Below are 57,671 nucleotides of genomic sequence, written 5' to 3'. Positions count from 1 at the left end.
CCAGCAGCAGGGTTTCATCAGCGTTGATGGACTCGATCCGCCCGCTTTTCACATGCGCAATTTTGGTGGGCTTGCCGCCTTTGCTGTCGATCCAGAACAGATCATAGGGGCCGCCCTGCTTCACATCATCATTGGCGTAATAGACGCGGCCCGTCTTCGGGCCGACGAACAGCACCGCCAGATGCTCCCCCTTCACCAGTTCGGTCTGTTTGCGCGTGTCGAGATCGATGATGGAAATGGTGGTGGCGGCGCTGACCACCATGCGCTTGCCATCGGGCGTATAGGCATTCTGGTGGAAATAAAGGCTGCGGCTGCCCGGCTCGCTGGACAGGCGCACCACCCGGTGACCGGTATCCGGGTCCACCCATTCGCGCGGCGGCTCAGCGGCGGTCACGGCGGTGCTGACCAGCAGGGCCAGGGCGGCCAGCCAATGCATCCGCTTTTTCATGGTGTTTCTCCCTCATCATCCGTCAGCCCGCGCACATCCCGGCAGACCAGCCGGGGGGTGGGCATGGCGTTTCTGGTTTGCAGATTGTCAATGCGCACCCCATCCACATCCTCCAACCAGACCGCCGGGCGGCCATCGGGGGAGAGCGTGGACAGGTGGATATCACGCAGGTGCAGGCCCCGCGCGTGGCGGACATACAGCCCATAGGAAGGCAGGGTGCCGAACATGCTAGGTTCCGGATAGGCATCGGGCTTTTCCGGTACCGGGTCCGCCACCGCATCCAGCCCGCCGGCATAAGTGATGCGGATATCCTGCAACGTCACCTCCTCAACGGGCTGTTCCGGCAGCCCGGCGATGAGGGAGGCGTAACGCGGATCGACATCATGGGCGGTGATATGGGCAAAGCGGATGCGGCGCATCGGGCCGGGCCTTGTCCCCTCCGGGGCACGCAGCCGGGCGCCGATGCGCAGGAACAGGGCCGCCGTCGTCACCTCCCGCATGGTGATGTTGCTGATGGAAATATCCTCCAGCACCCCACCATCCACGGTTTCCAGCGCCAGCCCGCGCGAGCGTTCGATCGTGCAGTTGGAAATGACGATGTTGCGGAAGCCGCCATGGCTTTCCGTGCCCAGCTTGATCCGCCCCGTCACCCGGTCCCGGTCGGGCGAGAGCTGTTGCGTGCGTCCATAGGTGCCATCCAGCAGGGTACCCAGGTCAAAGCCGCTGACATGGCAATTGCTGATGGCAACATGCTCCGTCGCCCGCGCCACGCCTAAGGCACCGGAGCTTTTCAGCACCAGCGCATCATCGTTGGGCGTGTTGATCTGGCAATTGCTGACGCGGACATGGCGCACGGCATCCAGGTCGATGCCATCGCGGTCGGTATCAATGCGCAGATTATCGATGGTCAGATTGTCGGTGCCGGTGGCCAGGATGGCGAAATGTCCGCCCTTGAAGATACTGAAATCGCGCAAGGTGATGTTGCGGCAATTCTTCAGGGCAATCGCCTTGTTGCCCTGGCCGCGCATCAACGCTTCATCCGGGTCTTCGGCGGCCAGTTCAGCCGCACTCATCCCCGCCATGCTTTCGGGGAAATAGCCTTTGCGCTTGGCCCACTTCGCCCCCGGCCCCTTGGAGGTCAGCCCGGCCCCGTCGATCAGGCCGGGGCCGGTAATGGCGACGTCATTCACCCCATCGCCCCAGATCAGGCTGTTCTGCCAATGGGAATGGCCGAAATCCTGATAGAGATCATGCGGGTTGGGCTCCGGCAGGTCATAGGCACCGCCATGGCGGGCCGGGTCCGCCGCCAGCAGCACACAACCGGCATCCAGGTGGAGCGCCACGCGGCTGTACAGCCGGATGGAAAAGGACAGCCAGCGCCCCGCCGGCAGCCAGACCGTGCCGCCACCGGCGGCCACGGCGGCAGCGATGGTGCGGTTGATGGCGGGGCTGTCCAGCGCCACGCCATCACCCACGGCACCGAAATGCCGGATATCGAACAGCGGACTCATCGCGGGGGGACCAGTTTCACGGCGGTGGCGGCCTCCCGATCAGCGGTCAGCCAGCCGTCTTTTTCTTTCAGCTCCACCACCTGGATGACGGAACGGCGTTTCCAGGTCGGGTCTGCTGCCGCTTCCGGCTCCCCTTCCTGCTGCACGAAATAGTAGAGATACGCACGGTCGCCGCTGACCAGCACATCCGGGTGGCCACCCTTGGCCCGGTCGGTCAGGGCCGTGCCGGGCTGTTCCAGCAAATTATAGGGCTGGTGTTCCCAGTTGGTCAGGTCTGTGGAGCGATAGACGCCCAGCCCCGACCAGGCATCCAGGATCAGCCAGTAATAGCCTTTCCATTCAATGATCTGCGGGCCTTCGCCGCGCTGTTGCACGGCGATGCCGCCTTGGGTCCAGCTTTTCAGGTCGTGGCTGTCGGCATAATGGGTGCTGCTGCCGTCGCGTTCATCCTTGTACCAGAGCCGCCAGCCACCCCCGGGCAGCGGATGCACGGCGGCATCAATCACCCGGTCGGAACCAAGGTTCAGCTTGTCGGCAAAATCCCAACGCTTCAGATCTGTGCTGGTCAGGTGGATGATGTCGCGCGGGGCGTTCCAGTCCTTGAAGATGCCGGGCACGATGGTCAGCCACATATGATAGGTGTCGCCGATCCGCTCCACATTCGGCGCCCAGAAGGTGACGGGCTGGCCCTCGCCATAGCGGATATCGGCGGTGCCCTGATAGGTCCATGTATTGCCGCCATCGTTGGACCGCGCCATGCCGATGGCCGTGCCGTGCACCCATTCCACCCCCTGGGCATTGGGCAGCGTGGCGCGGCGGTTGGTGTAGAACATCACCCAGTCACCCGCTTGGCGGTCATAGATGATGGAAGCGTCGGCCGCCCCGTCAAAGATGGGATCGCGGAACAGCGGTTTGGGGGCGGTATCGGCGGCAAGGCTGGGGGTGGGCACCAGCAGAAAGAAGGCAGTCGCAATCACACCCATGGCCTGTTTTGCCTTCCCCGCGAAAGCGGGGAACCAGGGGCCACGGGAACCACGCATCGGTGCAGACGGCCCCTGGACCCCCGCTTTCGCGGGGGAGGCACCCTTTTTTTCGCCCGGCCGTATCGCGCATTCACACAAACCCATGGCTGCGCCCCCATTCGATGAACAGCGCCGGCCAGGCGGCCACGGGGGCGGCCTTGGGGCTGCGCAGGCCAAAGCCGTGGCCGCCGGCTTCAAACAGATGCATCGCTACCTTGGCCCCCGCCTTGCGCAGGGCGGCATAGATCAGCAGGGAGTTTTCCACCGGCACCACCGCATCATCGGCCGCCGCCGTGATGAAGCTGGGCGGCGCGTTGGCCGGCACGCCCTGATCGGCGGAGAATTCAGCGACCCGGTCCGCCGCCGGGTTTTCCCCCAGCATCTGTTTGGCTGAACCGGCATGGGCGATACCGGGGACCATGGAAATGACCGGATAGCCCAGGGCTGCGATATCCGGGCGGGCCGAGACCTGATCAGCCGCATCCACTGGTTTGTACGTCACCTTGTCAAACCGGGTGGCCGCCATGGCGGCCAGATGCCCACCGGCGGAAAAACCCATCACCCCGATGCGGGCCGGATCGATCCCCCAGCCCTTGGCCCCGGCCCGGATCAGGCGGATGGCGCGTTGCGCATCCTGCAAGGGCGCATCCGGCCCGGCTGCCCAGCCATCGGCCGGCAGACGGTACAGCAGAACGAACACTGTCACCCCTTCACCGGCCAGCCATTGGGCAATGTCGTACCCTTCCTTGCCCACCACCACGCGCTGATAGCCACCGCCAGGAATGATCAGCATGGCGGCCCCATTGGGCTTGGCCGGGCGGAACAGGGTGAGGTTGGGCTGGGTGACATTCAGGATCGCCACATCGCGGAAACGCGGATCATCCGACCGCGCCACCTCTGACTGTTTCACCGTTACCTTGTCGCCGCCGGGCGGCTTGTCACCGGGCCAGAGCGACAGGGTTTCGCCCTTCACATCGGCGGCGTGGCTGGTGCCGGGCAGGCCGGCCGCCAGCAGGGCGGTGGCAGCAGCGGTGGTGAACAGGGTGCGGCGTTGCATGGTGGTTATCCTGTTTTGCTTCTAATCCAGCGAGTATGGCCGTAGCCGCCCCACCAACTTGCCTCCCCCGCGAAAGCGGGGGTCCAGGGGCCAAAGGCACTGAAGCATTGGTCCTTATGATCCCTGGTTCCCCGCTTTCGCGGGGAAGGCAGGAAAGAGCCAACGCCGAGGCTCTCAATTCCCCCGCGGCGTCACATCCGACCGCATCGGGCTCTCTGCGATCCGCACGGCATCGGGCAAGGGCGGATGGGCGGGGTCGAAACGGCCCACATCCGCCCTGATATGATCCTTCAGCGGCAGGGCGGACGCCCGTATCCCCTCCACCACACAGCGGGCCAGCAGCCAGGCGCCGTAATTATTATGGTGGGTGGCATCCTCGCCATCGGCGGCGAAGGCGCGGGGGGCCACTTCCGGCCCCAACGCCTCGTACAAAACCTTGCTCATGGCGGTCAGGTCGATCAGCGTTACCTGTTCTTCCGCCGCCACCCGGCGCACCGCGTCGGGATAATCGCCATGGCTGTTGGTGATCTGGCCCTTGGCATCGAAGGTCCGGCGATGCATGGAGGTGACCAGCACCGGTGTCGCCCCGCGCAGCCGTGCCTCCGCAATGAAGACGCGCAGATAGGCGGGATATGTTGTGGCCGGGTCGGCATAGGTCTGCGGCCAGCCCTGTTTGCTGTCATTATGGCCGAACTGGATGAACAGATAATCGCCCGGCTTCATCCGGCTCAACAGCTTGTCCAGCCGCAGCCCGGTGATGAAACTTTTCAGCGTCTCCCCGGATTCAGCATGGTTGGCGACCGCCACATCCGGCGTCAGGAACGCCGTCAGCATCTGGCCCCAACTGGCGCCGGGTTCCGCCGGCTGGTCGGTGACGGTGCTGTCACCGGCCAGATAGAGGGTCGGCACATCCGCCCGTTCAATGGAAAGGGCCGCCAGTTTGGGGGCGCTGCCGTCAAATTCCAGGGTCAACTTGTCATCCCAATGGAACTTGCCCTGCTCCCGGTCATTGATGCGCACCGCATGGCCGCCGGGGGCATTGGGCGGCGGGGGCGGCAGGGCGGTGTCCCGCACATTGACGATGAAGCGGCGCGTCTCAAACCGGCCCTTCGCCGTCGCCACATCGGCCAGCATCAGCCGCCGGCTTTCCACCTTCACCGTTGTGTCACCCGCCGCCCCGGCATCGCCCAGCGTGACCGTGACACGGTAATTGCCTTCCGGCACTTTCACGGAGAACAGGAAGGGCTTGTCCGCTGCCGGCCGATAGGCGGGTTCAAACCCAAAGCCCTTGGACGGGTCATAAAGATCGCCAGCCGACACCGCCACCGCCTCGGCCGGGGCCTGGGCGGCGGGGCTGAAGCGGAAATCCCAGCGCTCCCGCGCCTGTGCCGGCAGGGTGGAGAGCAGGCCGATGCCGATCATGGCCAGCAGCCGCCCCCTCATAGGCCGGCGATCCCCAGACGGTAGAGACGATTGGCATTGCCGGCGAACATGGCCCGGCGTTCCGCCTCGGTAAAGTCTGCCGTGATGGCATCATAGGCGGCGTAATGCGTGCCGAAGCTGCCATAAAGCCTGTCGACGGGGAAATTGCTGGCGAACATGGCCCGGTCGGTCCCGAACGCCTCAATGGCCTGCAGCACGAAGGGGCGCAGGCTGTCGAGGGTCCATTGCCGGTCGATCATGGCCAGACCGGAGATTTTGATCGACACATTGGGCTGGGCCGCCAGCAGGGCCAGCCCGCGCCGCCACAGGGCCAGGCCTTCATCGTCACGGTCGGTCGGCATCCCGGCATGGTTCAGCATCACCGGAATATCCGGGTGCCGGGCGGCCAGTTGGGCCGCCAGTTCCATCTGGCTGGGATAGATCTGCAGGTCGAAGGACAGGCCATATTTGGCCAGCAGCGCATAACCGGCCTGCCAATCCGCATCGCCGATCACATCGCGGGCGGAATAGGTTCTGGCCGGATCGCTGTGGAAATTGATGATGTGGCGGATGCCGCGCACGGCGCCGTGTTCCGCATGGGCGGCCAGCAGCTTTTCCACCTGCGGGTCATTCAGCGCGGCAAAGGCCACCAGCCCCATGGGCAACCGCCCCTCATCCGCCACGCCCTGCAGCCATTGGGTTTCCGCCAGCGAATGGGCGGTGCTGGCACCGGCCTCCACATGCACCACACCGCGCACATCGAACCCGCTGGTGTCGGCCAGATAATCGCTCAAGCCATAGGGCTTGGCGATGGGGGCCACGTCACCGGCCGCATTGGGCGGCAGCGGATCATCCATCAGCCAGGAATAATGCTGACGGGTGAAATCCCACAGATGCATGTGGGGGTCGATGATCGGCAGGCTGGTCATGGCAGGCTCTCCCTAATGCGTGGTTTTTTTGGCAGCGTGTACTTGATGCAATCTATCGCTCTTTCCTGCTTCCCCCGCGAAAGCGGGGGGCCAGGGGCCGCAGGCTCCAACGTCGGGCTTGTGGCCCCTGGTTCCCCGCTTTCGCGGGGAAGGCAGAGGGAGGGGAGATGAGAGCGGCGGTTACCGCCGCCCCCGTCCCCACAGCGTCTCGTAACGCCAGCCGGTCAGATCTTCCAGGATGGCCTTGCGGTCCGGCGTCGTCTCCATCCGGCCTTGCTTGAAGCGGGCGATCTCCTCCATCAGGATGGCGTGGCGGGGCCCATCCAGCTTGAAGCGCAGAGAGACCAGGAAGCCGCCGCACAGCACCACGATGGTGCCGATGCCCATCACCAGCAGGATGGTGTTGATGGCCGCGTCGCTCTGCACTTCCGCCTTGGGCAGGAAGCCGCCAGCCTCCAGGATCAGGCCCACGCCCATCACGGCGGCGGCCTGGGTGGCCTTGCGGATGAAGGTCATCACCCCGGCGAAGATGCCCTCGCGGCGCTTGCCGGTCACCACCTCATCCACATCGGCCATGTAGTTATAGGTGTTCCAGGGAATGTAATTCAGCCCGCCCCGGCCCATGCCCGACAGGGCCACCGGCACGAACAGCCACAGCGCCAGATTCTCCGGCTTCACCGCATCCAGCAGCAGGAAACCCACCACGCCCAGAATATAGAAGCATACCGCCACCCGGTAAGACGGAGCGGGGTGGAAGCGCAGGCAAAGCTGGATGAACAAGGCCACCGCGAAAAGCTGCACGATATACATGCTGCCCAGCATGGAGGAGGCCACGGCGACCGAGCTGCCCATGGCGAAAACGATGAAATAGGTGAAGACGGCGTTGAACACGTCCTGGCTGATATAGCCACCCAGATACATGCCCAGATGCAGCCGGAAGGCGCGGATTTTCAAGGTGGAGAACAGGTTGGCATAGAGCGTCTTGAAACTGTCGCCCAGGCTCTGCACCGGTTCACCCGCCTTCAACTGCTCCACCTCAGCCACGGAGCGTTCAAAGGTGAAGGCCCAGGTGAAGGACAGCACGATGGCAAAGGTCACGGCGAAGATGACGCCCATGATGAAGAAAGTGTCGGCGCTGTCCTTGCCGCCGACCCAGCCGATAATGGCCGCCGGCAGGAAGCCGGCGGCAATGGCGGAGCTTTGCGCACACAGAATGCGGATGCCGGCCAGCTTGGCCTTGATCTTGTAATCCTTGGTCATTTCGGCGGCCAAGGTTTCATAGGGGATCAGGACGACGGCATAGATCGTCTCAAACAACACATAGGTTGCCAGATAATACCAGAAGCTCTGTCCCCCCACCCACATCAGGGCGAAGCTGGGCACCAGCGGAATACAGATCAGCAGGAAGAAGCGGCGACGGCCAAACCGACGGCCGAGCGCCGTGCGATAAAAGTTATCGGACAGATGCCCGACCAGGGGGCTGACAATGGCATCCAGCAGGCGGGCGATGGCGAAGATGGCCGCCGCCTGCGTGGCCGACAGCCCGCAGAAGGTTGTATAGAAATACAGGATCCAGCCGCTGATCACGGCCATCGACCCCGCGCCCAGGATGTCATTGGCACCATAGGCGAGGTAGTTGATCGGTTTGACAGGCCGTGCGGTCATGGGCGTTTCCTGGGGTTTTTATGGATTTGGGCCGGTGCTGCTGCGCCGTGGCGTCTGTTCTGTCGGGCTTCTCTTGAGTGTGCCGACCTTCATAAGCACCTCCATTGCCTTCCCCGCGAAAGCGGGGAACCAGGGGCCGCAGGCACCAACCGTCGGGCTTTTGGCCCCTGGACCCCCGCTTTCGCGGGGGAGGCAGGGAGGAGGCAAATGGCTAACTTAGCGCCTTAGAGCCTTCGCCGGGATGACGGCGGGGATGGGGCATTTTCAGCCCCATCCCCACCCCCCGATCAGATAAACCGACGCATCAGCTCCGTCAGGCACAGGATGGCCAGGGACTGGCCATAGGGCATGGAGGTCAGCTTGACGTCGCGGTAATACTGCAGATCGGAACCCAGGGCGGTGCCGAAGGACACGTCCTGCAATTCCCCATCGGGCGCGATCTTCGCCAGCACGGCCTTCACCGCCTTGATGGCCATCGGCTCATATTCAGCGGAGATATAGCGCTTGCGCACCGCCTTCATGATGCCATAGGCGAAGCCGGCAGCGGCCGAGCTTTCCAGGTAAGACGACGGATCGTCGATCAGCGTGTGCCAGCGGCCCTCGTCGGACTGGTACTTGGCCAGCGCCTTGACCTGATTTTCCAGAGTGTCGATCAGGAAGCTGCGCAGCGGGTCGCCCTTCTTCAGGTCCAGCAGCTCAATGAATTCCGGGATGGCGATGGTCACCCAGCAATTGCCGCGCGCCCAGAGCGCGTTGGCGAAATTGTGCCGACCGTCGAAGGTCCAGCCATGGAACCACAGGCCGGTCTTGGTGTCGAACAGATACTTGATATGGATGAGGAACTGGCGCTTGGCCTCTTCCACATATTCCGGGCGGCCCAGCAGCAGGCCGATCTTGGCCAGCGGCAGCACGCTCATCATCAGCGTATCGTCCCACAGCTGCTGCGGGTTTTCGCTGTTGAAGACGATATGCTGGAAGCCGCCTTCCTCCGTCTTCGGCAGCCCGTCCATCACCCATTCGGCCCAGGTGTCCAGATAGGGGATGTAGGACTGATCGCCGGTCTTCTCATAGAGATAAGCCAGGGTCAGGAACGGGCTGACGGTGTTGATATTCTTGGTCGGCGTGCCGGCGGCGAACCGGTCACGGAACCAGTCCAGCATGATCTGGAAGGCACGGGCATTGTTGGTCTGCTCGTAATATTTCCACATGCCATAGAGGCCGATGCCGTGGGTCCATTCCCAATCGTTCCAGCCCTTGGTGTCGATAACGCGGCCATCATCCAGACGCAGCAGGAATTCCCCGGTCTGGTCCTTGATATCGACCAGATTGCTGATCAGCAGATCGATGGTCTTGGTGACATCCGCCGCCTGGATGCCATGGGCGAGGTTGGGCATGGGTCTCTATCCTTGAAGAGAGGCTTGGGTGCTGTTGTTTGGGTTGGGAAGGCCCGGGGGCCTTTTGGGGGTTCGGAAACTGTAAATACGCTTTTAGCTATCTCTCACTGCCTCCCCCGCGAAAGCGGGGGTCCAGGGGCCGCAGGCACTAACCGTAGGGCTCTATGGCCCCTGGTTCCCCGCTTTCGCGGGGAAGGCAGCAAGGGGGCAGTTGCGCAATCCTCACCGCATCACCTCCTTGAAGGCGGGGGACTTCACCATTTCCACCTTCAGCGGGCTGCGCGCGGTGCGCATATTCACCAGACGGACGGCTTCCAGCGCGTCGCCCGGCTGGCCATCGCTGGTCACGGCCAGTGCCAGCGTGTTCTTGCCGTTCGGGTTCAAAATCCCGCTTGGGATCACAAAGGTGCGCTGCGGGCCGACATTGGCGATGAACTGACCCATGTTCCAGCCATTGACGAAGATCAGCGCCCGGTAATTGCCGGCAGAGCGCACCGTCGCGGTATCTCCGATCGACAGGCCCAGCGACACATCATGTCCCTTGGGCGCGTCCAGCGTGAACTCTGTCCGGTACCAGCTTGTACCGGCGGGCGTATTCGCAGCGGGAACGCTCACCTTCTGCCAGGACCGGTCATCGAAACCGGGCAGGTACCAGCCGGCGCGTTCGCCATACAGGCCGCCATTATTCATCGGCCCGCGCACCGTGTCCTGGATATCCTCGCCCCCCAGATTGCCCTGGATTTTCCAGGTAATGGGCAGCAGGAAGCTCTTGGCGGTCGGGTTGGTCAGGGAGGCGGCGATCAGGCCGCGCGCTTCCTTGTGCTGATCGTCCGCTTCCAGATCCCAATGGTGGGAATTGTTGCGCACCATGACGGACAGCACCCGTTCCCCCGGCCCGCGCAGGGCTTCGGGGATATCGAAGCTGGCCACCCCCTGGCCCGGCGGGCGGGCAAGGCCGGTGGGCAGCACATTCTGCCCCAGATATTGGCCGTCCAGCCAGACCTGCACCATGCCGGCCCCGCCGGCCCCATAATGCAGGTCCAGCTTGGTGACGCTGCCATCGCTGTTGTAGCGGCCGCGATACCAGACATCACCATGATGGAAGCCGTAATCATCCATGTTCAGCAGCGGCTGACCGGGGGGCGGCTTGACGAAGCTGGCGGTACGGCCAGAGCGCACCTGCTGCCAGCTGCTGTCGTCAAAATCCTTCGCCGCTTCCGGGGACCCGGGCTGGAAGCGCCAGTCAGCCTTGGTCAGGTCCGGCAGGCTGATGGCATCCGGCCCCTTCAGGGGGGATTTGGCGATCAGGCTGCCGCCGACACCCTTGTCCATCGACAGGCTGTCGCCATTCCAGCGCACACGGGAAACGCCAGCCGGTGCCCAGACCTCCAGCGCGCTGTCAGCACTGGTATCGCCGGTCAGGTCCAGCGTGCGGCCATCCACCTGGGCCGACCGCACCAGGGAAGGCCCGCGCTGCAACAGCACGCCGCCAGCGGTTTCCTGCCGCCAGAATGTCTGCGCCGTCGGCACATCGGCCAGCAGCAGGGTCATGTCCGGGCGACCACCGCCGGAAATCCGCACCCGCGCCAAGCCATCATGCACATAGTTCAGCCGCAGGTCGCCCTTGGCGGCATCGAAGCTGCTTTCCACCTTGCCTTCCAGCACGGTGACGGTCGGGGCGCTGGCATAGCGCAGCACCGTCTCGCCATCCTCCCCCTTGCGGCCATAGAACAGGGCGACATCGCCCTCGCCCTGGCGCAGATGGGTGAACAGTTCCGACGTGGAATAGACCAGGCGCTGGCGTTCCATGTCATAGCCGGCCAGCCACATCTTGGCATCATAGCCATTGATGCGCAGCGTGCCGGCCTGCGGGATCGCGTATTCACCGTCCGGCAGCTTGGCCTTGAAGGTGAACACATCATCCGTCTGGGCGTTGGGCGGGCTGTGCATGGCCACCAGCAGCCGGGTGCCGGTGCTGGGGTTCACATTATGATAGAGCTTGATCTTGTCGGAGGAGGGCTGCAGGCCGTCTGCCTTTTCCATCTGGGTCAAATCTTTGACCGTATTCAGGAAATGGCCCATCAGCTTCATGGTCTGCGCCTTTTCGCGCAGGCCCCGCGTCTCGTCGATGGCCGAGCCGTAATCGTAGGAGGTAAACACCACCGGGGCCGGCAGCCAGCCCCAACTGGTGCCGCCGAAGGTCATGTAAAAGCTCTGGATCGTCAGGCCATTGGCAATGTTGCTGCCATAGAAGACCCGCTGATAGGCCGATCCCGTCCGCTGCGCCGTGCAGGGATAGGTATCGTTGCTGCCCCAGTAATCGAACCAGCCGCCGCCGAATTCCGCCGCAAAGCCGGGCGTGTTGGGGGAAGCCGAGGCGCCCCCCTTGGCCCCGCCCGGCCCATAGAGGCCCCAATCAGGGGCCACGGTGGGATTGCCGGTGGAACCATCGACATTGCATGAGCCGCCCGGATAGCCATCGAAGGCGTACAGCTCGTTCGGCCCTTCCACCGTGCCCGGCACATTGCTGCCCTTGGGCACCCAATAGCCGTTGCGGCCCTTGTCATTATGGAAGATCGGCACGGTAATGCCGTCAGCCCGCACCTTGTCATAGAGGTGCTGCATGTAGCGCTGGTGCGACGGGCTGGTCACATCCAGCTCATTCTCGATCTGATAGAGAATGACGCTGCCACCATTATTGATCTGGTGCTTGGCAATGATGGCGTTGATCTGGGTCAGCCATTCATCGGCGGCAGCCAGATATTCCGGGTGGTCGGTGCGGGCCTTGGCCTGCTGGTTGACCAGCCAGGAGGGGAAGCCGCCGCGCGTCACCTCCGCATTCATATAGGGGCCGGGCCGGGCGACGACATACAGCCCCGCTTCCTGCGCCATGGTCAGCATCCGGTCCATGTCGCGGATGCCGGTAAAGTCGTACACACCCTGCTTGGGGGAGTGGTAGCCCCAGTCGAAGTAGATGGCGACCGTGTTATAGCCGCTGGCCTTCATCTTCTGGAACACGTCCCGCCACAGGTCCGGGCTGGGCAGGCGGAACGGATGCATCTCCCCACCCCAGGAGAAGATGCGGTTGCCATCGACCTTCAGCGAATACTTGTCGTATGTCACACGCTGCGGGCCGGGGGCGGGGATGGCCTGCTTGGCCGCCTTATCCACACCACCTTCCTTCAGCACGGTGAAATGGCGCACAGTGCCAGACAGGCCGGGCAGTTCTGCCTTGGGCGACCAGCTGTCAAACCCGTTGATGCTGTCGCTGTACCAGTAGCGCTTGTCGATATACTGGTCGAAATAGATGCGCCAGCCGCCATCGGGGCGCTTCACCAGGGCCGGCCCTTCGACATGGCGACCCCAGCCGGCCCAATCGCCGGACTTGATCACCACCCAGGGCCCTTCCAGGCTGGCCGCTGTTGCCAGTTCGATGAACTTCGTCGTCTCGTTCTTGGCGAAAGCGTAGTAACGGCGATCCTGCTTGATGATGAAGGCATCAATATAGTTCGGGCCCAGCCCGCTCAGCAGTTTCGGCGCCGACCATTGGGTCAGGCCGGCATCCTGCGCCGTCAGGAACCAGGGCTTGAACAGCCCGTGTGTGCCGTTGCTGGAAACCGACAGCACCAGATGCACGCTGCCATCATCATCCCGGAACCATTCCGGTGCCCAGGCATTGGTGATGCCAGGCACGGCGATTTTCTGATTGCCCAGGAAGGTCCAGTTGGTCAGGTCGCTGCTGCGGGCAAAGCCGATCTCGTCGCCGGTCCAGTTGGTGGTATAGACGACATAATAATTGCCGTCGCTGTGTCGCATGATGGACGGGTCGCGGATCAATCCCGCCGGCGGCTGATAGGCCAGTTCCTTCACCGGCTTGAAATTCAGGGCGTCATCGGCGCGATAAACATTCATCGCCGCCGCATTGCCATTGCTGAAGCTGGTCAGCGTATAGGTGGGGCTGTCCTTGGCCACCACGGGGGCGGCGGGCAGCAGGAACGGCAGCGTGGCCAGGGCAAACGCCAGGGCCAGCTTCCGGGGGTAGCTGTGCTTCTTCATACCGATCCCACCGCTCAGACGAAGTGGAACATCGGCACCAGCGGCACCTCAACCGGGGAATTGTCCGGGTTCACATCCATGATGTCAGCCATATAGTCCCACCAGCGCCGCATTACCGGCTGCTGCGGCAAGGCCGCGCGCTGTGCCTCGAATCCCGGCTTCAGCTTCAGCACCGCGAACAGGGACAGGCTCTCTTCATCCAGGAAGATGGAATAATCATAAATGCCCGCCTCGCGCAGGGCGTCGGCCAGGTCGGGCCACAGCACATCATGGCGACGCTTATATTCATCGACAAAGCCGGGTTTCAGCTTCATGCGGAAAGCGGTGCTGGACATCGACCCACTCCTTGGCTTTTCGTTATCATCTGCCCGGGTGTGGCCTTGCGGCCAGGGCACCACCCCTGCAGACTGGTTTCCCCCATGCGGTGCTGCCACACCGCGACGATTTCGACGGGATGAACGGAAAGGGCCGACCAGGGATGGAACCGACGGAAAGCCGTCGCTGAACTTCCCCTGACCATCCGCCGCCTCCCCGACGTATCATATCCATCTTCTTAAAGGCCCAACCCTTCTCGTCCGGGGCTGGTCTGGCTAGTAATATAATATGGACAGCAATTGCACAATATGAGATTTTTTCCCAAAAAGCAGGACGATTTTCAGCGTCGGCGCCAGGGAGACGGGGGCATTTTTCCGTTAAAACAACGGGTTATCCCACCATATGAAACTATGTGCCGGGATATGAAAAATTATACTTGCCTTTGGTATGATGATTAGCCAAATTGGGTACAAGAATGAAGAAGATGCTATAGGGAGATGGCAAAGCTCTGGATTTTTTAACTTACCTTGATCCCGTTTGTTCGGAGCATATTGCCACCGGTGTCATGGCACTGGCGATTGTGCCCGTGCTTATGGCGGGCAAGCGCTCCCTGGAATATGAAGAATTTGAACCATGAAGTTCGCCAGATAGGCGCGCTTCATGGTCCTGATATTCAGTGGCAACCTTGCGATTTCTTGCAATATAGTTCCACTGAATGCGTGGGTTACCTCGACGCCGGTCGAAGAGATGGTTTGTTTTGGTGCCCACATCTCGTGCGTTTACTTCTCCCTAGACTCAGAACCCGTTGTAACGCTTCGTCGTTGTGACGGGTTTTCTTTTGCAAATTTGCAACACCAGATTTGATAGCTCTTATTTTTGTATCAAATCCCAAAATATGCCGTTGATTGCCATATAGTGGCAATATACTCTTCACCACAGGCAAGGGGGCCTTGTGCCATCCCGGCCATCAATAAAGCGCAAGTTGGGGAAAGCCCGGCACATCCTGTGCGCGGGAAATCACATGACGAAAAGCATCCGGCCCGGTCGGCAAACGACCCGGTGAAGGATGCCATCTGTGAAGGTGTGGGAGGATCGGATGTCATACCGTAACGGTCGCGCGGCGCGGCCCGGTAAGTTGTTGTCGTGCGCGGCGGTCGGTCTGGCACTGGCCGGCCTGGGGCAATCCGCCCTGGCGCAGCAGGCCGCACAAGTTGCCCAGCAGAATGAAACCGTTGAGCTGGAAGAGATCATCGTCGTCGGCACCCGCGCCAGCCTGCAATCCGCCATTGAGCGTAAGAAGCGCGCCAATACGGTGGTGGACAGCCTGGTGGCGGAAGACGTCGCCTCTTTCCCTGACAAGAATGTCGGCGAAGCCCTGCAGCGCATCACCGGCGTGCAGTTGAGCCGCGCCTTCGGTGAAGGCGAATCCGTCTCCATCCGTGGTGTTGAGCCTGACCTGAACCGCGTTGAAATCAACGGCGTTTCGATTCTGGGCAGTGCGGGTTCCGGCAATCGTGGTGCCGACCTGCGCGACCTCGCCTCCGAACTGATCAAGTCCATCGACGTGTTCAAGGGCTATACGGCCGACATGACGGAGGGGGGTGTCGGCGGCACCGTATCGATCCAGACGCGCCGGCCGCTGGAACTGAAGAAGACGCTGTTTTCCACCACCATCTCCGGCCAGTATCTGGACCTGATGGACAAGGTGACGCCGCGCGGCAATATCACTTATGGTGACAAGTTCCTGGATGACCGGCTGGGCGTGCTGCTTAACGCCACCTATGACAAGGTACAGACGCGCGGCGATTATCTGCGCAACACCGAATGGGTGGCCCTGGCCGATTTCGACAATTCGCCGGACAAGACCCGCACCGTCGCCGGCTATGAAAGCTACGCGACCAAGGCTTCGTGCGGCAGCATCACCAATGCGACCAACCGCACCAACTGTCAGTCGCAGTGGAATGACCTGTCGCCGCGTATTCCGCGCTACAGCCTCTGGCACCGTGATGATGAGCGCATCACCGCCATGGCGACGCTGCAATATCAGGTGACGGATGAGTTGGATGTCTATGTGGACGCCAACTACAATCAGCGCGATCAGTTCCTGACTGACTATAATTATGCCGTCGACCTGACGGCTGCCACCCGGTTTACGACGGCCGGCGCGGTGGTGGATGAAAACCATAACGTCATCGGCCTGACCACGGCCACCGCCCTGCCCACGGCGCCCAACACCACAACCGGTGCCGGCCGCATTTTCAGTTCCCAGATGCGCGGCTTTGATTACGAGTTGAAGTCCCATTATTATACGGGCGGCTTCAACTGGAAGGGTGACCGGCTGACGGCATCCGGCTTCTTCAACACCTCTGAATCCACCATGCGCACCGACAGCAACTCTGTTGCCATCAGCGCCACCATTCCCGGCATCCGGGTCAATATTGGTGAGGATGGGGTTCCGTCTTTCATCTTCCCCAGCGGGTACGATCCCAGCAACCCCGAAACCTATCGCAATGGTGGGGCTGAAATTCAGTACCGGCCTGAGGAGGTTGAGGTCACGGAAAAGAATGCCAAGCTGGATTTCGATTACAGCCTGGATCGCTGGTTCCTGACGACGCTGGAATTTGGTGGTCAGTGGCGTGAAACCGGTTCGCTGCGTTACGCCGGTGGCGGCTATATCACACCGGACAAGGTAACGGTGCCCAGCGCCAATGTCACCAGCACCGTGTCCCTGGATACCACGAATAACGGGCTGAAATGGACCAACGCCCGTCTGGTCGATTTCGTGCGCAGCACCGCACGCATGACGCCGCAGAATTTCTACGAAGGGTACAAGGGGAATATCGGCGGTGCGCCGAATGGCTGGCTTGCCCCGGATATCACCAAGATCGGCGACTGGTTTGACACCTCCGGCTTCAATCATGACCGGGTCCGCACCTCCAACGGCTATGCGCAGATCCCGGCCCATGACCTGGATGAAACCATCTCGGCCGGTTACGCCAAGGGTAACTTTGCCTTCGACCTGTTTAACATTCCGGTGGATGGTAACGTTGGCGTGCGCGTGGTGGAAACCAAGGTCACGGCCAGCGGTGCACTGACCAAGAACCGGCGCTATGTTAATGCCGCTGGTTTGACGGTGACAGAGGTGGTGGGCACAACCCCCATCTCGGTCGATCAGAAATATACCGACACGCTGCCCTCCCTGAATCTCAGCTTTGGTCTGGTGCCGGATGAGGTGATTGCCCGCCTGGGTTATGCCAAGGTGATGGCCCGTCCCAAGCCGACCGACCTGATTGCCTCTTCCAACAGCTCCAGCAGCTCCGCCACGCCGTCCTGCACGATTGATGACACGGGCACCGATGGCGTTGCCGATACCTGCACCTTCGGCAATCCCAACTTGAAGCCCTATCGGGCGGATCAGTATGATGTCAGCCTGGGCTGGTACATCAACAAGGACACGCTGCTGAGCGCTTCTTACTTCTACAAGGATGTGAAGAGCTTCATTCTGGCACGCACGCTGATCCGGAATGTCGATATTTTCCGCGATGGCTCGCTTTATGACGTGAACATGCCGATCAATGGCGCTGGCGCCAAGATCAACGGTGTGGAACTGTCGGCCCAGACCGCCTTCACCTTCCTGCCCTCGCCCTTTGATGGCTTGGGTGTGAATGTGAACTACACCTACTCCACCGCCAAGGATGTTGGCCTGTTCAACTCCCTGACCGGAGAGGAGCTGTCCTTCCCCGGCCTGTCCAAGCACAGCTATAACCTGGTCGCCTATTACGACAAGGACGCCTATAACCTGCGTATCGCTTACAATGGTCGCAGCAAGTGGCTGCAGGCAGCGGCTGAACGCTCTGGCAACCCGGTGTTCCGTGACGGCACGGGCTATCTGGATGCCAAGTTCACCTATCGCCTGCTGGATACGGGCATGTCCTTCTTTGTTGAAGGCAAGAACCTGACCCGTGAATCGGAACGCAGCACGTCTGGCGATGATATCCGCATGACGCAGCTGGAATATTCCGGTCGCCGCTTCTTCCTGGGCGCATCTTACAAGTACTGATCCTGATCTCCCACCGGGCCGGTAAGGGCCCGGTGGGAGAGGCTGGATAGAACAAGGGCGGCACCCGGGTCTCGGGTGCCGCCCTTGTTCATGACTGGTGGCCAGGGGTCGAAGGGAGGGGGCGCTCCCACCCCCCTCCCCCGCCACTTACGGTGTGCGGATATGCGGGGCCGGTGGCGGCGCCATGCCGTGGCCTAAGAAGAAACTGGTATGGGGCGGCTGGTTATAGGCGACATTCTGCCAGGCCACCCCCAGCCGATAGACCGGATCATGCATCAGGGTGACGAAGCGGTAATCGGTGGGCCAGGACGTGGTGTAAATGCGCAGGGCGCTGTTATCCTTGGTGCGCCAGATCACCTCTTCCCGCCAGTCGCCCAGAATATCGGCCGACAGGGTGGGCGTGGCCTTGGTGCCATTGTTGGAGGCCACGCCCTCGGGTGCCAGCAGGGTGACGGTCTCCCCCTTCTCCCAATCCCATTTGGCGATTTCCTCCTTATCCAGCAATTCGCGCAGCAGGTCGCCATCCCACCAAATGCCGAAATTCACCTGACGGGGATGTTTGGGGGCGATCAGGGAGCCCTGGGCGCTGTAGAGCGCCGGGGAATTGCTGGCCCAGGCCTCCGCCCCTGGTGAGCGCGGATCGATATCGAAGGCCACGCCGCGCCCGGTATCGCGGTCCGTCGGCGTGCTCCACAGTACCTTGCCGGTGGCGGCATCCAGCATGGCGGCACCGATGCCGCCATTGCGGCTGGGCACCTCATGCACGCCGAACCGTTCCAGGCCGGGATGCAGCGGGTCCAGATCGCTGACATGCAGCGTGTCGCCATGGTACAGCTTGGCCGACCACAGGCCCTTGCCATTATCATCGATGGCCATGGAGCCATAGATGATCTCATCCTTGCCATCGCCATCCACATCGGCAACGGCAAGCTGATGGTTGCCCTGGCCGGCATAATCCTGGTTGCCGGGGGCGGAACTGTCAAAGAACCAGCGCTGCGTCAGCTTGCCGTCACGCCAATCCCAGGCGGCCAGCGTGCTGCGCGCGTAATAGCCGCGCGCCATCACGATGCTGGGCCGTTCCCCATCCAGATAGGCGACCCCGGCCAGGAACCGGTCGGACCGGTTGGCATAGCCATCGCCCCATACCTGCGTCATCCGCTCCGGCGTGGGGGCGTCGGTTTCATCGTCGCGGCCCGGCAGATAGGGCTGGCTGGCCAGCGCCTTGCCGGTCCGCCCGTCAAACACGGTCAGATATTCCGGGCCTTTCAGGATACGGCCTTCCAGTTTGGCCACCTTGCTGCCATCAGCCTTGGTTTCAGCACCCGTGCGGTCGGCCTGGGGCACATCGCCGCCATGGCCGCGCCAATCGGCATTGGCATCGCCGATCACCTGCCCGGTGCCGTCCACCGTGCCGTCACTGGTGCGGGCCACCAGTTCGGCCCGGCCGTCGCCATCGAAATCATAGACCAGGAACTGCGTGTAATGGGCGCCGGCGCGGATATTGCGGCCCATATCGATCCGCCATAGCCGGGTGCCGTCCAGCCGATAGGCATCCAGGATCACCGGCCCGGTATAGCCGCTGAAGGCATTATCCTTGGAATTGCTGGGATCCCATTTCAGCACAATCTCATATTGCCCATCGCCATCCAGGTCGCCGACGCTGGCATCATTGGCGTTGTAGCTATAGGCCTCCCCCGTCGGGGTGGTGCCGCCCGGCGGCTGTTGCAGCGGAATGGTCAGGTAGCCCTGCCGCCACACCGTTGCTGTGCCGGCCACCGCCTGTTCCGCCCCACCCTGCACCGGGCGCAGCGTATAGGTACCGCCGCCATCGGCCCCCTTGTCCAGAAAGCTGGTGGGGCCGGTCAGCGGCTTGCCATTCAGTTTGCGCCCGTCGCGGTACAGGTTGAAGGCCAGATCGGCCGGGTCGGTGCCCAGCAGGCGCCAGCCCACCAGCACCCCGCCCTGGGCGGGCACGGCCACCATGCCGCGATCCAGCTTTTCCATCTGGCGGGGGGCGGCGGCCTGGACCGCCGGGGCGGCCAGCGCCACGGCGGCGGTCGCCAATCCCATGCACAGCATCACCGCGCGGCTGGCGGGGGAAAGCACTCTCATATCCACTCCCTGGGCTGGTTTTGGGCTATTATATGCAGATTGATCTGACAATTAAATTCCAATATAGAAAACACCACATCACAATATGAAACAAACCACCCGTATAAGGGCGGTGGCACGCGGCAGGAAACGGGAGCAAGCGGAATGGCTTTCAGCACGCCCAATCGGCGGGATTTCATGCGCGCCAGCGCCATCGGCGCCACGGCCACGGCGGCCCTGACCCTGGCCAGCACGGCCGGCAGCGCCGTGGCCGCGACCAAGGAGAAGGCGCCGGACACCCGCCTGCGCTGGATCGATGGCAAGGCCCCGTCGCTGCATCTGGGCCAGAGCTGGGGTGTGCCCTGGCCCCAGGGCGCCCATAAGCCCAGCCAGACGTTCCGCCTGCGCGATGCCAGCGGCCGGGATGTGCCGGTGCAAAGCTGGCCGCTGGCCACCTGGCCGGACGGGTCGCTGAAATGGTCGGCCCATAGCATTCCCGCCGGGGAAACCCCGGCTGAAACCTACGAATTGCAGGCTGGCAAGCCGGCCAGCCCGGACAGCCCGGTGAAGCTGGTGGAAAAGGCCGATGCCATCACCATCAGCATCGGTTCCCGGCAATGGCTGGTGCCCAAACAAGGCAGCCAACTGATCGCCAGCGCCAGCGTGGATGGGCGGGAGGTGCTGCGCGGCCTGCATCTGGTGGCGATATCGCAGGATCAGCCGGACCTGTCCGACACCGGCAGCCTGACCCAGCGCAATTTCACCAGCGCCATCGGCAAGGTGACGGTGGAACAATCCGGCCCCATCCGCGCCGTGGTGAAGCTTGAAGGCAGCCATCGCGGCACCGGCGCCGATGGGGTGCGCGACTGGCTGCCCTTCACCGTGCGGCTTTATTTTCAGGCCGGTGCCGAATCGGTGCGGGTGATGCACAGCTTCATCTTCGATGGGGATGAGAACAAGGATTTCATCCGCGGCCTGGGCCTGCGCGCATCCGTGCCGCTGGCCGATGCGCCGCACGACCGGCATATCCGCTTCGCCGGGCTGGATGGCGGCCTGTGGGGGGAGGCGGTGCGCCCGTTGACGGGCCTGCGCCGCGATCCCGGCAAGGATTATCGCGCCGCCCAGATTGCGGGCCAGCCCGTCCCCGCCCTGTCCGGTATGGCGGAAACCGTCTCCAAGCGGCTGGACCTGATCCCCACCTGGGGTGATTTCACCCTGTCCCAGCCCAATGCCGATGGTTTTGCCATCACCAAGCGCACCAAGCCCGGCCATGGCTGGATCAATGCGCAATCGGGCCAGCGGGCCGCCGGGCTGGGCTATGTCGGCGGGGGTACGGGCGGCGGAACCGCCTTTGCCCTGTCGCATTTCTGGGAAAGCCACCCGTCGCGTCTGGATATCCGGGGGGCCAATGGCGATCTGGCGGAGGTGACGGTCTGGCTCTGGTCGCCGGACGCGCCGGCGATGGATCTGCGCTTCTATCACGACGGGATGGGCATCAAGGACCACCCGACCGAACGCGAAGCGCTGGAAATCACCTATGAGGATTATGAGGAAGGCTGGGGCCGCCCCTATGGCATTGCCCGCACCAGCGAGCTGCATTTCTGGTCCCTGCCGGCCACCCCGGCACGGGAAAAACTGGTGCGTATGGCCGCAGCGGTGCGGGAACGCCCGCAACTGATGTGCCCACCGGAACGGCTGCACGCCGTGCCGGTATTCGGTGACTGGGCGCTGGTGGACCGCTCCACCCCCACCCGCACGCTGATCGAGGATCAGGCCGATTTCCTGCTGGACCTGTATCAGCGACAGGTGGAACAGCGGCGCTGGTACGGGTTCTGGCATTACGGCGACGTGATGCACACCTATGATACAGACCGGCATGAATGGCGCTATGATATTGGCGGCTATGCCTGGGCCAATTCCGAACTCTCGCCCGATCTCTGGCTCTGGTACAGCTTCCTGCGCACCGGGCGGGGCGATGTGTTCCGCCTGGCAGAAGCCATGACCCGCCATACCGGCGAAGTGGATGTCTGCCATCTGGGCCCCTATCGCGGCTTCGGCACGCGCCATGGGGTGCAGCATTGGGCCGACAGTTCCAAACAGCCCCGCATCTCCAACGCCGCTTACCGGCGGATTTACTATTTCCTCAGCGGCGGGGATGAACGGGTGGGCGACCTGATGCGCAGCCTGCTGGGGTCGGAGGAAACGCTGACCCGCGTGGATATCAGCCGCAAGCTGGGCAAGCCGCCGCCGACCGAAGTGATGGTGGGCTTTGGCACGACCTGGGGTTCCTTCCTGGCCATGTGGCTGGTGGAATGGGAACGCACGGGCGACAAGCGCTGGCGCGACCGCATCCTGGCCGGCATGAACAGCATCGGAAAAATGCAACGCGGCTGGTTTGCCGGGGAAGCGCCGTTCGATATGGCGACCGGCGCCTTCAAAGACCCCGGTGACACGATCGGCGTCTCCCATCTCAGCGCTGTGTTCGGCGCGGTGGAGATCAATTCAGAGCTGCTGACCCTGGTGGATGCGCCGGAGTACCGCAAGGCCTGGCTGGAATATTGCGCCTTCTATAATGCGCCCGCGGCGGAGCTGCGCGCCAAGCTGGGCAAGGATGTGAAGGGGCGCGGCCTGACCGAATCGCATTCCCGCCTGACCGCCTATGCCGCGCATCATCTGGGTGACCAGAAGCTGGCGGATCGGGCCTGGCAGGAATTCCTGACCAGCCATGCCAAGGCCGGTTACGGGCTGGGCATGACGCTGACCCATATTGATGGGGCGGCCGTGCTGCACCCGGTGGATGAAAACCCGGCCATGACCACCAACAACACCGCCCAATGGGGCCTCGCCGCCTTCCAGAACCTGGCCCTGGTGGGCGACCGGCTGGAGGCAGTGGCGGCCCAGCTGGGGCCGGATGCCTATCGGGCGAAGGGGTGATAGATTATACTCAGTTGCCATGATCAGAACTGATCGGTTCTGATCATGGCCCTCAGACGCCGGGGGGGGCGCGCTTAAGGCACCCTTAGCTTCGGGGCGCACGAGCGCCGGGCTGGCGGTCGCCAGCCTCCAACCTGCCTAGGGTCAAGCCTCGTCAGGTTGGTATACTCAAGTGACGGGAGAATCCCGGAACTGGGTATACCTAAGCCCGTGCGGCGTTTGAGCATTTTGCCGAATTTATTCGGCACTTGGGTATATCAATCCAGCGGCGGCACCGGCCGGGGGCGGCCATCACCATCGATGGCGACGAAGGTGAACAAAGCCTCCGTCACCTTGAACCGCTCCTCCCCCTCCCGGCTGCGACGCCAGGCCTCCACATGGATTTTCATGGAGGTGCGGCCGACATGGGTGATGTCGGCATAAAGGCTCACCTCATCCCCCACCAGAACCGGGCGGTGGAACACCATGGCATCCACCGCGATGGTGGCGCAGCGGCCGCGCGCCCGGCGGGCCGCGGCATTGCCGGCAGCCAGATCCATCTGCGCCATCAGCCAGCCGCCGAAAATATCGCCGGCCGGGTTGGTATCCCCCGGCATGGCAATGGTGCGCACCGCCGGTTCCACCGGGCAGCCATTGGGGGTTGTCTTCTCAATATCCGGCATCATCCAATCCTGGCACGGGTCTTGTTGCCAACCATGTCAGCCGGCGGGATTGGACGCAAGAAAGCTTGCAGGCATTGGATACATTTCGATTTTAAATCTATTATCGAATCTTTATCATGGCAGCACGGCGATACCATCAAAGGTGCAATAGAACGGAAAATTGCTACAACCGCGCACGACGCCCAGGCTTTACCATAATTGGCTGGGCTTCATGGTGGCCCAGGTCACGCAATCGCATACATAACAGGAACCGGCCGACAGGATGGGCAGTGCCGGACAGGTGGAAAGCCAAGATGGGGATGGGTGGGAATATGGGCGATGCGGTCGCCAACCTGGATGCAGCCGCCATCTGGGTGATCGAACAGGCCATCGCCCTGCTGGAACAGCCGCCGGCGGGGCGGGATGGGCTGTCTATGCTGTCGGAAACATTGGCGGCGCAATGGGGCGTGACGCTGACGGCGCCGCCGGCACTGAATAATGAGCGCTATCTGGCCCTGTTCCAGATCGGCCGCGACGGCATCACCCACCGGGTCCAAACCCTGCACCGCGCCTGGGATGACGGGGTGCTGTATGAGCTGTGGCAGGTGACGGCGGGGGAGGATGGGCCGACCCCGCAGGCCCTGTTCATCACCACCCGCTGCGACGATCTGGAGGCGGTGCGGCAGGTGCGGCGGGCCAGCCGGCATTTCCCAGGCGCCATCACCAGCGACGAGGGCAGGCAACTGCCCCTGCCGCTGGGCAATCGCCGGCTGCTGGACGATATGCGCCCCTGGCTGTTCCCCGACAGCTTCCCCGGCAGCACCCTCCTGGCGGATGGCGGGAACGACACGGCGTGAGCCCCACACGGCCCGGCACCCCGCCGGGCGCGTGGCAACCATGCCGGGCCACACGATGTTTCCCGCTTGCACCGGACGGTGCCGGTGATCAAATAACCGGCAAAGCCATTCTTCATGGAAAACAGGGGGCCGATCCCATGTCTGCACGCGCGCCCGCCCAGAACACCGACTTCGTGTCCCAGCTCGACCCGATCTGGGCCGCCCTGCGCGCCGAGGCGCAGCAGGCGGTGGTGGCGGAACCCTTGATGGCCAGCCTGTTCTATGGCGCCATTCTGAACCAGCCCAACCTGGAATCGGCTGTCATTCACCGCATCGCCAACCGGCTGCACCATACTGACATGCCGGCCGAACTGCTGGTACAGGCGCTGCAGACGGCGGTGGAGGCGGAACCGGACCTGGGCCAGATATTCCGCGCCGATATCGCCGCCGTGCTGGACCGTGACCCGGCCTGCGGCCGCCATATCGAACCGGTGCTGTATTTCAAGGGCTTCCAGGCGCTGGAAGCGCACCGGCTGGCCCATCGTCTGTGGCATATGGGGCGGCGCGACGTCGCCTATTACCTGCAGAGCCGTTCCTCCGTCGTCTTCGGGGTGGATATCCACCCGGCCGCCCGTTTCGGGCGCGGGGTGATGATTGACCATGCCACCGGCGTGGTGGTGGGGGAAACAGCCGTGGTCGGCGATAATGTCTCCATGCTGCACGGGGTCAATCTGGGCGGCAATGGCAAGGAACATGGCGACCGCCATCCCAAGATCGGTTCCGGCGTGCTGCTGGGCGCCAATGCCAAGGTGCTGGGCAATATCCGCATCGGTGATTGCGCCCGCGTGGCCGCCGGTTCGGTGGTGCTGCGCGATGTGCCGCCCTGCGTCACCGTGGCCGGTGTTCCCGCCAAGGTGGTGGGGGAAGCCGGTTGCGCCAACCCGGCCCGGGTGATGGACCATGTGTTCGCCGATTATGTGGATGCCGGGGCCGATATCTGACCCCCGCCTTCCGTTCTATCTCCACGGCACGGGGGGCATGTGTGACGGATATCCTTGCAGTGCAGCGGATAGACGATAATCTATGCTTGGATAGATGTGCAGGCGCCGCCGCCCCGCTGGGTGCGGCCATGTATGACGTTTGGATGTGATGCGTGCGGATGCAAATCCGGCAGGATGATCCAAAGGGGATGACAAATGGCGGCGGGCGAAGAGGGATTTGGCAAGATGATCAGATTGACCCGGATCGGTGACCGGTCACTCGACGGAACCGAAAGGGCGGCAGAGGCACGCCAGCCCGACAGCCGCGCCGGGGAAGCCTCACCGGCCAGCAATGTGGCGCTCTACCGGGATATTGCCCGCGTCATCGACCATATGCAGCGCCGGCTGCATGATGTGGTGCGGGTGGAGCTGGGCCGGATCGGCGTGGATGATATCAGCCCGATGCAGGTGCTGATGCTGCTGAATATCGGTGATGATGAGCTGTCGGTCCGCGACCTGATGGAGCGCGGCTATTATCTGGGTTCCAACGCCAGCTATAATCTGAAGCATCTGGTCGAACAGGGCTATGTCGACCGGGCCGCCTCCCAGCGCGATCGTCGCGCCGCCCGGCTGCGTCTGTCGGAAAAGGGCGAATGGCTGTGTGCAGAGATCGGCAAGCTGGAAAACCGGCAGGCCACCCAGCTGCTGCGCAACACCGCCGATAGCGCCGATCTGGAAACGACCTATCGGATGCTGCGCCGGCTGGAGCGCATGTGGGGCGATATCGTCCGCTATGATGGCCGCGGCCAGGATTGACGCATGGGCATTGTTCCCCGCCTGAAAGGGGATCTGGCCGCCCCGCCCCGGCCCGCCATCCGTGCCCGGCTGACCAGCCGGGATGTTGACCGGCTGCTGCGCCAGCCCGGTGCGGAATCCCGCATCGAAACCATGGCCAAGCTGGTCACGGAGATGGAGGAAGGCAGCCTGACCGAGACGGAAAAGCGGCTGGCGCTGGATATTCTGCGCGCCTTTGCCGCCGACGCCGAAACGGAGGTGCGGGCCGCAGTCGCCTGGCAGATCCATAACAGCCCCATCCTGACCAGCGATCTGGCCGAACGGCTGGTGCGCGACGTGGCGCAGGTGGCCGTGCCCATCCTGAAATATGTGGATGGGCTGCCGGAGGCGCTGCTGCTGGAGGTGGTGGCGGAGCGCGATGCACAAAAACAGCTGGCCATTGCCGGCCGCCGCAGCGTTTCGGCGGCCGTATCCGCCGCCCTGGTGGAAACCGGCAATGTACTGACCGTGGTGCATCTGCTGCGCAATCGCGGGGCCGCCGTGAAGGAAACCACGCTGGAACGCGCGGCCGAACGGTTCGGCCAGTTCCGGCTGGTGGCTGACAGCGTGGCGGCCCGGCCGGAAATCACCCTGGCCATGGTCGAACGCATGATCGCCCTGGTGTCGGAAGATGTGCGCCAGCAACTGATCCAGGACCATAATATAGAGCCATCGCTGGCCAGAAGGCTGGCCGAGGGCGGGCGGGAGGCGGCGACGCTGCGCCTGCTGCAGCCGCTGCTGCTGTCGCCGGATGATGCGGAAATGGTGGCCCGCCACCTGTTCCGCCAGGGCCGGTTGACGCCGCAGGTGCTGTTCCGCGCGCTGTGTGCCGGCGATCTGGAACTGTTTGTCGCCGGCATGGCGGCGCGGGCCAATATTGCCAGCCAGGCGGCCAGCATCCTGGCCTGGGATGATGGGGTGCTGGGCCTGCATTGCCTGCTGGATGCCGCCGCCGTGCCCCCGGCCCTGACCGGGCCGTTCCGCACCGCCCAGCAGGTGGCGCTGGATTGCGAGTATGTCAGCGGCCATTGCCCGCGGGAAAAGTTCCAGGCGCTGGTCGTGGAAACCCTGTTCGACCGCTATGCCGATGCCGCAGAGCGGGAGGTGGATGAATTGCTGATGCAGATATCCGACCAGCCCGGCCTGGATATCGGCGCAGAGCTGATGCCGCAGCGCGTGTGACCGATCACGCCGGAGGCCGGGGGGAGCCAAGCATGAAGCTGACCTGCTACGCGCTTTATGACCCGCCGCCGCTGCTGCGCCCGGCACCGGCGACGCGGGACTGGATGGATGCCACGCCGGACGGCTATGCCTATCGCTGTCTGCCGCTGAACATTGCCAATGCGCATGGCTGGGAAATTCTCTGCCCCATCGGGTTCAGCGCCATCTGGGATGGCGGCACCAGCCCATCGGCGCTGCGGGTGACCCTGGATGCCGGCGACCGGGCGCCGGCCATTTCGCATTTCGGCTCCGGTATCCTGACCTTCCATGTCGAGGCGCTGTTCCGAACCGAACCGGGCTGGAACCTCTATGTGCAGGGGCCGGCCAATGCGCCCAAGGATGCCATCGCGCCCTTGACCGGGGTGGTGGAAACCGACTGGGCGCCCTACAGTTTCACCATGAACTGGAAATTCACCCGCCCCGGCCAGACGGTGCGGTTTGAAGCGGGGGAGCCGTTTTGCGGCCTGTTCCCGGTGCGGCGCGACCTGATCGGACAGGTGGAACCGGAAATCCGCCGCTTGTCCGATGCGCCCGAGCTGCTGGCCGATTATCAGGCCTGGTCAGAGGGGCGCACCCGCTTCAACGCCGAACTGGCCCAGCCGGATTCCGCCGCGCGCACGGCGAAATGGCAGAAAAGCTATTATCTGGGCAACCGCCCGGATGGCAGCAGCGCCAATGCCGACCATATCATCAAACTGCGCCCCGCCCCCTTTGCCGATCGGCGGGAGGAGGCGCAGGGCGAAACCGCTAATTCCCCACAGACAGCAGGCGGATCGCCACCTGACCCGTGAAGGGGCTGACGGCGATATAGTGGAAGCGCACGCCGAAAGCGGCGGCATATTCCTGAAAAGCCTTGAATTCATGGTCGGCCCAGCTGCGGTTGCCGATGAATTCATCGAACACCAGCACTGACCCCGGCGCCAGCCGGGGGGCCAGCGCCGTCAGCACGGTGACGCTGGAACTGTAAATATCGCAATCGACATTGACGAAACGCACCGGCCCCGGATGGTCCGCCAGAAAGCCCGGCAACGTCTGGTCGAACCAGCCGGGATGCAGGGTGACATTGCCCGGCATGGCGGGCAGATCAGTGCCAGTGCTGAAGGTGCCCGCTGGCTCGTTCCCCCAGCTTTCCGGCAGCCCTTCAAAACTGTCAAACCCATGCACAGGCTGGCCGGCCGCCGCCGCGATGTGGCGCAGGGAGGTGCCGCGCCGCACGCCAAATTCCAGCACCAGCCCCGGCACCTGCGCCTGTTCCAGCCCATGGCGCAGCAGATCGGCCGACAGGCCGAACAGACGGCAATCGGGGGCCAGATGCGGACGCAGGGCCAAGGCCCCTTCCAGAATGGCTTGATTGCCACCATTACCACCGCCATCCGTGACCGGTTCGCCCATAAAACTGTGATAGGCATCCAGAAAGGCGCGATATTTACGGTTGGCACCGGGACAGGCGGCCGCCTGTTCCAACCGGGCCAGCGCCGCCGGCAGCCCCTGCAGCGCCAACAGGCAGGCATGGGAGGCGAAAAGACCGGCGGCATGGCCGGCGCGCAGAGTCAGCAGCCGGTCGAATACCGCCAGCGCCCCCGCCGCATCACCCAGCGCATGGGCGGACAGGGCGCGCTGATACAGCAGCTCTTCCGTGACCAGTCCGGCATTTTCCAGGCTTTCGGCGAAGGAAATCGTGTCTTCATAGCGCGCATCACGCCGCAGGGCCGTGGCCAGCGCATCGGCCAGGGCCGCATCATCCGGGTGGGCGGCGTGCAGCGCTTCCAGCATCGGTACCGCCAGATGCATCAGGCCCAACCCGTTCAGCGCACGGGCCAGATCAAAACGAATGGCGGGATCATCCGGCACCAGGGCCAACGCCTGTTCCAGGGCCGCGCGCGCGCCGCCATGTTCATGCAGCCCGATCAGGGCGCGGCCCAGCAATGCCAGTTCCCCCGCCCCCTGCGGCCCCTGCCCTTCCAGCAGCAGACGCCGTGCCGCCCGATAGCGGCCCCCGGCCAGCAAGTCGGCGGCCTGGGCTTCACGGGAAAGGGGGTGATCGGTCATGGTGGGCGGTCCGGCAGGCGTGAAAGCGCTGCTTTAGCAGGAAAGCCGGGAGCGCACCAATAGCCCGGATCACAGGGGGAAAGGTTCCCCAGTGAAATAGCGCAACGTGCCGTCCTTCTGTTCAACCATGGCCCCGCCACCGGCATCCAGATACCAACGGTGGCGGCTGCCATCCTGCAGGGTCAACTCACCCGAAGCCCGACAGCCGGAGAAGATGCCATCGGCGTAATAGGCCTGTTTGTCCACTTCCCGCGCGTGGCGCAGCCAGTTTGCCACCTTCCGGTCGACCGGGCGGAACTTCGCGCAGAGATCGGCGGGCATGTTGAGTTCGCCTGCCCGATACAGACCCGTTTCCAGCACGGTCAGATTCTGTACGGGCAAGGGACGGGCGGCCGCGGCGACACAAGCGGTCAGCAGCAGGCAAGCGGCCATCCCCCATCCAATCCTGACCATAGAATCCCCCCAATCACGCTGCCTTCATGATCCCGTAACCGCCCGCCGCCACAACCGGGCGTCGGTATGATCACCGAAAGGGGCATTATCCCCCCGGCGGGGGCAGGCCCGCCAGCAGCTTGGCCAGCAGCCCATCCAGGGCCTGACGTTCGGCCCGGTCCAGCCCGGCCAGCAAACGATCCTCATTGGCGATATGGGGTTCCAGGATGCCGTCGATCAGGGACAGGCCCCGGTCGGTCAGCCCCACCAGCAGGCCGCGCCGGTCGGCCGGGTTGGCGTGGCGCGCCACCAGCCCGGCCTTTTCCAGCCGGTCCAGCCGGCACGTCATCCCACCGGAGGAGATCATCGCCGTCTCATAGAGCGCGGTCGGCGTCAGCCGATAGGGCGCGCCGGCCCGGCGCAAGGTCATCAGCACGTCAAATTCGCCATGCTGCAGGCCATGCGCGGCCAGGAACGGGGCCAGCCCGTCCCGCTGGATCAGCTGCGCCGCCTCCAGCAGACGGCCGATCACCACCATGGGCTGTGCGTCCAGGTCCGGCCGTTCCCGCGCCCATTGCGCTGCCGCTTCCCCGGCCCGATCCCGCATGGCTGCCCCCTATATATCTTAGCGGTAAGATATTCTTCGATAAGACATTATAGCAGGCAAAGGCAGTGCGGCAATCGGGGTGAACCCGGCGGATCGCAACAAAGCCAGAGGGATAGAGTCACCATGACGATTTGCACCACCGCCGCCGGGGCGCCCCGGCGGGCCGGCACCGCCCTGGCCATTGCCGGGATGTTGCTGTTGGGCCTGAACCTGCGCCCGGCCCTGGCCGCCATCGGCCCGCTGCTGGATCTGATCCAGCCCGATACCGGATTATCCAGCACGGGCGCCAGCCTGCTGACCGTGCTGCCCATCGTGGCCATGGGGGTATTCTCCATGGCGGGCGGGATGTTGCGCCGCCTGCTGGGGGAGCGGGGCGGCATCACGCTGGGGGCGGCCCTGGTGGCGCTCGCCTGCCTGCTGCGGGCAGCGCCCCTGGGCGGGCTGGCCATGCTGGGCACGGCCCTGCTGGCCGGCATCGGCATTGCCCTGGTCCAGGCCCTGCTGCCCGCCACCATCAAGCGTCGCCACCCGGATCAGGTGGGGCGGATGATGGGGCTTTACACCACCTCCATCATGGGTGGGGCCTCCATCGCCGCCGCCTCGGCCGCCGGCCTGTCGGAATGGCTGGGCTGGAACGGGGCGCTGTCCTTCTGGGCGGTGCCGGCGGCCCTGGCCCTGGTGCTCTGGCTGGTCAGCAGCGGCGATGTGCCGGGCGCCAGCGGGCGGGTCACGGCCAGCGCCGCCGCCCCGGTCAATTGGTGGAGCCGGCGGCGGACCTGGCTGCTGCTGGCCTTTTTCGGCATCGGCACCGGCGCCTTCACCCTGGTGCTGGCCTGGCTGCCGCCCTTTTACACCCAGTTGGGCTGGGACCGGGCAGCGGCAGGATATCTGATGGCCGGCGTCACCATGACGGAAGTGGTGGCCGGGCTGACCGTGTCGGCCGTCATCGGCCGTTTCCCCGACCGGCGCGGGCCGGTCTTTCTGGTGTTGAGCCTGCTGATCGGCGGCTTGCTCTGCCTGATGCTGGCCCCGGCGGCGCTGGCCATGCCGGCCTGCATCCTGGTGGGGTTGGGGATCGGGTCCCTGTTCCCGCTCTCCATGATCCTGGCCATGGACCAGTCGGAAAACCCGGCCGATGCGGGGGCCCTGCTCTCCATCGTGCAGGGCGGCGGCTATCTGATTGCCAGCCTGATGCCGCTGCTGGCCGGCTGGCTGCGTGACCAGTTCGCTGATCTGACCTGGGCCTGGGCCGCCATGGCCATCGGTGTACTGGTGATGATGGCCATCACCAGCCGGTTCAAGCCGCTTAAGGCGTAACCGGTCACACGATTTCCGGGGACAGCGGCGGGCCGTCGGCTAGCAGGTCGGCAATATTCTCCAGGGCCAGCGCCAACCCCGTATGATCAGGGGCCGCGCCCAGCGCCACCCGCACATGCTGCCCGGCAGCCTCCCCCACGGCAAAGGCGCTGCCGGGCACCAGAGCGGCACCGGCCCGGCGGGCAGCCGCGACGAAATCCGCCTCCGTCCAGCCGGCTGGCAGGGTCAGCCAGAGGTGATGGCCTTCCGCACGCGCGGAAACCAGGGCGGGGGGCAACAGGCGGGCGGCCAGTTGTTGGCGGGCCTGCGCCTCGGCGCGCACGCCCTGCAGAATGGCCGCCGCCGTGCCATCGGCGATCCAGGCGGAGGCGGTGGCCACCGACAGCGGCGGGGGCATCTGGGCAACGGCCCGCAACGCGGCCCGGCCCTGGGCAGCCCGCGCCACATCCGGCGCCACCACATAGGCCAGCCGCAAACCCGGCGTCAGCACCTTGGCCAGGGTCGCCACATGCCACACCAGATCCGACCCCAAGGCAGCCAAGGGCGGCAATGGCGTGACCGGTAACAGCCCATAAGCATCATCTTCGATAATGCAGAAGCCGTGATGGCGGGCAATCGCCACAATGGCCTGGCGCCGTTCCAGCGGCAGGGTGGCCGTGGTGGGGTTATGCAGGGTGGGCGTCAGGTAAAGCGCATCCACATCGCCCGCCGCACAGGCGGCCGCCAGCGCATCGGGGCACAGCCCGTCAGCATCCATCGCCACGCCGCGCATCGCCAGCCCCAGCGCAGCGGCGGCAGCCCGGAAGCCCGGATAGGTGTGACAGCCGGACAGCACCACCCGCCCCGGTCGCACCAGGGCGCTGAGCAGGGCGGCCAGGGCCGCCTGCGCCCCGCCGGTGATCAGCACCCGTTCCGCCGGCAGATCCGGCAAAACCGGGGCCAGCCATGCCGCCCCCGCCGCCCGGTCGGCCAAAGCCCCGCCCGCCGGTTGATAGGAGAGCAGGCGCAACAGATCGGCCCGCCGCGTCACCGCCGCCATGGTATGGGCAAGGGCTGCCTGCAGGTCCAGCCCTTGCGGACGCGGCGGAATATTCATCGACAGGTCCAGCTCCACCGCCCGCACGGCCGGCGGAATCACCACCCGGTCACGCACAAAGGTGCCGCGCCCCACCGCCGTATCCACCAGCCCGCGCGCCCGCGCCTCCCCATAGGCGCGGGTCACGGTGGTCAGGTCGATGCCCAGGGCCGCCGCCAGGGCCCGATGGGTGGGCAGCCGGTCGCCCGGCCGCAACTGGCCATTGGCAATGTCGCTGGCAATCACATCGGCGATGGCGCGGTAAAGCGGGCCGGCCCCGATGCGGCCATGCGGGTTCCAGCCCGCGGCCGGGGACATTGTCTGGATTGTCTGGGGTGCGGAAGGAAGATGCATCTCAATCCTCTTCCGCGTCCAACCGGGCCTGTTCGGCCTTGTTCATATATTGCGAACAGACCAGCCAGCCCTTCAGCGGCCGCAACAGGGCTAGGCAGGAGAGCACAGCCAAGGGCAATGTCGTCACCAGATGCACCCAATAGGGCGCCTGGAAAGCCAGTTCCAGCCAGACGGCAAAACCGACCAGCGGGAAACTGACGATGGACATGGTGAAAAAGGCCGGGCCATCGGCCGGGTCGGCAAAACTGTAATCCAGCCCGCAGACCTCGCATTGCTTGGCCAGCGACAGATAGCCTTTGAAAATATGCCCCTTGCCGCAGGCCGGGCACAGGCCGCGCACCCCCAGCCCCATCGGGGTGCCGGCAAAATCGGACAGGCGGCGCGGTTCCATGATCGACCTCACTGTATGGATATTCTGTCAGAAGAATGTAGGCATTTCTGCCAGACATTCTTCTAACAGTTTCGGGCGGCTGGGCCAGGGGTGGCGCATGAACTGCGACCATCCACCCCAAGGCCCCCATACAATCCGGTCAATAATGGCGGAGGGTCAGCCGGCGACGGTGATTTCCACCACCAGGGAGCCAACCCCCTCCACATGACCTTCCAGCCGGTCACCCGGCAGCACGGCCCCCACCCCGGCGGGGGTGCCGGTGAAGATCAGGTCGCCAGCGGCCAGTGGCTGGTAACGCGCCAGCTCGGCGATGATTTCCGGGACGGTCCAGATCATTTCCGACAGGTCGCCTTCCTGCCGGGGCAGGCCGTTGACCGTCAGATGGATGCGGCCGGTTGCCACCTGCGGCACCTCTGCTGCCGGGCGCAGGGCGGAAACCGGAGCGGCGGCATCAAAGCTTTTGGTCATGTCCCAGGGCTTGCCGCCCTTTTTCATTTCCGCCTGCAGGTCGCGCCGGGTGAAATCCACCCCCACGCCATAGCCGAAAATGGAACCGCCGGGACCGATGGCCACCACCAGTTCCACCTCGTGATGCAGGTCGGCGGTTAGCGGCGGATAGGGAACGGCACCGCCGCCCGCCACCAGGGCATTGGGCTGCTTGGTAAAAAAGAACGGCGGCTCCCGGTTGGCCTGCCCCATTTCGCGCGCATGGGAATCGTAATTCCGCCCGACACAGAAGATGCGGCCGACAGGAAACAGGCTGTCACTACCCAGCACCGGCAGGGCGGCAATCGGCGGCGGATCAAAGGCAAAATGGCTCATCAGGGCGGTCCCGGTCTGGGGGGAAGGATGGGCGCAGATAAACACAAGGCCGGGGCGGGAACCAAGCCGCTTGACGCGGCCCCGCCATCATGATGTGCCAGGGGGACGGACAGAACAGGGATAAACCCGATGATGAATCGTGAACAGGCGGCGGCGCTGGATCAGGCCGATCCGCTGGCCGCTTTCCGGGCGGAATTCGCCCTGCCGGAAGGGATCATCTATCTCAACGGCAATTCGCTGGGCCCACTGCCCGCCCGCGCGGCGGCGCGGGTGGCCGAGGTGGCGGCCAGGGAATGGGGCGAGGGGCTGATCCGCAGCTGGAACAGCGCCGGCTGGTACAGCGCCCCGCGCCGGCTGGGCGACAGGCTGGCCGGGCTGCTGGGGGCAGAGACCGGGGAAATGGTGGTGACCGATGCCACCGGCCTGAATCTGTTCAAGGCCGTGGCCGCAGCATTGGACCTGCGGCCCGACCGCCGGGTGATCGTGATGGAGGGGAGCAATTTCCCCACCAATAATTACATCGTCCAGGGTCTGGCGCGGTTTCTGGATCGCGGCCACGAGATTCGCTTTGTCGAGAAGGACGGCATTCTGGATGCCATCGGCCCGGATGTGGCCGTGGTGGCGCTGACCCATGCGCATTACAAGACCGCGCATCTGCTGGATATGGCCGGGATCACGGCGGCCGCCCATGCGGCAGGTGCCCTGACGGTCTGGGATTTGTGCCACAGCGCCGGGGCGGTGCCGGTCGATCTCAATGGGGCCGGGGCGGATTTCGCCGTCGGCTGCAGCTATAAATATCTCAATGGCGGGCCGGGCAGCCCCGCCTTCATCTTCGCCGCCCGCCGCCACCAGGCGTCCATGCGCCAGCCTTTGTCGGGCTGGTGGAGCCATGCGGCCCCCTTTGCCTTTGACCGGGACTTCCAACCGGCCGAGGGCATCGCCCGGATGCTGACCGGCACCCAGCCCATCCTGTCGCTGGCCGGGGCAGAGGCCGGGATCGATCTGGCCTGCAGGGCGGATGCGGCCCAGGCCCGCGCCAAATCCAGCGCGATGGGGGATATGTTCATTGAACTGTTGGAAATACGCGTGACCGGGCACGGTTTCAGCCTGGAAAGCCCGCGGTTGGCGACCGAACGCGGCGGCCATGTCGCGCTGTCGCATCCGCAGGGCTATCCGATCATGAAGGCGCTGATTGAGGCGGGGGTGATTGGTGATTTCCGGGCGCCGGACACGCTGCGCTTCGGCTTCTCCCCGCTCTATCTGCGCTATGTGGATGTATGGGACGCGGTGGCCGTGCTGGCGGACATCATGGCAAGCGGGCGCTGGCGGGAAGCGCGGTTCCAGCAGGTGGACGCGGTGACGTGAGCTGGGGCCGGTAAATTAAGGGTTTGGAGCAGCAGAGAAGATTACTAGAGCGGATCGCGGAAAAGCGGAATCGCTTTGGAGCGTGAATCCGCTCGCTGAACAAGGACTTAGAGCCGGGTGTGTTTCCGTTTAAACGCACCCGGCTCTAGACTGGCGCTAGCAAGAATAGCAGGCGGAACCGTGACCGGTTCCGCCGCTTTACCTCATTCCACCTCTGTCAATACCGTGCGGATCGTGTCGACGATCTGGTCTATCTGCCCCTTCTCCACGATCAGCGGCGGCGACAGGGCGATGGTGTCGCCGGTGGTGCGGATCAGCAGGCCCTTTTCAAAACATTTCAGGAAGGCGCTGAAGGCCCGTCTGGTCGGCTGGCCGGCAATCGGCTCCAGCTCAATGGCGCCGATCAGGCCCAGATTGCGGATATCCACCACATGGGCCGCATCGCGCAGCGAATGCATCGCCACTTCCCAGTAACCGGCCAGTTCCGCCGCCCGGGTCAACAGCCCTTCATTGCGATAGAGGTCCAGCGTCGCCAGACCGGCGGCGGCGGCCAGCGGGTGACCGGAATAGGTGTAGCCATGGAACAGCTCAATGACATTTTCCGGCCCGGTCATGAAGGCATCATAGATCTTCTTCTGGAAGAAGACGGCCCCCATCGGCACGGTGGCATTGGTCAAGCCCTTGGCCGCGGTGATGATATCTGGCATCACGCCGAAATAATCGGTGGCAAAGGGCGCGCCCAGCCGGCCGAAACCGGTGATGACCTCATCAAAAATCAGCAGCAACCCGTGCTTGTCACAGATGGCGCGCAGCTTTTCCAGATAGCCCTGGGGCGGCACCAGCACGCCGGTGGAGCAGGCCACCGGCTCCACAATCACGGCGGCGATGGTGCTGGCATCATGCAGGGCGACAATGCGCTCCAGCTCATCGGCCAGATGGGCGCCCCATTCCGGCTGGCCCCGGCTGAAGGCCTGATGGGCACGGTCATAGGTGTGGGGCAGATGGTCCACCCCCGGCAATTGTGCGCCAAACGCCTTGCGGTTGGTAACGATGCCGCCGACGGAGATGCCACCGAAACCAACCCCGTGATAGCCGCGTTCCCGCCCGATGAACCGGGTTCGTTGGCCCTCCCCGCGTGACCGGTGATAGGCCAGCGCCACTTTCAGCGCCGTATCCACCGATTCGGAGCCGGAATTGGTGAAGAACACATGATCCAGCCCCGGCGGCAGCAGCTGCACCAGCTGGGAAGCGAACTCAAACGCCACCGGATGGCCCATCTGGAAGGTGGGGGCGAAATCCATTTCCGCCGCCTGTTTCTGGATGGCGGCGGTGATTTCCGCCCGGCAATGGCCGGCATTGACACACCAGAGACCGGCAGTGCCGTCCAGAATCTGCCGTCCATCCTCGCTGCGGTAATACATGCCGCTGGCGGAAACCAGCAGGCGCGGCGCCTGCTTGAATTGCCGGTTGGCCGTGAACGGCATCCAGAAGGCATCCAGATTATTGGGGCGCGTCTGCTGGTCTGGCACTCTTGATCTCCGGCAAGGATGGAAACGCGCCGCCAGCATGGCGCGTCCGCCCCCGGCTCCGCAAGGTTGGTTTCAAGCGAAATTTCGATGTCAGCCCGTGCCAAACTGTTGCGCCCCCTATGCTTTGCGGGCCCGTGGCTCTATGACAAAGGTTGCGGCATGATCGCCGCCGGAAAAAGGCAGCTGGACCCCGTTGGAATGCGTGACGATCACGAGCTAGGCCCGGAGCCCGCCAGCAGGCGGCCGCACCTGCGCACCGCGCTGACGGCCCTGGCCGTGCTGGCGGTGGCTGCGGCGGGATGGTTCGCCGCCACCCGGCTGGCCAATGAGATTTCCTATGATGAGGTGATGGAGGCGCTGCGGGCCACGCCGCTCTGGGCCATCGGCGCCGCCCTGGGCATGACGGGGGCCAGTTTCCTGGCGTTGACCTTCTATGATCGCGCCGCCCTGGCCTGGATCGGCCGGCCCATGCCGTCGCCAACCATCATGCTGGCCTCTTTCTGCGCCTATGCGGTGGGCAATACGGCCGGGTTCGGCCCGCTGACGGCGGGGGCCATCCGCTATCGCTTCTACACCCCGCATGGGCTGGAGCCGGAGGAGGTGGCGCGCATCATCGCCTTTGTCACCGCCACCTTCGGGCTGGGGCTGGCGGCCACCACCGGGCTGGGCCTGCTGATCGCGGGCGATATCGCCGCCCTGGGCCTGCCCGGCAGCGTGCCGCGCCTGCTGGGCATTGCCATCCTGGCCGGGCTGGGCCTGTTGATCTGGCTGGCCGGCCATCAGGGCAGCGTGCAGCTGGGCAAGACCCGGCTGGTCCTGCCCAAACCCCGGCTGATGCTGGGCCAGATGGCCGCCGCCATTGCCGATATCGCCGCCGCCGGCAGTGCGCTGTGGCTGCTGCTGCCCGGCCTGGATATCGGCTGGACCGGTTTCATTGCCGTCTATGCCGTGGCGGTGGGGCTGGGCGTGTTGAGCCATGTGCCCGCCGGGCTGGGCGTGTTTGAAACGGTGATCCTGGCCGCCCTGGGCAGCCGGGTGGATACCGAACAGGTGCTGGGCGCCCTGCTGCTTTATCGCGTCATCTATCATGTGGTGCCGCTGCTGCTGGCCGGGCTGGTGGTCAGTGTGCTGGAAACGCGGCGTGCTGCCCTGGCCGTGGCAGGATCGCGCCTGGGCAAGGTGGGCGGGCGCATGGCGCCGCCGGTGCTGGGCACGCTGGCGCTGGTGCTGTCGGCCATGCTGATCTTTTCCGGCGTCACCCCGGCGGCAGACGGTAATCTGGAACTGCTGTCCGACCTGTTGCCGCTGCCCCTGCTGGAAGGGGCGCATTTTCTCTCCTCCATCCTGGGGCTGGGCCTGTTCATTGTGGCGCGCGGGCTGGTCTATCGCCTGGATGGTGCCTGGTGGGCGGCCGTGGCGATGCTGCCCGTTGCCATCCTGCTGTCGCTGGCCAAGGGGCTGGCCCTGACGGAGGCGTGCCTGCTGGCCAGCCTGCTGCTGCTGCTGCTGTTCAGCCGGCGCCGGTTCGACCGGCGCAGTTCCCTGCTGCACCAGACATTGACCATCCGCTGGCTGCTGGCGGTGGGGGTGCTGCTGCTGACGGCGCTGACCATCCTATTCTTCGTCTATAAGGATGTGGAATACGCCCACGGCCTTTGGTGGCAGTTTGAGTTTTCCGAGGAGGCGCCGCGTTCCCTGCGCGCCATGCTGGGGGTGGGGCTGCTGGCCGGCATGGCCGCAGCCCTGTCCCTGCTGGGGCACAGCCGGGTACGCAGCGGCCCTGCCGGGCCCGAAGAACTGGCCCGCGCCCGCACCATCGTTGATGCCCAGCCGCGCACCGGTGCCCTGCTGGCCCTGCTGGGCGACAAGAGCCTGCTGTTCTCCGACGATGGCCGGGCCTTCATCATGTATGGCTGCCAGGGCCGATCCTGGATCGCCCTGTTCGATCCGGTCGGCCCGCGTGATGCCTGGCCGCAACTGGTCTGGCGCTTTGTGGAAATGGCCCGTGCGGCCGGCGGCCGCGCCGTGTTCTATGAGGTGGCACCAGAAAATCTGGCGCTTTATGCCGATGCCGGGCTGGCCGCCTTCAAGCTGGGCGAAGATGCCTTCCTTGACCTGCCCTCGTTCGACCTGAAAGGGTCCAAACGCGCCAACCAGCGCAACGCCCTGAACCGGGGGGAGCGCGACGGGCTGGTGTTCGACATCATCCCGACCGAGGCTGTACCGGCAGCCATGGCAGAGCTGCAGGCCGTTTCCGACGATTGGCTGGAGGCGCATGAGGTGCGGGAGAAACGTTTCTCCTTAGGCGCCTTCGAGCCCGATTACCTGGCGCTGCGGCCGGTGGCCGTGCTGCGGCGTGACGGCGCCATCGTCGCCTTCGCCAACCTGATGAGCACAGACCTGAAGGAGGAGATCAGCATTGATCTAATGCGCTTCTCCCGCGCGGCACCGCCGGGGGCGATGGAATATCTGCTGCTGCGGCTGATTCTGCTGTGCAAGGAACAGGGCTATCAGCGTTTCAACCTGGGTATGGCGCCGCTGGCCGGCCTGTCGGACAGCAATGCCGCCAGCATCTGGCACCGGGTGGGCCGCGCCGTCTATGACCATGGCGACCGTTTCTATAATTTCAGCGGCCTGCGGGCCTTCAAATCCAAGTTCCAGCCCCGGTGGGAGGCACGGTACATGGCGGTTTCTGGCGGCATCAACCCGATGCTGGCCCTGGCCGATGTCACCGTGCTGATCAGCGGCGGTTTGCGGGGTGTGGTGGGTAAATGAGTAAAAGTGCAAAGCTGGTGCTGATCTGGGTCATCACCTTGTCATTGCTGACATTTTTCGGTTGGCGTACCTGGCACGACGTTCCCCATACGGGATATCTGCCCCCCACCCAGCCCGGTGGGCTGCTGGGCCGGCTGCACCTGTACCAGCCCGTCGGCGGCAATACCGGCGCGGTGATCCTGTTCTCCCAAGGCAAGGGCTGGGGCGCTGCCGAACAGGAACTGGCCGAACGCCTGGCCGATCAGGGCATCCTGGTCATCGGTGCCAGCCTGGATCAGACTCTGGCCGCCATGGAACGGGAAAAGGTGGAATGCCTGGAGCCGAAATGGGTGGTGGAGGATATCAGCCGCAATACCCAGCGCTATCTGCGCAGCGGCAATTACCACCTGCCGGTGCTGGCCGGCATCGGCCCCGGCGCTACCCTGGCGCTGCGCATCGGGGCGGAAACATCCCGCGCTACCACGGGCGGCGTGGTGGCCATTGACCCCGCCCCCGGCGGGGAACCGAAGCGGCCAATCTGCCCCAATGATGATATCAACAGCGACAGCCCGCCGCTTTTCACCAAGGTAATCGTGACCAGTAACGGCGATCCGGCGCGGGCGACCACCGAAGCCGCCACCATGCGCGCACCGGAGCCAATCCACAGCCCGGCGCTCCCCGCCGATGCCCTGGCCGAGGCGGTAATGGCCCGCATCGCCACCCTGGCACCAACGGATGACAATACGCTGGACAGTCTGCCGCTGGTGGAAATGCCGACCAAGCCGGCCCTGGGCGTGATGGCTTTTGTCTATTCCGGGGATGGCGGCTGGCGCGATCTGGACAAGGATGTTGCCGAACGGCTGGTGGCGGAGGGTATCCCCACCATCGGCGTGGATATGCTGCGTTATTTCTGGTCTTACAAGAAACCCGCCGAGGCTGCGCGTGACCTGTCACGTATGATCCGCTTCTACCACACGAAATGGCCGGAGGCCCGGGTGGTGCTGGTCGGCTATTCCTTCGGGGCCGATGTGCTGCCCGCCATCTATAACCAGCTGCCGGAGGAGGATAAGGCGGCGGTGCACCAGCTTTCCCTGCTGGGTGTGTCCGACAAGGCGAGTTTTGAGATCTCGCTGGATGAGTTCCTGAACAATGACGATGAAAAGGCCGAACCCGTACTGCCGGAACTGAAGCGCATCCCGCCGGGGCTGATCCAGTGCTTCAACGGCAAGGAGGATGAGGAAAGCCTCTGCCCGACGCTGCAGAAAATGGGGGTAGAGACCATCACCACCGAGGGCGGCCACCATTTCGACGGGAATTATGAGCATCTGGCGGAGATGATTGCCAACGGGGCGAAGCGGCGCCTGCAGGCGACAGCACCGACGGCCGCCCCCTAACTCCAGGGGGCATGGGACATGCCCCCTGGAGGCCGGCGACTGCCGGCCCGCCGCACGTGCGGCGTGAGCCAAGGCGGCGGACGCCGCCGCCCGGCGATTGAGGGAACTGTTAAATACCCAGAGTCATGACCTATGGCTCTGGGTATAACAGCGGGGACTGGATGCGCTGATGGTCGCGCATCCGTTCAGCCCGCCAGCTGGCATTCCTGGTCAGGCCATGGTCGCGCGCCGCCAGACAGGCCTGCAGCGCCGCTGCCCGCCCGGCCACCGGATCGGCTACCAGCAGGTCCGGCGGCACCCGTGTCGCCAGCCGGGCCAATGTCTCCGGCGGTGGGGGCGGGGCCGCCTGCAGCCAGTCATGTGACAGGCCGAAGCCGGAACGCATCAGCAGTTCCACCATGTAATCGCCACTGCAATGCAGGGTGGGGAAATGGCCCGGCACCTCCACAATCATCGGCAGGAGGGGGGCAAGCGAGGGAACCACGAGGTTGGGATAGACCTGGGCGCCCAGATAGATGCCGGCGATCTCTGCGAAATGGGCGATGTCGCGCACCGGCTCCATCCCGCTCTGCGCCAAGGGCATGATTTCCACCTTGGGCTTGGTGATGGTCACCGTATCATTGGCGACATCGACATAAAGCCCGCCAAACTGCATGGCATTCTGAAAGAACCGCCCGCGCAAGGCGCCCCAGATGGAGCGGATAATGCCGCCCTGGCCGGCAAAGCTGGCCAGAACCCGTTCCACCGGATGGACGGGGGCGGCAATGCGGCGCTCCAGCTCCTGAAAGGCCACCATGCTGATTTCCAGGCAGCGGCCCAGCGGATAGGTCTTTCCCATCTGCGGCAGGCATTGCGGGGCCAGCACCCGGTCAATCTCCCGCCGCATCGCCAGCAGATACTGGAACAGCGCTTTGCGGATGGGCAGAAGATGGCGGGCGGTCAGGGCAATCTGGCGCTGACAAAGCGGTGCCGGCTGTTGCGGCAGCAGATCGCAAAATGCCATACCCGGGGACATCCTTCACCTGAGAACCGATGCCGGCAGACTGCCATGGGGCGCATGGGCGGTGAAGCGGGCAATCGGTTATTCCTCCTGCCCGAACAGGGGGATGGGGGCCATGTCGCGCACCGGGCGCAGCACGATGTTGCTGGTCACCCGCACCACCCCCAGTTCGCTGTCATCGATCCAGCTTTGCGTCAGTTCCTGATAGGCATCAATATCCGGGCAGATCAGCTTGGCCACATAATCAAAGGCGCCGCTGACCTCAAAACATTCCACCACCTCCGGCGTATTGGCCAGCCGGCGTTCGAACAGCTGACGGCTTTCGCGGCCATGCCGTTCCATGGCGATCTGCGCCAGCACGGTGATACAGGATTGCAGCCGCCTTATATCCAGCACCGCCTGATAGCGCCGGATCAGCCCTTCGCGTTCCAGCCGGCGCACCCGTTCCAGGCAGGGGCGCGGTGACAGCCCGACCTTTTCCGACAAGGCCTGGTTGGTAATGCGGCCATCCTGCTGCAGCGCCATCAGGATACGTTGGTCGATCTGGTCCAGGCGACGTCGGGAAGGGCTCATGGGCAAGGGCCTTGGGTGGGGGGCCGAGCATTATAACAGGGGCGGGGGCGATATCGCAGCCCCCCGCCGCTCACGCGGCCACGTCAGGCATGGTGCCTGCCCGCCCTTCCCCCTGCAGAAAGTCCGTCAGCAAACCGATGGACAGGTCCAGCGTCTGGCCATCGCGGTCGTGACGCGGCGCCAGTTCCACCAGATCCAGCGCCGTGACCAGCCCGCTGTCGCCCAGCAGGGCCAGGGCCACCCGCGCACTGGCAGCATCCAGCCCATCGGGCACCGGGCTGCCCACACCCGGCGCGATGGCCGGGTCCAGCACATCCAGGTCGAAGCTGACATGCAGCAGGCCATTTTCAGCCTTCACCCGCTGCAGCAGATCGGCCAGCAGGGGCGTGATGCCGTGCTGGCGAACCATCCCCATGCCCAGCGGCTGCACCCCGGCGCGGGCCAGATTCTCCGCCTCCCCCGGATCAATGTCGCGCACGCCGATCTGGGTCAGCCGGCCCGGCGGCACCAGCGGCGTGAAGGCCCCGACCGCCAGCAATTCCGGCGCCCCCAGCCCACAGATGCTGGCCGCCGGCAAGCCATGGGTATTGCCGGACGGGGAGGTTTCCGGCGTGTTGAAATCCGGATGCGCATCCACCCACAGCAGATGCAGCGGCCGCCCCAGCCGGGCGGCATAAGCGGCACTGGCGGCGACTGAGCCCAGCGCCATGGCGTGATCACCGCCCAGCAACAGCGGCGTGCCGCCGGTGGCCAGCACGCGGGCCACCCGGTCGCGCACCGCCGCACACCAGGCGGCCGTCTGGGCCAGATTGCGGCTGCCATCCGGCCCGGTGGTGCCATCATAGGCGGGACCGGTCACATCGCCCATATCGGCCACCAGTGCTGTCCCTGCCAACCGCCGCAATAGCCCGGCTTCACGCAAGGCTGCCGGCCCCTGGGCCGCCCCGCAATCCGTATGGCCCACATCGGTGGGCGCACCGATCAGGCCGAACCAGCCGGTTCGGCATCCTGTCATCATCTGCATGTTCCGCCTCCCCTGCCCTTAAGCCCGCAGGGCTTCCAGGGTTTCGGCGAACCGGTCGATGGCCCAATCCAGATCGGCCCGCTCGATCACCAAAGGCGGGGCGAAGCGGATCACCGTTTCATGCGTTTCCTTGGACAGCACGCCGCGGGCCATCAGCGCCTCACATACCGCCCGCGCGCTGGCAAAGCCGGGATCGATCTCCACCCCCAGCCACAGGCCGCGCCCACGCACGGCGCGGATGGCGGGATGGGCGAGCGCCGTCAGCCGGTCCCGCATATGCTGGCCCAGTTCGGCGGAGCGCTGCACCAGCCCTTCCTCTTCCAGCACCTCCAGCGCTGTCAGGCCGACGGCGGCGGCCAGCGGGTTGCCGCCGAAGGTGCTGCCATGGTTGCCGGGGACGAACATGTCAATGACATCGCGGCGGGCGACAAAGGCGGAAACCGGCAGCACCCCGCCGCCCAGCGCCTTGCCCAGGCACAGCCCATCGGGGCGGATCGCTTCATGCTGAAAGGCGAACCATTGGCCGGTGCGGCCCAGGCCGGATTGAATCTCGTCCAGGATCAGCAGCACATTGTGCCGGTCGCAAATCTCGCGCAGCTGGCGCAGATAGCCTTCCGGCGGCACCACAATGCCGGCTTCCCCCTGGATCGGTTCCACCAGAATGGCGGCGGTGTTGGGGCAGATGGCCGCCTCCATCGCCGCCGCATCGCCATAGGGCACAGTGCGGAAGCCGGGGGCGAAGGGGCCGAACCCATCCCGATAGGCGGGCTCGCTGGAGAAACCGACAATGGTGGTGGTGCGGCCATGGAAATTGCCCTCCGCCACCAGAATCTGCGCATGGTTGGCGGGGATGCCCTTCACCCTATGGCCCCAGCGCCGGGCGGCCTTGATAGCGGTTTCCACCGCCTCGGCCCCCGTATTCATCGGCACCGCGCCATCCAGCCCGGTCAACGCACAGAGCCGGGCCAGGAACGGCCCCAGCCGGTCGGTGTGAAAGGCGCGGGAAGTGACGGCGACCCGGCTCGCCTGTTCGATCAGGGTGCGCAGGATGCGCGGATGACCATGGCCCAGATTGACCGCCGAATAGGCGCTCATCATGTCCAGATAACGTCGCCCCTGTTCATCCCACATCCAGGCCCCTTCGGCGCGGGTGATGACCACGGGCAATGGCTTGTAATTATGGGCGCACCAGCGGTCTTCCAGGCCGATGGCATCGCTGCTGATCGGGGCATGAATATCCATGGTCTGTCCTCCCTGGGTATTTGCTTGTATCGCCGCCCTGCGGCGTTGCCTTACCAACCAGCATGACAAAGCCCAGCAGCCGAAACGGCTGAACAGGCCGGCAGCGGCGACAGGAACCGGGTGCTGCGCCGGGTGGCGGCAGCCGTTTCGGCCCCGGACAATCCGGCACAGTAAGGCGCTTCCCGCGCCGCTGTGCGACGTCACACAGACCCGTGATATCCGGCACATAAAGCCTGAAACCGACCCCGTGCAATTTGGCACAGCAAGAACGGGACGGTGTAGAACGGATAATTTTCACTGTAATTACAAACACTTAATGAGAGGTAGCAATCTACGCTCTTTGTGCCGAATTTCACGGGTTACAGGGCATCATTGACTTTCTTGTCAGGTTGAGACAAGTCTCAACCAACAACAAGCTTTCCCGATCCCGTAACGCGATGATGGGCCTGCAATGACCCCCGATGAACTGCGCCAGTTCCGCGAGCGCCGTGGCGAAAGCCAGGCGGCCTTTGCTGCCTGGGTGAACACCAAACTCGGCCGCAAATATGATAATGCCACCATCAGCCGCTGGGAATCCGGGGCCGAACGGCTGCCGGTGCGGGTGGCGGAGTTCCTGGCCGCCGCCAGCCAGCGCGTCGCCAAGATTATTGCCGTCGCCAACCAGAAGGGCGGGGTGGGAAAAACCACCACGTCGCTGAATCTGGGCTATGCGCTGGGGGAACTGGGCAAAAAGGTGCTGATCGTCGATGCCGATCAGCAGGCCACCGCCACGGAAGGGGCGGGGCTGGACCCGCTGACCGTGCAGGATGAAAAGCGGGGGCTGGAAGATGTGCTGTTCGGCGAAACCGCCATCCGCGACGCCATCGTCGCGCTGGACGGGTTCGACATGCTGCCCTGTACCATCGCGCTGGCCGAAGCGCAGATCAAAATCCTGCTGGACCCGGATGATGGGCGCTATGTGCTGCGGGAACGTCTGTCGGAAATTCAGCGCGATTATGATTATATTGTCATCGATTGCCCGCCGGAACTGGCACTGATCACTGTCAGCGCCCTGATCGCCGCCGATGCGCTGCTGATCCCAACCAAGGCCAGCCGTTATGATGTGCGCGGTATTCCGCTGATTTTCGACACGGTGCAGAAAATCCAGCGCCGGCAGAATCCCAGCCTGACCGTCTTGGGCATCCTGCCCACCATGTTCAACCGCAATTTTGCGGTGGAACAGCAGGTTCTGGCCGATCTGCAGGAGACGGTGGGGTCAAAAACCCGGATTTTCGCACCCGTCCCCCGCTCCACCGAGATTGATCAGGCAACCTATGCCGGGCAATTGCCCTTGAAGGCGCTGCCGAAATCACATCCGATCAATATTTACCGCACCATCGCGCAGGAGATCGTCAATGGTTAAGAATTGGCGTAAGGCCGGCGCACAGCAACCGGTGGTGAAAAGCATCGGTGAAAGCCTGGAACGGCCGGGCGCGGATTTGCTGTTCGGCGATACCGAGGGCTTGCGCGATACGGTGATGCTGCGCCTGTCCGATGTGGTGCCCAACCCGCACCAGCCGCGGCGTTTTTTTGATGAGACGGAGCTGCAGGGCCTGGCCACCTCCATGCGGGAGGTGGGGCAGCTGTCGCCCGTGCTGGTGACGCCGCACCCGACGGAGCCGAAGCATTTCATGCTGGTGGCCGGTGAACGGCGCTGGCGCGCAGCATCCATGGCCGGGATGAGCCGGATCATGGCCCATATCCTGCCGGTGGAGACCAATACTGAGCAGATCGCCCTGATCGAAAATCTGCAGCGCGTCGATCTCAGCCCGGTGGAAGAGGCGGAAGGCATCCGCCGCCTGATCGAAGCGCATGAGTATAATCAAGAAGAAGTGGGCGACCTGTTGGGTCGTTCGCGCACTGAAGTCAATACAACCCTGACTTTGCTGAAACTTCACGCTGATATTCAGCGGGACTGTGTGACGTCACACAGCGATATTCCCAAAGCTGTTCTTCTGGAACTGGCACGCATGGAATATCCACAACAATTGACCTTATGGGAAAAGGCCCGCCAGGGCGCTTTGACCGTGCGGGAAGCGCGTGATGCGCGATTGAAACCGGACATCGCCAAACCGTTGAGCGAACCGAAACAGATGACGCCCAAGCGCTTCATCGCCGGCCTGGGCAAGCTGGAAAGGGGCCTGGAACAGGGTGTTCAAGCCCTGCAGGAAGATGGAACCAAGCTCTCCAAGGCGGATCGTCAACGGCTGGAAGCCTTCCGCAGTCGCCTGCTGGAATATGCCGATCTGTTGGAAAGCCTGGGCCGGGAAGGTTAAAGCCCGGCTTATTCTTCCGTCAAAAGCGGGGCCGTCGGGCCCCGCTTTTTTTATGCCCGCAGCCCGGCCACCACCTCTTCCGCCACCAGCCCCACCCAGCGGGGCAGATTTTCCGGCGCCGTGGCCGCGCGCATTTCCTTTGCCCCCAATTCCTTGGCCCGGCGATACCAGCGGGCGCGCACGGTATAGGGTTCCCCAGAAAGGAATTGGGCCGCCCGCACCGCCGCCGCCGAGGGTTCAGACCCCGGCGGGGTGATCTGTACCGGCCCCGATGCCGTGGGATGCAGCTTTTCCAGCCAGGCCCGGAAGGCGGCAGAGGGGTTGCGGCAAGGCTCCTTCTGGCGCAGCGCCCATTCCGCCCAGCTGAAAATCGCCGTCTGCATATCCACATCGGGATATTGCGTCACCAGCTCTTCCACCACCTCCAGCGAGACGCGCTGAATCAGGCCCAGCACGCCGGCGGGGCCGCGTTCCCGGTCGGTGCGGCCATCCTCCAGGTCCGGCGTGTCCTGATCACGGGTGCCGGCATGGGCCCCCTTGCCCACCGGCGCCTTGGCAAATTCGGTGATGCGGGCGGTGGCGACCAGATCGCTGTTCGATTTCTTCTTCACATCGAAGATCAGCTTTTCCACCTTGCGGCCGCGCCCATGCGAACGGATTTCCTCATAAGCGATCAGCAATCCGCTTAACTCATTGATTTCCTTGATACCGGGGTCCAGAACCCGGCGCTGAAAATGCGCATAGTTGGGCATTTTCTCCGTACAGCCCAAGCTTTCGCGCAGATCATCGATCGTCACTTCCCAGCGCGGTTCGCGCAGGTTGACCCGCAGACTCAACAGCTCATAAAGTGCCAGGGAATATTTGGAGGAGAATTGGGCGCAGATGGCCAGATGGATGCGCGCCCAGGCGCCCGGCTTGGCCAGCAGCGGGCGCAGCTTGGGCGGAAACTCCCATTCCGCATAGCCGGCCCCGCGCGGCAAGGCGCGGAAGGCCAGCAGGGGCGAACCACCCTCCTTCAGCTGCTGGTCTGCCTCACTCCAATAGGGGAAACGCACCAGTGTCTGCATCAACCGGTCGAAGGACTGGCGCAGACGCACATTATTGCTTTCCGTATCATCGCCGATGGCGCGGCGCAGATCGGCGGTGGAGGCGCGGAAGGGCGGCAACACGGCGTTCGGGTCGGCCAGCTTGTCCCAGCTATAGGCCAGCAGCACGTTGAACAGCTTGCGATCGGCTAATGTCAGGCCGTTACCGGTCTCCATCACCTCAATCTGGGTGCGCGGTTTGGGCAGCGTCGGATCGGTCGATAGATCCAACACATTGCCGCTGATGCGCGGCCGCACCATCTCCGGCTTGGGCATTGCAGCACTGGCCGCCATTAAATTCCGCTCCCCCCTGCGCGATGTCACTGTGACACAGCATCACCAGCACAGGCACAGGATCAAGCGAGAATCATCAAACCCGTGCGAGATGGCACAGTGACAGCGTCAAATGCCCGTCACAGCCGTGACATCCGGCACAGCAAGGGCAGCACCCCCGGATTCGTCCCGTGAGATCAGGCACAAACACGCGCCGGCCCCAGACTGTGCCGAGGAATCACCCGGAAAATGCAGCGGAATCGGCGGTGAATCGGGGGGCTGACCGTGCGTTCTGGCACAGAATGGCGAGGGCTCCCCGTGCAATCCGGCACAGGAAGGCCCGGTCAGAGGCCGGAAATCCCGTGCAATCCGGCACAGGGAATAGGGCTAAGAGTTTGATTTTATAGGATGTTGCGATTTCCCCTCAAACCTCCCCCGGACAATCCGGCACAGCAAGCCGCCTCCCCCGTGAAGTAAGGCATATGAAGCCGTGGGCTGGGGCACAAAAAGCCGGGCAATCCGGCACCGTGACTCAGAAGATCTGGCACACAGAGCCGGGTGCCACGGCACAGAGACATGGTTCAAGCATCTGAAAAATATGCGATTTTTCTCCCCGAACTTAGAACAGGGAATCAAAGGAATCTTAAAAGAACAGAAAGGTTGAGGATAGCTTGAGACAAAAGGGGCAAAGGCAGGAACCGACAGAAAGGCAGACAGAACCCGCCAGCCCTCCCTATCACCCGATGCGCCTGGTACAAAGCTGACGGAAAAGGCACTGCGACACCGGACAAGGATTGACGGGGGCCAAACAGCGCCTGATCCTGCCACGCCCGAGCCCCGTGATGGAGTGTCCCCGCATGAGTGTCCCAACGCCAGAAAATGACGGCCCCATCAGCCTGATCGTGGTGCCCCGCAGCCATGATGTCGGGGGGTTTGAGGTGCGGCGCGCCCTGCCCACGGCCAAGCGCCGCATGGTCGGCCCCTTCATCTTCTGGGATCAGATGGGGCCGGGCTTTCTGCCCGCCGGGACCGGGCTGGATGTGCGGCCGCACCCGCATATCGGCCTGTCCACCGTCACCTATCTGTTCGAAGGGGAGATCATGCACCGGGACAGTTTAGGCTCGGTCCAGCCGATCCGCCCCGGTGAGATCAACTGGATGACCGCCGGCAGCGGCATCGCCCATTCTGAGCGCACAGAGGCCAGCCAGCGCAGCCATGGCAATGCCCTGTCCGGCATTCAGAGCTGGGTGGCCCTGCCGGAACGGTACGAGGAAATCACCCCGGATTTCGTGCATTACAGCGCCGATGCCATGCCGGTGATTGAAGATCAGGGTGTCTGGATGCGGCTGATCGCCGGGGAGCTGTTCGGCGAATGCTCCCCCATCCGCACGCTCTCTGAAACCATCTATGCGGAAATCCTGCTGACGCCGGGGGCGCGCATCGCCATCCCACCGGCCCATGCTGAACGGGCGCTGTATGTTTCCAGCGGGGCGGTGGAGATCGCCGGCGACCGCCATGCGGTGGGCGAGGATGGCGGCGGTGTGCTGCTGGTGCTGCGCGAGGGGGATGAGATTGTCGTCACCGGGGTGACGGCGGCACGGGTGCTGCTGTTCGGCGGGGAGCCGATGGATGGCCCGCGCTATATCTGGTGGAACTTTGTTTCCAGCTCCAAGGAACGCATTGAGGATGCCAAGGCCGACTGGAAGGCCGGGCGCTTCCCGGCTGTGCCGGGGGAGACGGAATTCATTCCGCTGCCGGAGTAAGGCCAGCGACCGCTGGCCCGGCACCACGTGGTGCCGCAAGCCAAGGCGGCGGATGCCGCCGCCCGGCGCCTGAGGGAACACGCAATCTTCCGGCGGAAAAAGTGACAGGCGGGCGGGGCAGATGGCGGTTTTCCGCCACCCCGCTCGCCTGTCACCGCAATGCACAAGTGCTTGATCAGCAAGGATCATAGGGCGCAGATTTTTCATATTGCAGCGCGATATTGGCACGCCCCCTGCTTTGGGAAGCCCAGCCCGGACATCGGCATGAAGCCGGGTGGAACAAGCAACCCGAAGCCTGAGGATCGCCACCGATGAAACCCGCCAAGCTGCTTTCCCTGTGTGCCGCTGCCGTCGCGCTGTGTGCGCTGGCCCCCGCCGCCATGGCTGCCGATGATGTGATCCGCGTCGGCAATCTGAAGCTGGCGCATTTCGGTGCCGTCTCCTATGTGCAGGAAATCGCCCCTTCCTGCGGCATCAAGGTGGAAACCAAGATTTTCGCCAAGGGCCCGGACGTGATGCAGGCCATTCTGGCCGGTGAGCTGGATGTCGGTGCGACCGCCTCGGAAGCCGCCATTTCCGGCCGCGCCAATGGCGCGCCGATCTTTATCGTGGCCGGCTTTGCCAAGGGCGGGGCGCGGCTGGTGGCGGCCGCCGATTCCGGCATCAAGAGCGTGGCCGACCTGAAGGGCAAGAAGGTCGGCGTCACCCGTGGCAGCATCCAGGAAGTGCTGCTGGCGGCCGAGCTGGACAAGGCCGGTCTCACCTCCTCTGACCGGGGCGACAAGGATGTCACCATCACCTATCTGGGCTATCCGGACCTGAACCAGGCCCTGCTGCTGAAGCAGCTGGATGCCATCATGCAGACCGAGCCGCAAAGCTCCCAGGCCATCGGCGCTGGTTTTGGTACCGAAGTGATCAAGCCCTATGACACGCCCATCGGTTCGCCGGTGCGCACCATGGTGATGACCGAGAAGTTCATGAAGGAAAAGCCGGAACTGGCGCAGAAATATCTGGCCTGCTTCGTGAAGGCGACCAAGACCTTCATGGACAGCCCGGCCACCGCGTCGAAATTCGTGCGCGAAACCCTGTTCGGCGGCCAGCTGAAGGAAGCCGATTTCGACGCTGCCATCGGTAATGCCCCCTATACGCTGGGTATCACGGCCGAGCATATCCAGGCCACCACCGACACGATGAAGGCGCATGGCATCGGCAAGATGTCCAAGCCGCCGGTGGCCAAGGAGTTCGTGCGCACCGAACTGCTTGATCTGGCCATGCAGCAGGTGAAGTAAGGCCCTGCCAAGGCGGGGGGATCGCCCCCCGCCTTGTCCCTGACAACCCGTCTGCAATCCGGGAAAAACCTACATGAAGAAGCCGAAACTGAAGGCGCTGGCGGAAGGGGCAGCCGTGCCCGTTGTGCTGCTGGTGCTGTGGCAGCTGGTCTGTTCCATGGGCTGGGTCAATGAACATGTCCTGCCCTCCCCCGGCGCTGTCGCCGTGCGCTGGTGGCAATATCTGGCCCCGCTGGAGCCCTATGATCCGAAGGCCGGTTCCTGGCTGGCCTGGGCCGTGTCGGGTGAGCTGATCATCGACAGTATCGGCAGCCTTTACCGCGTGCTGATGGGCTTTCTGGTCGGGGCCGTGCTGGCCCTGCCGCTGGGCCTGTTGATGGGGGCCAAGCCCGCCGTCTATCGCTGGTTCGACCCGATGATCCAGGTGCTGCGCCCCATCCCGCCCATCGCCTATATCCCGCTGTCGATCCTGTGGTTCGGGTTGGGCAATCCGCCGGCCATCTTCCTGATTGCCATCGGCGCCTTCTTCCCCGTGCTGGTGAACACCATTGCCGGGGTGCGCCATGTCGATGGCATCTATCTGCGTGCCGCCCGCAACCTGGGCGCCAGCCAGAGCACGATTTTCCGCCGCGTCATCCTGCCGGCGGCCACGCCCTATATCCTGTCCGGCGTGCGCATCGGCATCGGCACCGCCTTCATCGTGGTGATCGTGGCGGAGATGATCGCCGTTTCCAATGGCCTGGGCTTCCGCATCCTGGAAGCGCGGGAATATTTCTGGTCCGACAAGATCATCGCCGGGATGCTGACCATCGGTCTCTGGGGGCTGGCCATCGATGTCGGCGTCAGCCGGCTGAATAATTACCTGCTGCGGTGGCACCGCGGCCTTGAGCATTGATGCAGGGGGAGACCGGAGCCATGAACGCGCTGATCGAGGTCAATGGCGTCAATAAGGTGTTTCCCGTGCCGGGCGGCCAGGTGGTGGCCCTGCAGGATATCAACCTGACCATCAACCAGGGTGAATTTGTCTGCCTGCTGGGCCCGTCCGGCTGTGGCAAATCCACCCTGCTGAACGCGGTGGCCGGCTTTGCCCTGCCCAGCAGCGGCGCCATCACGGTGGGGGGCAAGGCCATCAACGCCCCCGGCCCCGACCGGGGCATGGTGTTCCAGGAATATGCCCTGTTCCCCTGGATGACGGTGGCGCAGAACATCGCCTTCGGGCTGGAGATCAAGGGGGCCCCGCGCGCCCAGATCGACGCCACGGTGGAAAAGCTGCTGTCCATGCTGGGCATGACGGAATTCCGGGGCCGTTTCCCCAAGGATCTTTCCGGCGGGATGCGCCAGCGCGTGGCCATTGCCCGCGTGCTGGCGCTGGACAGCCCCGTGCTGCTGATGGATGAACCGTTCGGCGCCCTGGACGCGCTGACCCGCCGTTCCTTGCAGGATGAGCTGCTGCGCATCTGGCAGGAACTGGGCAAGACGGTGATCTTCGTCACCCATTCCATCGAGGAATCGATCTATCTGGCCGACCGCATCGTTGTGCTGACCTATCGGCCCGGCACGGTGAAGCGGGATATCCATGTCGACATGCCGCGCCCGCGCGACAGCGGCAGTGCCGCCTTCAACGAGCTGAAGCGGGAACTGGGCCGGCTGGTGATGGAGGAACAGCAACGTCACGAGGCGGCGGAACGCGCCGGGCTGACGACGGATTGATGGCCGGGCAAGGCGCGTCAATGGCACCCGCGACCATGATAGCGATACCGGCCAAAGGCCGTTCCGCTATAGTGCGGTCGCGCGCGCCCCTTGATGACGAGCCCGAAACCATGCCTAGTCCCCAACGCCTGCTGTTGAGCCTCTGCCTGCTGCTGGTCGCCACCGCCCTGGTGCTGGGGGCCGGCTGGCAGGCGGGGCGCTTCACCCGGGACGGGCTGATGGGCGCCCTGCATGGAAGGCTGGAGGTCTATGGCCAGAGCCTGGATACCATGCTGGGGCGCTTTGACCATCTGCCCGCCACAGCGGCGCTGGACCCCACCCTGGTGCGGCTGGCGCAGAGCCATGATCCCGCCCTGGTGGCCCCGGTGAATGATTATCTGCGCACCGTCAACCGTCGCACGGGGGCGGGCGTTCTCTATCTGCTGGGGACCGATGGCACCACCCTGGCCGCCAGCAACTGGGACCAGCCCAATTCCTATGTCGGGATCAATTTCGGCTATCGCCCCTATTTCCAGCAGGCGATGGAGGGGCGGGACGGGCATTTTTACGGCACCGGCACCCTGACCGGCATTCCGGGATATTTTATCGCCGCCCCGGTGCGCGCCCCCGCCGCCGAGGGCGGGCATATTATCGGCACCGTGGTGGTGAAGGTGCTGCTGGACGCGATGGAGACGGTCTGGCGCGATGCCGGCGATCTGGTGCTGCTGACCGATCGCCATGGCATCGCCTTTCTGTCCAGCTTGCCGGACTGGAAGCTGCGCAGCACGCGGGCGCTGGATGCCATGGCCCTGGATGAGCTGGCGGACACCCGCCAATATGGGCGCGACAATTATCCCCCCCTGCCCTTCACCCTGCCGCCCCGGCTAGCCGGGCCGGTGGAAACGACCGATGGGCGCTATCTGCTGGATGGCAGGGCGCTGGAACGCGACGGCTGGTCCCTGCTTGTGTTGCAGGATGCCGCCCCGGTGCGCCGGGCGCAGAGCATGGCGGCGGCGGCCATGGCGCTGCTGCTGGCCCTGGCGCTGGCCGGCGGGCTGGCTTGGCGCCAGCGCTTCCGCCGTTTGCAGGAACGCGAACGGTCGCGCGCCGCGCTGGAACAGGCGCGGCTGGATCTGGAACGCAAGGTGGTGGAGCGCACCGCCGACCTGTCCACCGCCAATGCAAGGCTGGAACGGGAGGTGGAACAGCGCCGCCGCACCGAACAGGAACTGCGCGCCGCGCAGAATGAGCTGGTGCAGGCGGCCAAGCTGGCCGCCCTGGGGCAGATGGCCGCCGGGGTGACGCATGAGCTGAACCAGCCGCTGACGGCGCTGCGCGGGCTGGCGGAAAATTGCCGCGCCCTGCTGGATCGGGGCCGCGAGGGCGATGTGCGGGAAAATCTGGCCTTCATGGCCGATCTGGTGGACCGCATGGCCAAGATCACCAGCCAGTTGCGCGGCTTCTCCCGGCGCAGCGATGGCCCGCCCGAACCGGTGCCCCTGGCCAGGGCCGTGCGCGATGCGCTGGCTCTGCTGGAACGGCGGCTGACCGAACAGGGGATCGCCGTCGATCTGGGCCTGCCGTCGGGCGGGCTGGTGGTGGGGTTTGAACCGGTGCGCCTGCAGCAGGTGCTGGTCAATCTGCTGCGCAATGCCGCCGATGCCCTGCGTGACCGGCCCAATCCGCGCATTCGTGTGACCGGTAACGTCAATGCCAATAATACTGTCTGCTTGAGTGTGACCGATAACGGTTCTGGTCTTGGTTTTGAGGTGTTGCCCCGGCTGTTCGAGCCCTTCTTCACCACCAAGCCGGCGGGTGAAGGGCTGGGGCTGGGGCTGGCGATCAGCCAGGCGATTGCCCGGGAATATGGCGCCCAGCTTTCTGCTGGTTCCGGGCCGGAGGGGGGCGCCTGTTTCACCCTGACCTTCCCGCCCCTGAGAGAGATATTCCCCGCCGGGGAGGAGAAGAACCATGCCGCGGCCTGATCTGCAGGTGCTGTTCATCGACGATGAGGAGATGATCCGCCGCACCTGCCGCCAGACCCTGGAACTGGCCGGCATCAAGGTGCGCACCTTTGCCGGGGCAGCGGCGGCGCTGGCGGAGCTGGGGCCGGATTTCCCCGGCATCATCGTCACCGATGTGCGCCTGCCGGAAATGGACGGGATGGAGCTGCTGGCCCGCTGCCGCACGCTGGACCCGGAATTGCCGGTGGTGCTGATCACCGGCCATGGCGACGTGGCCATGGCCGTTCGGGCCATCCGCGAAGGGGCGTGGGATTTCATCGAAAAACCCTTCCTGAACGACCATTTCCTGGCCGTGGTGCAGCGGGCCCTGGCCAAGCGCGCCCTGGTGCGGGAAAACCGCCGCCTGCGCCGGGCGCTGGATGGCGAAGGCTCCATCGCCCGCTATCTATTGGGGCAGAGTGCCGGCATCGGCCGGGTGCGCGATGCCGTGGCCAATCTGGCCGGTACGGATGTGGATGTGCTGATCCTGGGCGAAACCGGGGCCGGCAAGGAACAGGTGGCCCGTGCCCTGCACGATGGCGGCAACCGGGCTGCCCTGCCCTTTGTCGCCATCAATTGCGGCGCCATCCCGGACAGCATGTTCGAAAGCGAGATGTTCGGGCATGAGGCGGGGGCCTTTACCGGGGCTGCCAAACGCCGTATCGGCAAGATTGAACATGCCGGGGCCGGCACCCTGTTCCTGGACGAGGTGGAGAGTATGCCGCTGGCCCTGCAGGTGAAGCTGCTGCGGGTGTTGCAGGATCGCACGCTGGAACGGCTGGGCGGCAATGCCGCTGTGCCGGTGCGTTGCCGCGTGGTGGCGGCCACCAAGGTGGATTTGAAGCAACTGGCCGATGCCGGGCGCTTCCGGCTGGATCTTTATTACCGGCTGAATGTCGTCACCATCCCGCTGCCGCCGTTGCGGGAACGGCGGGATGACATTCCCCAGCTGTTCGAGCATTTCGTGTTGCAGGCGGCGGGGCGTTATCAGCGCTCCGTTCCCGATGTGCCGCCGGCCCTGGTGCGCCAATTGATGCTGCGGGACTGGCCCGGCAATGTGCGGGAATTGCGCAATGCCGCCGACCGGTTCGTGCTGGGCATGGGCGGGCCGGACCTGACGGAGGCCAGTACCGCCCCTTTATCCCTGCCCGACCTGCTGGATCAGGTGGAGCGCCAGTTGATTCAAGAGGCGCTACGCGGCAGCGGCGGGCAGGTCACCGGGGCTGCCACCGCGCTGGGTGTCGCCCGCAAGACCCTGTACGACAAGATGAAACGGCTGGGGCTGGCGGGGGATGGGTGAGATGGGATTGTTGGCTTTGCCGATGGGCGCTGACGGTGCCATTCGCCCTATGCTGCCTTCCCCGCGCAAGCGGGGATCCAGGGGCCACCAGCGCCAATGCTCCGGTGCCCTTGGCCCCTGGACCCCCGCTTGCGCGGGGGAGGCACGGGAGAGGTGACGGGCGCCTTGGTGCCCCCGACCGCTGCGGTGCGTATTGTAAAAGCCGGGATGTTCTGTTCTCGGTCTGCTGATGACCTTCTCCCCCCACAGGAACCCACCCATGTCCCCTTCCCTTCCCCCCGCCATCCTGACCGTCGCCCCCAACGGGGCGCGGCGGGTGAAGGTGGATCACCCCGCCATCCCCTTGACCGCTGACGAACTGGCTGCCGAGGCGGCGGCCTGTCAGGCGGCGGGGGCGGCGATGATCCATGCCCATGTGCGCCGGCCCGATGGGCGGCATCTGCTGGATGCTGACGCCTATCGCCAAGCCACCGATGCTATTCGCCGGCAGGTGGGGCCGGGCATGGTGGTGCAGATCACCACGGAGGCCGCTGGCATCTACCAGCCGCCTGAACAGATGCGGGTGGTGCGCGAACTGGTGCCGGAGGCGGTGTCGCTGGCCATCCGCGAA

44 protein-coding genes (2 of these 44 only partly in view) are annotated in these 57,671 nt (G+C 64.4%); 20 read left to right on the top strand and 24 right to left on the bottom strand.

Translation table 11 applies throughout. The features are described from left to right. The 10 genes from CHB97_RS12230 to CHB97_RS12185 all read right to left on the bottom strand — a co-directional run. Positions 1-448, bottom strand: partial view of an oligogalacturonate lyase family protein gene (locus tag CHB97_RS12230; RefSeq protein ID WP_089288257.1) — the beginning only. 857 nt of this gene lie to the left of the window's left edge; only the first 448 of its 1,305 coding nucleotides appear in the window; the start codon lies at positions 446-448; its stop codon lies off the left edge, out of view. Next, positions 445-1,959: a glycoside hydrolase family 28 protein gene (locus CHB97_RS12225; protein WP_089288256.1), complete on the bottom strand. Its 1,515-nt coding sequence runs from the start codon at positions 1,957-1,959 to the stop codon at positions 445-447. Before CHB97_RS12225 ends, CHB97_RS12230 begins: the two co-directional genes overlap by 4 nt. Further along, the gene (locus CHB97_RS12220; protein ID WP_200819912.1) at positions 1,956-2,942 is read right to left on the bottom strand and encodes a hypothetical protein; all 987 of its coding nucleotides are present in this window, start codon (positions 2,940-2,942) and stop codon (positions 1,956-1,958) included. Before CHB97_RS12220 ends, CHB97_RS12225 begins: the two co-directional genes overlap by 4 nt. A 130-nt stretch (positions 2,943-3,072) precedes the next feature. Continuing rightward, complete coding sequence (locus CHB97_RS12215) at positions 3,073-4,038, bottom strand: alpha/beta hydrolase (RefSeq protein ID WP_089288255.1); 966 nt, start codon at positions 4,036-4,038, stop codon at positions 3,073-3,075. Between the two features lie 174 nt (positions 4,039-4,212). Next, entirely contained in the window at positions 4,213-5,481 is a 1,269-nt protein-coding gene (locus tag CHB97_RS12210; protein ID WP_200819911.1) for a rhamnogalacturonan acetylesterase, read from the bottom strand. Further along, positions 5,478-6,389 (bottom strand): amidohydrolase, encoded by a 912-nt coding sequence (locus CHB97_RS12205; RefSeq protein ID WP_089288254.1) that lies wholly within the window; start codon positions 6,387-6,389, stop codon positions 5,478-5,480. Before CHB97_RS12205 ends, CHB97_RS12210 begins: the two co-directional genes overlap by 4 nt. 180 nt (positions 6,390-6,569) lie before the next feature. Then, positions 6,570-8,054 carry an MFS transporter gene (locus CHB97_RS12200; protein ID WP_089288253.1) on the bottom strand — a complete coding sequence of 495 codons (1,485 nt, stop codon included), beginning with the start codon at positions 8,052-8,054 and terminating at the stop codon, positions 6,570-6,572. 287 nt (positions 8,055-8,341) lie between these two features. Continuing rightward, on the bottom strand, positions 8,342-9,448 hold the full coding sequence (locus tag CHB97_RS12195) for a glycoside hydrolase family 105 protein (protein WP_089288252.1): 1,107 nt from the start codon (positions 9,446-9,448) through the stop codon (positions 8,342-8,344). 222 nt (positions 9,449-9,670) lie between these two features. Beyond that, positions 9,671-13,504: a beta-galactosidase gene (locus CHB97_RS12190; protein WP_089288251.1), complete on the bottom strand. Its 3,834-nt coding sequence runs from the start codon at positions 13,502-13,504 to the stop codon at positions 9,671-9,673. Positions 13,505-13,518: 14 nt separating this feature from the next. Beyond that, positions 13,519-13,839 (bottom strand): L-rhamnose mutarotase, encoded by a 321-nt coding sequence (locus CHB97_RS12185; protein WP_089288250.1) that lies wholly within the window; start codon positions 13,837-13,839, stop codon positions 13,519-13,521. A 1,076-nt stretch (positions 13,840-14,915) separates the two neighbouring features. Here CHB97_RS12185 and CHB97_RS12180 point away from each other — a divergent pair. Further along, positions 14,916-17,879, top strand: coding sequence for a TonB-dependent receptor (locus tag CHB97_RS12180; RefSeq protein ID WP_143270854.1), 2,964 nt, complete (start codon positions 14,916-14,918; stop codon positions 17,877-17,879). Between the two features lie 147 nt (positions 17,880-18,026). On the opposite strand, the gene CHB97_RS12175 is transcribed toward CHB97_RS12180, so the two are convergent. Further along, positions 18,027-19,991 carry a rhamnogalacturonan lyase gene (locus CHB97_RS12175; protein ID WP_200819910.1) on the bottom strand — a complete coding sequence of 655 codons (1,965 nt, stop codon included), beginning with the start codon at positions 19,989-19,991 and terminating at the stop codon, positions 18,027-18,029. Between the two features lie 144 nt (positions 19,992-20,135). On the opposite strand from CHB97_RS12175, the gene CHB97_RS12170 reads away from it, so the two are divergent. Then, complete coding sequence (locus CHB97_RS12170; protein ID WP_089288248.1) at positions 20,136-22,904, top strand: Tat pathway signal sequence domain protein; 2,769 nt, start codon at positions 20,136-20,138, stop codon at positions 22,902-22,904. A 257-nt stretch (positions 22,905-23,161) separates the two neighbouring features. Here CHB97_RS12170 and CHB97_RS12165 read toward each other — a convergent pair whose 3' ends face one another. Then, a complete protein-coding gene (locus CHB97_RS12165) occupies positions 23,162-23,569 on the bottom strand; it encodes an acyl-CoA thioesterase (RefSeq protein WP_089288247.1) in 408 nt (135 codons plus the stop codon). A gap of 290 nt (positions 23,570-23,859) precedes the next feature. Here CHB97_RS12165 and CHB97_RS12160 point away from each other — a divergent pair, with 290 nt between their 5' ends. The 5 genes from CHB97_RS12160 (at position 23,860) to CHB97_RS12140 (ending at position 28,207) form a co-directional block, all read left to right on the top strand. Further along, positions 23,860-24,402: a hypothetical protein gene (locus tag CHB97_RS12160; protein ID WP_089288246.1), complete on the top strand. Its 543-nt coding sequence runs from the start codon at positions 23,860-23,862 to the stop codon at positions 24,400-24,402. Positions 24,403-24,539: 137 nt separating this feature from the next. Next, complete coding sequence (gene cysE / locus CHB97_RS12155) at positions 24,540-25,382, top strand: serine O-acetyltransferase (protein ID WP_089288245.1); 843 nt, start codon at positions 24,540-24,542, stop codon at positions 25,380-25,382. A 225-nt stretch (positions 25,383-25,607) separates the two neighbouring features. After that, on the top strand, positions 25,608-26,177 hold the full coding sequence (locus tag CHB97_RS12150; RefSeq protein WP_089288317.1) for a MarR family transcriptional regulator: 570 nt from the start codon (positions 25,608-25,610) through the stop codon (positions 26,175-26,177). Positions 26,178-26,180: 3 nt separating this feature from the next. Next, positions 26,181-27,377 (top strand): DUF2336 domain-containing protein, encoded by a 1,197-nt coding sequence (locus CHB97_RS12145; protein WP_089288244.1) that lies wholly within the window; start codon positions 26,181-26,183, stop codon positions 27,375-27,377. A gap of 32 nt (positions 27,378-27,409) precedes the next feature. Beyond that, positions 27,410-28,207, top strand: a complete 798-nt coding sequence (locus CHB97_RS12140) for a DUF6065 family protein (RefSeq protein WP_089288243.1) — start codon at positions 27,410-27,412, stop codon at positions 28,205-28,207. On the opposite strand, the gene CHB97_RS12135 is transcribed toward CHB97_RS12140, so the two are convergent. The 3 genes from CHB97_RS12135 to CHB97_RS12125 all read right to left on the bottom strand — a co-directional run bounded on the left by CHB97_RS12135 (position 28,164) and on the right by CHB97_RS12125 (position 30,504). Next, positions 28,164-29,465 carry a class I SAM-dependent methyltransferase gene (locus tag CHB97_RS12135; RefSeq protein WP_089288242.1) on the bottom strand — a complete coding sequence of 434 codons (1,302 nt, stop codon included), beginning with the start codon at positions 29,463-29,465 and terminating at the stop codon, positions 28,164-28,166. The genes CHB97_RS12140 and CHB97_RS12135 overlap by 44 nt on opposite strands. 69 nt (positions 29,466-29,534) lie before the next feature. Next, on the bottom strand, positions 29,535-29,897 hold the full coding sequence (locus CHB97_RS12130) for a hypothetical protein (protein WP_089288241.1): 363 nt from the start codon (positions 29,895-29,897) through the stop codon (positions 29,535-29,537). Between the two features lie 106 nt (positions 29,898-30,003). Beyond that, positions 30,004-30,504 (bottom strand): MarR family winged helix-turn-helix transcriptional regulator, encoded by a 501-nt coding sequence (locus tag CHB97_RS12125; protein WP_089288240.1) that lies wholly within the window; start codon positions 30,502-30,504, stop codon positions 30,004-30,006. 123 nt (positions 30,505-30,627) lie between these two features. Between CHB97_RS12125 and CHB97_RS12120 the strand changes: the two genes are divergently transcribed. Beyond that, positions 30,628-31,821, top strand: a complete 1,194-nt coding sequence (locus CHB97_RS12120) for an MFS transporter (protein WP_200819909.1) — start codon at positions 30,628-30,630, stop codon at positions 31,819-31,821. A 4-nt stretch (positions 31,822-31,825) separates the two neighbouring features. Here the strand turns inward: CHB97_RS12120 and CHB97_RS12115 are convergent, their stop codons facing one another. The 3 genes from CHB97_RS12115 to CHB97_RS12105 all read right to left on the bottom strand — a co-directional run bounded on the left by CHB97_RS12115 (position 31,826) and on the right by CHB97_RS12105 (position 34,463). Then, positions 31,826-33,214, bottom strand: coding sequence for a PLP-dependent aminotransferase family protein (locus CHB97_RS12115; RefSeq protein ID WP_089288315.1), 1,389 nt, complete (start codon positions 33,212-33,214; stop codon positions 31,826-31,828). Between the two features lie 37 nt (positions 33,215-33,251). Beyond that, entirely contained in the window at positions 33,252-33,641 is a 390-nt protein-coding gene (locus tag CHB97_RS12110; protein WP_200819908.1) for a DUF983 domain-containing protein, read from the bottom strand. Between the two features lie 156 nt (positions 33,642-33,797). Beyond that, positions 33,798-34,463: a fumarylacetoacetate hydrolase family protein gene (locus CHB97_RS12105; protein WP_089288239.1), complete on the bottom strand. Its 666-nt coding sequence runs from the start codon at positions 34,461-34,463 to the stop codon at positions 33,798-33,800. Positions 34,464-34,592: 129 nt separating this feature from the next. On the opposite strand from CHB97_RS12105, the gene kynU reads away from it, so the two are divergent. Beyond that, positions 34,593-35,828 (top strand): kynureninase, encoded by a 1,236-nt coding sequence (gene kynU, locus CHB97_RS12100; protein WP_089288238.1) that lies wholly within the window; start codon positions 34,593-34,595, stop codon positions 35,826-35,828. A gap of 203 nt (positions 35,829-36,031) precedes the next feature. On the opposite strand, the gene CHB97_RS12095 is transcribed toward kynU, so the two are convergent. Beyond that, complete coding sequence (locus tag CHB97_RS12095) at positions 36,032-37,312, bottom strand: aspartate aminotransferase family protein (protein ID WP_244559517.1); 1,281 nt, start codon at positions 37,310-37,312, stop codon at positions 36,032-36,034. A gap of 243 nt (positions 37,313-37,555) precedes the next feature. Here CHB97_RS12095 and mprF point away from each other — a divergent pair, with 243 nt between their 5' ends. Together mprF and CHB97_RS12085 are read left to right on the top strand one after the other, a co-directional pair. Then, a complete protein-coding gene (gene mprF / locus CHB97_RS12090) occupies positions 37,556-40,132 on the top strand; it encodes a bifunctional lysylphosphatidylglycerol flippase/synthetase MprF (RefSeq protein WP_089288236.1) in 2,577 nt (858 codons plus the stop codon). After that, the gene (locus CHB97_RS12085; protein WP_089288235.1) at positions 40,129-41,505 is read left to right on the top strand and encodes a virulence factor family protein; all 1,377 of its coding nucleotides are present in this window, start codon (positions 40,129-40,131) and stop codon (positions 41,503-41,505) included. The genes mprF and CHB97_RS12085 overlap by 4 nt, the downstream gene beginning before the upstream one ends. Positions 41,506-41,635: 130 nt before the next feature. Here the strand turns inward: CHB97_RS12085 and CHB97_RS12080 are convergent, their stop codons facing one another. From CHB97_RS12080 to rocD, 4 genes are all read right to left on the bottom strand, one after another. Next, complete coding sequence (locus CHB97_RS12080) at positions 41,636-42,508, bottom strand: hypothetical protein (protein WP_089288234.1); 873 nt, start codon at positions 42,506-42,508, stop codon at positions 41,636-41,638. Between the two features lie 78 nt (positions 42,509-42,586). Further along, on the bottom strand, positions 42,587-43,078 hold the full coding sequence (locus CHB97_RS12075; RefSeq protein WP_089288233.1) for an Lrp/AsnC family transcriptional regulator: 492 nt from the start codon (positions 43,076-43,078) through the stop codon (positions 42,587-42,589). A 70-nt stretch (positions 43,079-43,148) separates the two neighbouring features. Next, a complete protein-coding gene (locus CHB97_RS12070; protein ID WP_089288232.1) occupies positions 43,149-44,102 on the bottom strand; it encodes an arginase in 954 nt (317 codons plus the stop codon). A gap of 18 nt (positions 44,103-44,120) precedes the next feature. After that, positions 44,121-45,344, bottom strand: a complete 1,224-nt coding sequence (gene rocD / locus CHB97_RS12065) for an ornithine--oxo-acid transaminase (RefSeq protein ID WP_089288231.1) — start codon at positions 45,342-45,344, stop codon at positions 44,121-44,123. A gap of 451 nt (positions 45,345-45,795) precedes the next feature. On the opposite strand from rocD, the gene CHB97_RS12060 reads away from it, so the two are divergent. Together CHB97_RS12060 and CHB97_RS12055 are read left to right on the top strand one after the other, a co-directional pair. Further along, positions 45,796-46,746, top strand: coding sequence for an AAA family ATPase (locus tag CHB97_RS12060; RefSeq protein ID WP_089288230.1), 951 nt, complete (start codon positions 45,796-45,798; stop codon positions 46,744-46,746). Further along, positions 46,739-47,659 carry a ParB/RepB/Spo0J family partition protein gene (locus tag CHB97_RS12055; protein WP_089288229.1) on the top strand — a complete coding sequence of 307 codons (921 nt, stop codon included), beginning with the start codon at positions 46,739-46,741 and terminating at the stop codon, positions 47,657-47,659. The genes CHB97_RS12060 and CHB97_RS12055 overlap by 8 nt, the downstream gene beginning before the upstream one ends. Before the next feature lie 50 nt (positions 47,660-47,709). Here the strand turns inward: CHB97_RS12055 and CHB97_RS12050 are convergent, their stop codons facing one another. After that, entirely contained in the window at positions 47,710-49,038 is a 1,329-nt protein-coding gene (locus tag CHB97_RS12050; RefSeq protein WP_089288228.1) for a replication initiation protein, read from the bottom strand. Between the two features lie 836 nt (positions 49,039-49,874). Between CHB97_RS12050 and CHB97_RS12045 the strand changes: the two genes are divergently transcribed. The 7 genes from CHB97_RS12045 to CHB97_RS12015 form a co-directional block, all read left to right on the top strand. Beyond that, on the top strand, positions 49,875-50,780 hold the full coding sequence (locus CHB97_RS12045; protein WP_089288227.1) for a pirin family protein: 906 nt from the start codon (positions 49,875-49,877) through the stop codon (positions 50,778-50,780). 311 nt (positions 50,781-51,091) lie between these two features. Next, positions 51,092-52,069, top strand: coding sequence for an ABC transporter substrate-binding protein (locus CHB97_RS12040; RefSeq protein ID WP_089288226.1), 978 nt, complete (start codon positions 51,092-51,094; stop codon positions 52,067-52,069). Between the two features lie 73 nt (positions 52,070-52,142). Then, complete coding sequence (locus tag CHB97_RS12035; protein ID WP_089288225.1) at positions 52,143-52,964, top strand: ABC transporter permease; 822 nt, start codon at positions 52,143-52,145, stop codon at positions 52,962-52,964. 20 nt (positions 52,965-52,984) lie between these two features. Then, positions 52,985-53,779: an ABC transporter ATP-binding protein gene (locus CHB97_RS12030; RefSeq protein WP_089288224.1), complete on the top strand. Its 795-nt coding sequence runs from the start codon at positions 52,985-52,987 to the stop codon at positions 53,777-53,779. 110 nt (positions 53,780-53,889) lie between these two features. Further along, positions 53,890-55,743, top strand: coding sequence for an ATP-binding protein (locus CHB97_RS12025; protein ID WP_160105788.1), 1,854 nt, complete (start codon positions 53,890-53,892; stop codon positions 55,741-55,743). After that, positions 55,730-57,061 carry a sigma-54 dependent transcriptional regulator gene (locus CHB97_RS12020; protein WP_089288222.1) on the top strand — a complete coding sequence of 444 codons (1,332 nt, stop codon included), beginning with the start codon at positions 55,730-55,732 and terminating at the stop codon, positions 57,059-57,061. Before CHB97_RS12025 ends, CHB97_RS12020 begins: the two co-directional genes overlap by 14 nt. A gap of 259 nt (positions 57,062-57,320) precedes the next feature. Further along, positions 57,321-57,671, top strand: the 5' end (the start) of a protein-coding gene (locus CHB97_RS12015; protein ID WP_200819906.1) for a 3-keto-5-aminohexanoate cleavage protein. It continues 474 nt past the right edge of the window; the window shows 351 of its 825 coding nt (coding positions 1-351); its start codon is at positions 57,321-57,323; its stop codon lies beyond the right edge, outside the window.

Source organism: Azospirillum sp. RU38E, from assembly GCF_900188385.1.
In the GTDB taxonomy this organism is placed as follows: Bacteria; Pseudomonadota; Alphaproteobacteria; order Azospirillales; family Azospirillaceae; genus Niveispirillum.
This window is presented reverse-complemented; position numbering and strand designations above follow the sequence as displayed.

Bases quoted from the DNA above. Each gene is read 5' to 3' on its own strand.
- CHB97_RS12225 (WP_089288256.1), bottom strand. From the start codon at position 1,959: ATGAGTCCGCTGTTCGATATCCGGCATTTCGGTGCCGTGGGTGATGGC.
- CHB97_RS12220 (WP_200819912.1), bottom strand. From the start codon at position 2,942: ATGGGTGTGATTGCGACTGCCTTCTTTCTGCTGGTGCCCACCCCCAGC.
- CHB97_RS12215 (WP_089288255.1), bottom strand. From the start codon at position 4,038: ATGCAACGCCGCACCCTGTTCACCACCGCTGCTGCCACCGCCCTGCTG.
- CHB97_RS12210 (WP_200819911.1), bottom strand. From the start codon at position 5,481: ATGAGGGGGCGGCTGCTGGCCATGATCGGCATCGGCCTGCTCTCCACC.
- CHB97_RS12205 (WP_089288254.1), bottom strand. From the start codon at position 6,389: ATGACCAGCCTGCCGATCATCGACCCCCACATGCATCTGTGGGATTTC.
- CHB97_RS12200 (WP_089288253.1), bottom strand. From the start codon at position 8,054: ATGACCGCACGGCCTGTCAAACCGATCAACTACCTCGCCTATGGTGCC.
- CHB97_RS12195 (WP_089288252.1), bottom strand. From the start codon at position 9,448: ATGCCCAACCTCGCCCATGGCATCCAGGCGGCGGATGTCACCAAGACC.
- CHB97_RS12190 (WP_089288251.1), bottom strand. From the start codon at position 13,504: ATGAAGAAGCACAGCTACCCCCGGAAGCTGGCCCTGGCGTTTGCCCTG.
- CHB97_RS12185 (WP_089288250.1), bottom strand. From the start codon at position 13,839: ATGTCCAGCACCGCTTTCCGCATGAAGCTGAAACCCGGCTTTGTCGAT.
- CHB97_RS12180 (WP_143270854.1), top strand. From the start codon at position 14,916: ATGTCATACCGTAACGGTCGCGCGGCGCGGCCCGGTAAGTTGTTGTCG.
- CHB97_RS12175 (WP_200819910.1), bottom strand. From the start codon at position 19,991: ATGAGAGTGCTTTCCCCCGCCAGCCGCGCGGTGATGCTGTGCATGGGA.
- CHB97_RS12170 (WP_089288248.1), top strand. From the start codon at position 20,136: ATGGCTTTCAGCACGCCCAATCGGCGGGATTTCATGCGCGCCAGCGCC.
- CHB97_RS12165 (WP_089288247.1), bottom strand. From the start codon at position 23,569: ATGATGCCGGATATTGAGAAGACAACCCCCAATGGCTGCCCGGTGGAA.
- CHB97_RS12160 (WP_089288246.1), top strand. From the start codon at position 23,860: ATGGGGATGGGTGGGAATATGGGCGATGCGGTCGCCAACCTGGATGCA.
- cysE (WP_089288245.1), top strand. From the start codon at position 24,540: ATGTCTGCACGCGCGCCCGCCCAGAACACCGACTTCGTGTCCCAGCTC.
- CHB97_RS12150 (WP_089288317.1), top strand. From the start codon at position 25,608: ATGATCAGATTGACCCGGATCGGTGACCGGTCACTCGACGGAACCGAA.
- CHB97_RS12145 (WP_089288244.1), top strand. From the start codon at position 26,181: ATGGGCATTGTTCCCCGCCTGAAAGGGGATCTGGCCGCCCCGCCCCGG.
- CHB97_RS12140 (WP_089288243.1), top strand. From the start codon at position 27,410: ATGAAGCTGACCTGCTACGCGCTTTATGACCCGCCGCCGCTGCTGCGC.
- CHB97_RS12135 (WP_089288242.1), bottom strand. From the start codon at position 29,465: ATGACCGATCACCCCCTTTCCCGTGAAGCCCAGGCCGCCGACTTGCTG.
- CHB97_RS12130 (WP_089288241.1), bottom strand. From the start codon at position 29,897: ATGGCCGCTTGCCTGCTGCTGACCGCTTGTGTCGCCGCGGCCGCCCGT.
- CHB97_RS12125 (WP_089288240.1), bottom strand. From the start codon at position 30,504: ATGCGGGATCGGGCCGGGGAAGCGGCAGCGCAATGGGCGCGGGAACGG.
- CHB97_RS12120 (WP_200819909.1), top strand. From the start codon at position 30,628: ATGACGATTTGCACCACCGCCGCCGGGGCGCCCCGGCGGGCCGGCACC.
- CHB97_RS12115 (WP_089288315.1), bottom strand. From the start codon at position 33,214: ATGTCCCCGGCCGCGGGCTGGAACCCGCATGGCCGCATCGGGGCCGGC.
- CHB97_RS12110 (WP_200819908.1), bottom strand. From the start codon at position 33,641: ATGGAACCGCGCCGCCTGTCCGATTTTGCCGGCACCCCGATGGGGCTG.
- CHB97_RS12105 (WP_089288239.1), bottom strand. From the start codon at position 34,463: ATGAGCCATTTTGCCTTTGATCCGCCGCCGATTGCCGCCCTGCCGGTG.
- kynU (WP_089288238.1), top strand. From the start codon at position 34,593: ATGATGAATCGTGAACAGGCGGCGGCGCTGGATCAGGCCGATCCGCTG.
- CHB97_RS12095 (WP_244559517.1), bottom strand. From the start codon at position 37,312: ATGCCGTTCACGGCCAACCGGCAATTCAAGCAGGCGCCGCGCCTGCTG.
- mprF (WP_089288236.1), top strand. From the start codon at position 37,556: ATGCGTGACGATCACGAGCTAGGCCCGGAGCCCGCCAGCAGGCGGCCG.
- CHB97_RS12085 (WP_089288235.1), top strand. From the start codon at position 40,129: ATGAGTAAAAGTGCAAAGCTGGTGCTGATCTGGGTCATCACCTTGTCA.
- CHB97_RS12080 (WP_089288234.1), bottom strand. From the start codon at position 42,508: ATGGCATTTTGCGATCTGCTGCCGCAACAGCCGGCACCGCTTTGTCAG.
- CHB97_RS12075 (WP_089288233.1), bottom strand. From the start codon at position 43,078: ATGAGCCCTTCCCGACGTCGCCTGGACCAGATCGACCAACGTATCCTG.
- CHB97_RS12070 (WP_089288232.1), bottom strand. From the start codon at position 44,102: ATGCAGATGATGACAGGATGCCGAACCGGCTGGTTCGGCCTGATCGGT.
- rocD (WP_089288231.1), bottom strand. From the start codon at position 45,344: ATGGATATTCATGCCCCGATCAGCAGCGATGCCATCGGCCTGGAAGAC.
- CHB97_RS12060 (WP_089288230.1), top strand. From the start codon at position 45,796: ATGACCCCCGATGAACTGCGCCAGTTCCGCGAGCGCCGTGGCGAAAGC.
- CHB97_RS12055 (WP_089288229.1), top strand. From the start codon at position 46,739: ATGGTTAAGAATTGGCGTAAGGCCGGCGCACAGCAACCGGTGGTGAAA.
- CHB97_RS12050 (WP_089288228.1), bottom strand. From the start codon at position 49,038: ATGGCGGCCAGTGCTGCAATGCCCAAGCCGGAGATGGTGCGGCCGCGC.
- CHB97_RS12045 (WP_089288227.1), top strand. From the start codon at position 49,875: ATGAGTGTCCCAACGCCAGAAAATGACGGCCCCATCAGCCTGATCGTG.
- CHB97_RS12040 (WP_089288226.1), top strand. From the start codon at position 51,092: ATGAAACCCGCCAAGCTGCTTTCCCTGTGTGCCGCTGCCGTCGCGCTG.
- CHB97_RS12035 (WP_089288225.1), top strand. From the start codon at position 52,143: ATGAAGAAGCCGAAACTGAAGGCGCTGGCGGAAGGGGCAGCCGTGCCC.
- CHB97_RS12030 (WP_089288224.1), top strand. From the start codon at position 52,985: ATGAACGCGCTGATCGAGGTCAATGGCGTCAATAAGGTGTTTCCCGTG.
- CHB97_RS12025 (WP_160105788.1), top strand. From the start codon at position 53,890: ATGCCTAGTCCCCAACGCCTGCTGTTGAGCCTCTGCCTGCTGCTGGTC.
- CHB97_RS12020 (WP_089288222.1), top strand. From the start codon at position 55,730: ATGCCGCGGCCTGATCTGCAGGTGCTGTTCATCGACGATGAGGAGATG.